We start from the raw sequence: 54,685 nt of genomic DNA on the forward strand, positions 1-54,685 counted from the left end.
CATTCCGGGGGAGGCGTGGCCCTGGAAGAAGATCTGGTCCCCGCCGCCGGGGTGGTCCTTGCCGCGGAAGAAGTGGTTGAAGCCGACCTCGTACAGCGTCGCCGCGCCGGCGTAGGTGGAGATGTGCCCGCCCACGCCGATGTCCGGGTGCTGGCTGCGGTGGACCATGATGGCTGCATTCCAGCGCAGCCAACGCCGGTAGCGGCGCTCGATGTCTTCATCGCCGGGAAATTCCGGTTCCTGGTCGGCCGGGATCGTGTTCACATAGTCGGTGGTGGTCACCATCGGTACACCGACGCTCTGCGCGCCGGCGCGCTGCAGCAGCGACCGCAGAATGAATTGAGCCCGTTCGGTACCCTGGTCCCGGATCAGCGAATCCAGGGACTCCACCCATTCGGCGGTTTCTTCCGAATCCATGTCCGGCCGCTGATCGATCAATCCACTCAGGATGTGGGGGCTCTGGTCTCTTTGGAACACGTCCAACCTCATTTCTTGTGGTGCTGCCGGAGGATGGTGCGCGGGCAGCGACCCGTGGGCGAAGATGTCGGGGTAAGTCTTTATTGATTCCATAATGCGAAACTTATTTTCCATATAGTAGATCATAATTGGTTCAGATGCGATGCATGTGACCAACGGAGAACGAAGGAGGAACAGCAATGCCGGCAGAACACACAGGATCGCCGACGGCGGCCAAGCGACGGGCGGAGCATCCGGTTGAGGGGAAGGTGGCCGTCGTCACCGGCGCCGGATCCGGGATCGGCCGTGCCGTTGCCCAAGCTTTCCTGAACGACGGCTACCGGGTGGCTTTGGCAGGGCGGACCACCCGGACGCTGGAGGAGACAGCGGGTGGCCATCCGCAGGCGCTGGTCGTGGCTGCGGACGTTACCAAGCCCGACGACGTGGGCCGGCTCTTCGGCGCCGCCGTGCAGCGCTGGGGGAGGATCGACGTCGTCTTTAACAATGCGGGCATCTTCGGCCCCGCCGCAGCGGTGGACGAGATCAGCGTTGGTCACTGGAATAACGTCGTCGCCGTCAACCTGACCGGCACGATGCTGTGTGCGGCGGCCGCAGTGCGGCAGATGAAGACGCAGTCCCCGCAGGGCGGCCGGATCATCAACAACGGATCCATTTCGGCGCACTCGCCCCGGCCGCTGTCCGTGGCTTACACGACCACCAAGCACGCGGTGACTGGACTGACTAAGTCGATCGACCTGGATGGCCGTGACTTCGGCATCAGTTGCGGCCAGATTGACATTGGCAACGCTGCCACCGGGCTGATGTCCGAAATCGGGGTGGGCAGCGGAGCGTTGCAGGCCGACGGCAGCCGCCGCGCGGAGCCGACGTTCCCGGTGGAGGAAGCAGCCAAGGCCGTCCTGCTGATGGCCCAAATGCCGCCGTCGGCCAGTGTCGGAACGCTTGTGCTGACCGCGGCGGGCATGCCGTTCATTGGGCGGGGCTGACTCCGAGGCCGGCACCGGGCTGACCGCTAGCCGAACCTGAGCCGATGGCAGGTATGGGCAGGGCCTTCGCCGTTGGGACGGAGGCCCTGCCTATACCGAGTGGCCCGGCTCTCGTGGACCTACCGTTGGAGCTTGATCAGCCTGCTCTCAATGCCCCGCGTCACTGCCAACCACGCGAATCTCCTTGCCGTCCACATCGAGCAGCTTGCCGTCCTCGCAGCGGTCGCCGTGTTCCAGGCAGTCCAGCACCTCGGCCTTGACCTGACGGTCGGTACCGGCCGCGAACACCGAGGGGTTCTGCGGGTTGCCGGCCTTGAAATGGTTGAACAGCAGATTCAGGAGAATCGCCATCACCGCTGCCGAGCTGATGCCGGAGTGGAAGATGGTGCCGAACCAGGCCGGGAACTTGTCGTAGAAGGTTGGTGCAGCGATGGGGATCACACCGAAACCGATGGAGGTCGCCACGATGATCAGGTTCATGTTGTTCTTGTAATTGACCGTGGACAAGGTGCGGATACCGCTGGCGGCCACCGTACCGAACAACACAATGCCAGCACCGCCAAGGACCGGCGTCGGTACCGCTGCCACAACCCGCCCCAGGACCGGCAGCAGGCCCAGCAGCACCAGAATGACGCCGCCGGCGGAGACGACGAAGCGGCTCTTAATTCCGGTTACGGCCACCAGTCCCACGTTCTGGGCAAAGGCACTCTGGGTAAAGGATCCAAAGACAGGGGCGACCGCGCTGGAGATCATGTCCGCGCGCAGGCCATTTCCGAGCCGGCGGGAATCCACCTTGGTGCCGATGATTTCCGAAACGGCCAGAATGTCCGCGGAAGTTTCCACCAGGGTCACCAGGATTACAATAACCATTGAGATAATGCCGGCAAGCTGGAAGGTCGGCATGCCGAAGTGGAAAGGCGAGGGGAAAGCGGCGATCGGCCCGATGCCGACCTTGGAGAAATCCGCGATGCCGAAAATCGCAGCAACTATGGTGCCGATGACCATTGCCAGCAGAATGGACAGCCGGGAGATGGTGCCGCTGCCAACTTTGCTCAGCAGCAGCACGATGGCCAGGGTCAGTCCGGCAAGGCCGATGTTTGAGACGCTGCCGTAATTGGGAGCTTTCGCATTTCCGCCCATCGCCCAGCCGGCAGCCACTGGCATCAGCGTCAAGCCGATGGTGGTGATGACCGTTCCGGTAACCACCGGCGGGAAGAACTTGATGATGCGGGAAAAGATGGGTGTAATCAGCAGGCCGATCAGGGACGCGACGATGACTGAGCCAAAAACACCCTGGATGCCGCCGCCGCCATTGACGATCGCCAGCATGGTGGCCACTCCGGCGAAGGAAACGCCCTGGACCAGGGGCAGTTGCGAGCCGAAGAAGGGCACCCCCACCGTCTGCAGCACTGTGGCGACGCCGCCCATGAAGAGGCAGGCGGTAATCAGCAGGCCGACATCGGAAGAGGAGAGCCCGGCAGCCTGGCCGATGATCAGGGGTACGGCAACGATACCGCCGTACATGGTGAGAACGTGTTGGAAGCCGTAGGCGAAGCTTGCGCCAATGGACAGGCGCGCATCTTCCGGTCGTGATGCTGCGGCTATGGTGCCGGCAGCAGCGCTGGTTCGTTTGGACATTGGTATCCTTCTTGAGTGCCGAGGAATGGGTGGGCGGGGGTTGCAGCCCCCGCCCGCCCGTGGTTTTTATTTGCTGGTTTCTAGCAGAAGCCGGCCATGCCTTCCCAAGCCCGTCCGGCGTCGGACGCATCTTCGCGCACCACGGCCGCTTCGATCAGACCGTACGGACGGTCTGCGGCGAAGAAGACCTCGTTGGGGTTGTCCAGCCCGAAGGGCGAGAGATCAACGAGGAAGTGGTGCTTGTTGGGCATCGAGAATTTGATTTCGTCGATTTCCGAATGAGCCTCGAGGACCTTCTTCCCCATATCGAACAAGGTCTGCTGCAGGGCGTGGGAGTAGTTCTCAGTGAAGCCCTCCAGCAAAAGCCCCGCGACGTCGTCGTACGCCTTGTTGAAGTCAACATCCGCGGTGTTGTAGCGCCAGCGGGCCGCGACGTCCGTAGCCAGGATCCGGTCCGTAACCTCGGGCAGGGTGGTGTACTGGTCCTTGGGATAGCCCACAAAGCCGGACGCCGTGGACTTGAGCACCGTCAGCTCCCGCAGCCCGCCGAAAATGTGCGTCTGGGCGCCGTCCTTGATCACCACGGCGGTGCGGACCTCGCGGCCATTGCGGACAAAGGAGTGCTCATGCGGGGCGCCGTGCGCCTGGATCCGGTCCCAGCTGTAGGACTCGGCCTCCCAGCGGCCACCATCCACCCAGTCGAAGCTGGAGGTGAAATGCGCGCCGAGGCGGAGCAGGAATCCCTCCGGCGAGCCCACGCCCTCCCGGGCCAGAGCATAGACCGTGTTCTTCTGGGTGTCCGTGGGCACCACGTGGCCGTTGTCGCCGGTCAGGTGCGCGGCGGCGAAATCTCCGCGCAGCTGGGAGGTGACGTTGAGGTCCTCGATCTCATGACGGTCCGTGTCGCGGGTGATCTTGACCAGCCGGACCTCGGCCTTGCCGTACTGGTTGGCGCCGAGGATGATTTTGCTGTTGTCGGTCATGATTAGCTTCCTCTGTAGGTGGAAAAGGCGAATGGACTGATCAGCAGGGGCACGTGGTAGTGCTCGCCGACCTCCGTGACTGAAAACGTCAGCGAAACCTCCGGGAAGAAGGTGTCCGTTGCGATGCCGGCGAAGTAGGCCCCGGTAGCGAAGGTCAGCCGGTACGTGCCGGCTGTCAGCTGTTCGGGGCCAAGGTCTTTCACCCGCCCGTCGGCATCGGTGCTGCCCGAAGCAATCTGGGTCCAGGTCCCGCCGTCGCGGGCATGCAGCTCGACGGCGACACCTGCGGCAGGTTTCCCGGCCGCGGTATCCAGAATGTGGGTGGTTACATGGGAGATGGTCATGGCGTTACGGCTCCTTTAAGTCGCAGGATGGCTATCTCGCGAAGCTGCTGGGCAACTATTGGTTTTTCCTCCGCTTCCGAATGCGCCAGGCGTTCGTTTAGGGCGTCGAGGATGTCCCGGGAGCTGCGTCCGGCCGCCCGGATCAGGAAGACCCGGCCGAATTTCTCCTCGTAGGCGTGGTTGCCGTCGGCCAGGGCAGTGGCGACTGTCTCGTCGGAAGGGTCGACGGCGGCCTGTTCCGTCCGCGACAGGCTCGCCTCGGTGCTTGGGCCGGCGGCCCGTTCTCCGATTCGGGGATGGTGGGCCAGGGCGGCTTCGATCTCCGGGTCGGTGAAGGGGCTGGCCGCCAGCCGGGCGCGGTCCGTCAGGTCCTGCACGGTTTCATAGGGGCGGGCGTCGGCGATCTCGTTGATCCACCGTTGAACATCAATACAGGGTCGGAGGACCGTTACAATTGCAGTCCGGGCCGCGCTGTTGAATTCCTCAAGCATCATCGCTTGTCTGTTCCTCGTTCAATGCTGGCATCCACGGTGTGAGGCTATGCGGATTTGTGGAGACCACATTCCGCATCGTGGAACTGTTATTTCAGCATATGTAATAGTGAAGCCGATCACATGCGGCCTGTCAACCCTTGGAACTGTCCTTTTTTCTGCACCGGCGGAAATCGGGAGCGACTCCGTGGAATGACGGGGAAGTTCCGGATTTCCGTGCCATCCGCGGAGTCACTATCCAAAGGCGAGTCACTGCCGGAAATCGGTCAGACCAGCTGGGCGAGCCGGCGGCGCAGTTCCGCGACATGCCCCTCGGCCGCCACTTCGTAGTCCGCGAGGCTTACGCAGCCGTCGGCGCCGAGGATGACTGTCGAACGCAGCACGCCGTGTCCGGATTGGCCGTTGATCACCTTTTCACCCCAGGCTCCCCATTGGCGGGCGACTTTGTGATCGGGATCTGCCAGCAGTGGGTAGGTCAGCGCAAAGTTGGCGGCAAAAGAGGCCAGTCGGTCAGGGCTGTCTGGCGAGATGCCGACGACGTCGTAGCCGGCTGACTGCAGGCTGGCCAGGTTGTCCCGGAAGTCGCACGCTTCGGTGGTGCAGCCCGGCGTCGCAGCCTTCGGATAGAAGTAGACGACGACGCCACGGCCGTCGAAATCCGCGAGCGCAACCTCGTTGCCCGTCGAGTCGGGCAGGCGGAATGCCGGCGGCTGTTGTCCTTTGGTGAGGCGCAGGGTCATGATTTCTCCTGAATCGTCAGAGTGCGGTTGAGCATGAGTTCCATAATACGAAATAGTTTTCTTACATAACGAGAGAGCGTAGAGTGCGGTTCGTCCTTGGTCAACAGCATTTTCGGCCAGGGCGTAAAACGTCGGTGGCGGATGGAATAGTGGAAGCATGACCCAACCAGCTCTGGCACATGCCACGGAATTCGGCCGGATGTATGCCCGATCGCTCCGGGACGCGCCCAGCATGCCATCCATAACCACCGTCATCTCACAGCAGTCCACCTCGTTGGACGGCTGGATTGGATACATGGCGGCAACGTCGCTGTCTGAACATCCAAAGCTGGCCGAGGCGGTAGCGAACCCCGCACAGCTGCGCACCATCGTCCGCGATTCCAGCAACGCCGCGGAAAAATACCGCAATGCTGCCGCTTCCCGCGGTGACAGGGTGCACTTCTATTGCGAGCAGGTGTCGCTGCGGGCCATGGGCCGGGCGCATCGCATGCCGGAGGCCCGGGCCGCGCTGGCAGAGAACGGCGAGGAAACTTTTGCGGCGCGTTTTGACCAGTGGTGGGAACTGTACCGGGTGGAGCCCGTTGCCCCGGAGATCACCGTGTGGAACCACAGCCTTGGCTATGCCGGAACGCTTGATCTGGTGGCGCGCATTGGCGGCCGCCTGTGCCTGATCGATTTCAAAACCAAGGGTACGGATCGAAACGGCAGCGTCAAGCCGATGGATGACAAGGTGGTGATGCAGCTGGTCGCAGGAATGAAAGCGGAGGAGTCTCTGCTGGACGCGGACGCCGGGACCTGGGAGCCATGGCAATACGGGGAGGATCCGATCCTGCTGGGGGTTGGAATCGGTGAAACAGAAGTTCGGGCAATGCGGGCCAATCCGGACGTGCTCAAGTATCACTGGTTCAAGTTTTGCGCCCTCCGCCGGCTGTGGCAGACGGCGGCAGATACCCGCAGTGCCGGAACGGCCCTGCTGCCAATCGCTCCGCCGGCAGCCAGTCTCACGGCCGCTGCCGCGGTAGTCCCGGTTCAGGCGCTCTGAACTGCTCCGTTATTCCAATGAGTTCCGTTAAATAGATAGGCTCCGTTACGTTGAACTGCTCCGTTCCTCCAGACGTCCAGCCTGAGGAGTCCGGGCGCGGAAGTGACGCGTGGAGGCGAGCAAGGCCGTGGAGGTGAGCAGGGCGTGGATCATGCGGCCTTCCAATTAGACTGTCAGGGGCCGCAACGGTTCCCACACCGGACAACGGCGGGATGCCGGCATTCCCTAAGCCCATCCCTGAGCGCAACTCAACATCAGTGCCACCATCACTGACAACGTCAGAGTAAACGTCAACGTCAACGTAAGGACCTTCGCATGGCCATCCTGAGTATCCGCATCATCGGTGATCCGGTGCTGCGGACCTGCGCCGACCCGGTGACGGACTTTGGACCCGAACTGATCAAGCTGGTCCAGGACATGATGGACACCATGGAAGATGTGAACGGTGCCGGTCTGGCAGCGCCGCAGGTTGGCATCGGCAAGCGGGTTTTCACCTACCGCATCGGCAGTCAAAGCGGCCACATCATCAATCCCGTGCTGGAGAACAGTGAAGATCTGCAGCCGGAGGGCGCCGAAGGCTGCCTGTCGGTGCCGGGCCTCGGTTTCCGGGTGCCCCGACACCGATGGACCCGTGCCAGCGGAGTTGACGTGCACGGACAACCGGTCGTGGTTGAGGGGGAGGATCTGCTGGCCCGCTGCCTGCAGCATGAAACAGATCACTTGGACGGGTCCCTGTATGTGGATCGTTTGGCCGGTGATGACCGGCGTACGGCGCTGCGTGCCATCCGGAACGCGCAGTACGGCTCCGTATCCGCCAAAACGATCGCGGAGCGTGCGCGGACCGTCGGCTCCAGCTTCGGATCCGGCGCGTGAGGGTACTGTTTGCCGGCACCCCCGGCGTGGCCATTCCTTCGCTGGACGCACTCGTGTCCGCCGGCTTTGACGTTGTGGCCGTACTGACACGCCCGGACGCGCCTGTCGGCCGGAAGCGAATCCTGACGCCGTCGCCCGTGGCTGCGCATGCCCAAGAGCTGGCCATACCTGTCATTCACGCAGCCCGGATCGATGCCGCAGCCGCACAGCAAATAGCCGCATGCCGGCCGGATGTGGCCGCGATTGTGGCCTACGGCGCGCTTATTCCGGCGGCTGCCCTCTCGATTCCGGCGCAAGGCTGGATTAACCTGCATTTTTCGCTGTTGCCCTCGTGGCGCGGTGCGGCACCCGTTCAGCACGCCGTGATCAACGGGGACGCAGTGAGCGGCGCCTCAACGTTCCGGCTTGAAACCGGCCTGGACACGGGGCCGGTCTTCGACACGGTCACCGAGCCCGTCCAGCCGCAGGACACCAGCACGGACCTGCTCGGCCGGCTGGCACACCGCGGTGCGGCGCTGTTGACCCAAACCCTTCGGGAGATGGAGGCGGGTCGGGCGCAGGCACGAGTTCAGCAGGGGACAGTGACACTAGCGCCGAAGCTTACCATCGAAGACGCCCGGATTGACTGGGCGCAGCCGGCAAACCGTGTTGGCGCCAGGATCCGGGGGGTGACTGTCGAGCCCGGTGCGTGGACCACGCTGGCGGGCCAGCGACTGAAGCTCGGGCCGGTGCTGCTGCGGTCGGAGACAATGGAGATGGCACCCGGCGCACTGCGTGTCGAGGCCGGCGCGGTACTGGTGGGAACCCTTTCCCATGCCGTGGAGCTGGTGCAGGTCCAGCCTGCGGGCAAGAAAATGATGCAAGCCAAGGACTGGGCCCGGGGCCTGGCAGATACAGAAGGCATGGTGTTGGTGTGAGCAGCGAGGACTCGGGCGGCTCCGGTGGGCGTTCCGGCGGCCACAATTCCGGGAGCGGCAATGCCGGTGGCGGTCGCTATTCGGGTGGCGGCAATGCCGGGAGCGGCCGCAATTCCGGCGGCGGCGATGCCGGTCAACGACGCAATGCCCAAGGCAGGGAACGCAACCGCGGCGGCGCTGGTGGTCCTCGGGGGTTCAGCGGTGCGGCTCCCTCGGAGCGGACCCGACGGGCAGACCCGGCCAGGCTGGTGGCCTTTGAGGTGCTGCGGGCTGTCTCCGGTGAGGACGCATACGCCAACCTTGTGCTCCCGTCCCGGATCCGGCACCACAAGCTGGATTCCCGGGACGCAGGTTTCGCCACCGAATTGAGCTACGGCGCACTGCGCGGGCAGGGGACCTACGACGCGATTCTGGCCCGCTGTGTGGACCGTCCGCTCAACCAGCTCGATCCGGCCATCCTGGACGCGCTGCGGATAGGTGTGCATCAACTTCTCGCCATGCGCGTTCCTGCCCACGCTGCCTTGGACCAGACCGTGGGCTTGGCTCGGGCAGTGATCGGAGCCGGACCGTCATCCCTGATCAACGCAGTGCTGCGCCGGGTAACCGCGCGCGATCTGGCCGGATGGATCACGGAATTGACCGGCTCGGAAACTGACGCGACGAAAATCGCCGCCTTGGAGTACTCGCACCCGGAATGGATTGTCCGCGCCCTGCGCCAGTCGCTGGTGGCGCACGGCAGGGACGCGGCCGAAATCACGGCACTGCTGGAGGCGGATAACGCAGCCCCGGTGGTGAACGTCGTGGCCCTGCCGGGAATCGGCGATCTGGCTGAGGTGCTTGAGGCGGGATTTACTGCCGGGGAGCTGGCTCCCGATTCGGCGTTATCCTCCGGCGGGGACTTGGGACGGCTTCCGGGGGTCCGGGCGGGGAGCACCCGCGTACAGGACGTTGGGTCCCAACTGGTGGCCAGGGCGCTGGCCGCGGCCGAGCTTCGGACCAACAGCGCCGCAGCAGGTCAGGGCGACACTGCAGCAGGGCAGGGCGGCGGCCGCTGGCTCGATCTATGCGCCGGGCCGGGAGGCAAAGCCGCCCTGCTGGCCGCGCTCGCAGCGCAGAGCGGTGCCTTTCTGCTTGCCAACGAACCAGCCGAGCACCGGGCAAAACTCGTGCGCCAGGCACTTTCTGCCGTTCCCGGAGACGTCTGGCAGGTCCGTACCGGTGATGGCCGCGATCTGGGCGGGCAGCAGCCGAACAGCTTTGACCGGGTGCTGGTGGACGCCCCGTGCACCGGTCTTGGTGCCCTGCGCCGGCGGCCGGAAGCTCGTTGGCGCCGGCAGCCCTCCGACGTCCCGGCGCTCGGGGCCCTTCAGCGGGAACTGTTGCGATCGGCGTTGGACGCTGTGAAGCCGGGCGGTGTGGTGGCCTATGCCACCTGTTCCCCGCATCCCGCCGAGACCATCGCCGTCGTCGATGATGTGATGCGCAAGCGCGGCGATCTGGAACTGATGGATGCCGGTGCGGTGCTGGATTCCGTCAGCCTGCACGGCGATCTGGGCTCCGGACACGGACAAACTGCCCAGCTGTGGCCGCATGTGCACCAGACGGACGCCATGTTCCTGGCGCTGATCCGCAAGAAAGGTAACTGAGTATGAAATCGACCCCTGTGTGCTGTATCCATCCGAGCATTCTTTCCGCGGATTTCGCCAATCTGCAGTCGGAGCTGGACCGCATCGGCGCGGCCGATGCCGTTCACGTGGATGTGATGGACAACCACTTTGTGCCGAACCTGACGCTGGGGCTGCCCGTGGTGGAGCGGATCCAACAGGTCAGCGCACTGCCGCTGGACGTGCACCTGATGATTTCCAATGTGGACCGCTGGGCGCCGAGCTACGCGGCGGTCGGGGCAGCTTCCGTGACCTTCCATGCCGAGGCCTCGGACGCGCCAATCAAACTTGCCCGTGAACTGCGCCAGCAGGGATCCCGGGCCGGTCTGGCGCTGCGGCCCGCGACTGCGGTCGAGCCATACCTCGACATGCTGCCCGAACTGGATATGCTGCTGATCATGACGGTGGAGCCCGGGTTCGGCGGCCAAACATTTCTGGATGTGACGCTGCCCAAAATCCGTCGGGCCCGAAAGGCGATCGATGCGGCCGGCACGCCTGTTGTCATTCAGGTCGACGGCGGCATCACCACGGAGACCATCGGCCGGGCCGCCGAGGCCGGCGCCAGCATTTTCGTGGCCGGCTCCGCCGTTTACGGTGCACCGGACGCGTCCCGGGCCATCGGGGAGCTGCGGGCGGCGGGCCAGCGGGGACTGGCCAAATAGCCGCCGGTCGTGGCGGACCGGAATAGCCGCACCGACTTTCGGGTTGGCAATGGCATAATGGAGATGCAGTTGAAGTATGTAGTTTTGCAGTAGATTCACGTGCTCCGGGGTCGGTGTAAGTCCGAACCGGCGGTTATAGTCCGCGACCCGTGCGCAACCGGCTGGCAACGGCTGGAAGCAAGCGGTTGAACCGGTGGAATTCCGGTACCGACAGTTAAAGTCTGGATGGGAGAAGCACGTACGGTTTTGGCCTGCCACCGGCCGTCCGCATCCGCGGCGGTTCATGGAGCGGGTCTGCTGTCGTTACCCCCGGAGCCATCGCGCTAGGGAAAGGTAGTAACGATGGGCTTCCTGCGGTGGCTCTTTGAGGCCAAACTGGAATTCGCCGGCGGCGGGTTCCTGCTCTGGCGCGAAGTGCTGGGAAACATTTTCGGGCTGGCCAGTGCCCTAGGCGGCATGCGCCGCAAAATCTGGGCCTGGCCCATTGGCATCGTCGGCAATGCCCTGCTTTTCACGGTCTTCCTTGGCTCCGTTTTCGGTTCCCCGCTCTACGCCAACCTGCTGGGACAGGCCGGACGCCAGCTGATGTTCATCGCGGTGTCCATCTATGGCTGGTATCGCTGGAGGCAAAGCAAAAGGAGCCCGCAGTCCGGTTCACCGGTCCAGCCGCATTGGGCCTCGAACAAGGTGCGGGTGGCGCTGGTGCTGGCCATGATCGGCGGAACCGGCGTACTGACCCCGATCTTCAGCGCCCTGGGCTCCTACCCACCGGTCTGGGCGGACGCGTGGATCTTCATGGGATCACTGCTGGCCACCTATGGCATGGCCAAGGGGTGGGTTGAATTCTGGCTCATTTGGGTGGCCGTCGACGTCGTCGGCGTTCCACTGCTGTTCAGCGCGGGATACTTCGCGTCGGCCATCATGTACATCTTCTACGGCGGTTTCACGCTCACAGGCTTCTTTATCTGGTGGCGGATCCGCAACCGCAACGCGGCGGCGGTGGCCGTGGAAACAGCGTTTCCGGACCCCTCGGTGTCCCGGTGACCGGGCCTTTGGCCGGCAGTTTTGCCGACGCTGAGACCGCAGGAATGGCTGCTGCCCTGACGGCGGCGCTGCTGGGGGTTCGGGGTGCCAACCCCCTGGTGGGTGCGGTGATCATCGATGCCGCCGGTCGGCCATTGGGCACCGGCTACCACCGTGGTGCCGGCACGGCGCACGCCGAGGCGGCTGCGATTGCGAATCTTCCCGCGCTGCCGTCGGGGTCTTTGGCCGATGCCACCATTGTGGTGACGCTGGAGCCGTGCAATCACACCGGACGGACCGGACCCTGTTCGCAGGCCATCATCGACGCCGGAATAGGCCGCGTCATTTACGCCCTGGACGACCCGCACCGCCCGGCTTCTGGCGGAGCGGACCGGCTCCGCGGGGCCGGAGTTGAGGTGCGCTGCGGGCTGCTAGCCGACCGCGCCGCCGAGCTCAACCGGCGGTGGTTTTCATCCACCGCCGCGGATCGGCCCTTCATCAGCCTTCACATCGCGCAGACGCTGGATGGCCGGATTGCGGCCGCCGACGGCAGCAGCCAGTGGATCACCTCCGCGCCATCCCTGGCGGACAGTCACCGGCTGCGCGGCAGGGTCGATGCCATCCTGGCCGGCACCGGCACAGTCCTGCTGGATGACCCGCGACTGACCGCCCGCACACCTGAGGGCGAATTGTGCAAGCATCAGCCGCTGCGGGTGGTCATGGGCCTGCGGGACATCCCCGACTCCGCTGCGGTGCGCAGCCCTCTGCCAGGGAACCCTGACTTCCTGCACTTGCGCACGCGTGATCCGCACCGGGTGGTGGCTGAGTTGTTCAGCCGCGGCGTTCAGCATCTGATGATTGAGGGCGGCGCGCAGATCAGCAGCGCCTTCCTGGCTGCCGGATTGGTCGATGAGCTCAATGTGTATCTCGCCCCCACCTTATTGGGCGCTGGTTTGCCGGCGCTGGCCGACATCGGCATCGGTACGCTCGCTGACGCACAACACTGGTGCTGGGACGACGCCGGCGGCGGCGCCGTCGTCGCCCTTGGCCCGGACCTGAAACTTCATCTGGCACCGGCGCCCGCCGCAGCCACTGGAAATCCTGGAGGAATCTAACATGTTTACCGGAATTATTGCCGAACAGGGCCGTGTGCTCTCGCTGCACCGGCAGGAGCCGGCTGGCAGCAGCGCCATTCTGGTGCTGCAGGCCGGCTCGACTCTCGCCGGACTGGAGCCCGGAGGCTCCATTGCGGTCAACGGAGTTTGCCTGACCGCAACGGAGCTCGACGGCGTAACGATCGCCGTCGATGTGATGGGGGAGACGCTGGCGCGCACCACGATCGGCCTGCTCGACACGGGGGATCCGGTAAATCTGGAACGCTGCGTCCCGGCCGGCGGCCGGCTGGACGGCCACGTCGTGCAGGGCCATGTCGATGGAGTCGGCACGCTGCTGGAGCGGGAGAACCACGGTCCCTGGGAACGCCTTCTCTTTGCCGTCCCGGCCCCGCTGGCCCGCTACATCGCCGAAAAAGGGTCCATTGCGGTGGATGGTGTATCGCTGACGGTTTCGGCGGTCAGCGAGGCCGCTGCCGGCGAGCCGTGGTTCGAGGTGGGCCTGATCCCCACCACGCTCGCCGAAACGGGACTGGGAACGAAAACCGCAGGTGCGAAGGTCAACCTTGAGGTCGATGTGCTGGCCAAATACACCGAGCGCCTGCTGGCCTTCGCCTCGGCTGTTTCCGGCGGTGCGGCGTGAACGGCGACGGCGTCGCCGGCACGTACCGCGCTCCCGCGGACCGGAGCCCGGCGGGCCTGGCTCCCGCGGACAGCACAACGGCGGACCGAATACTAGCGGACCGAACTCCGGCGGACCACGCCCCTGCGGACAGCACTGCGGCGACTCCCGCGGCGCTGGATACGGTGGTGCTGGACACCGTGCAGGCAGCCGTCGCCGCCATCGCGGCCGGAGAGCCCGTGCTGGTGGTCGATGACCGGGACCGTGAAAACGAGGGCGACATCATTTTCGCGGCCCAGCACAGCACGCCGTCCCTGATGGGGTGGACCATCCGTTACAGTTCCGGGGTTATCTGCGTGCCGCTGGATAAGGAACGGGCGGATGCGCTCGCACTGCCCCCCATGACAGCCGTCAATCAAGACGCCAAGGGCACTGGGTACACCGTCTCCTGCGATGCAGGCGTTGGAGTCAGTACCGGAATCAGCGCCACCGACCGTGCGCTGACGGCCCGCGTGCTGGCCGATCCTGCCTCGCATCCGGAGCAGCTGACCAGGCCGGGACATATTTTTCCACTCCGCGCGGTGGACGGCGGAGTGCGCGAGCGGGCCGGCCACACCGAGGCCGCCGTCGAACTGTGTCGTTTGGCGGGCTGCGAGAGCGTCGGAGTGATCGCGGAGGTGATCCACGACGACGGCGAACTCATGCGGCTTGCCGACCTGCGCGTTTTTGCCGACCGGCACGGTTGCCCGCTTATTTCCATCGAGGACCTGGTGGCATATCTGGTCGCTGCGGACGACGGCGGCGCGCGGCCGGAGGTGCGCTGATGCCGGCTTCCTCTCCGCTCACGGTCCGCGGCGGTCCGATTGTCGCGCTGCCTACAGCATTCGGTGAGTTTCAGGCGCAGGCCTGGATCGACGAAAGCACCGGCATCGAGCATCTGTCCGTCAGCGCAGCCATCCCCGCGCCGCCCCACAAGGGCCAGGCACCCCTCGTTCGGCTGCACTCGGAGTGCCTGACCGGGGACGTTTTCGGTTCCTACCGCTGCGACTGCGGCGAGCAGCTGGCCTACGCCCTGGGCCTGATCCGGGAGCAGGGCGGCACCCTGCTCTACCTGCGCGGTCACGAGGGTCGGGGCATTGGCTTGGCCAATAAGCTGCGCGCCTATGCCCTGCAGGAGGCGGGTGCGGACACCGTGGATGCCAATGAGCAGCTCGGGCTGCCGGTCGACGGCCGGGACTATGTGGCGGCGGCGGCCATCCTGGCCGCAATGGGCCTGCACAGCATCCGGCTGATGACCAACAACCCGGTCAAGGAGGACCAGCTCGCGGCGCTGGGCATCCACGTGCAGGAAACGGTCCGCACCGAAGTTCCGTCCCGGGAGCAGAACGTTCGCTACCTGCAGACAAAGCGGGACCGGATGAACCACAACCTCAGCCTCCTGGATCTGCCCGGATCGGCTCCGGCCACGCCGCGGGATTTCCTGCAAACCCCTGTTTCCGACACGAAAGGCAGTAACTCATGAGTTCTTCCGGCGCACCCCAGCTTGCCCCCGTAGATTTGGACCCCAGAGCGGCAACGCTGCGGCTGGCCATCGCTGCAGCCAGCTGGCATACCGAAATCATGGACGGACTGCTGGCCGGCGCCCTTCGCGCGGCGGCTGAGGCGGGCATCGCCGCTCCGACCGTGCTGCGGGTCCCCGGCAGCTTTGAACTGCCCGTCGCGGCGGCCAGACTGGCCGCGGACCATGACGCCGTCGTCGCCCTCGGTGTGGTGATCCGAGGTGGTACACCGCACTTCGACTATGTCTGCCAGGCCGCGGCCATGGGCCTGACCGAGGTCAGCGTGCGCACCGGTGTGCCGGTAGGATTCGGCGTGCTGACCTGCGACAACGAGCAGCAGGGTCTGGACCGGGCGGGACTGCCGGGTTCGGTGGAGGACAAAGGGTACGAGGCGACGACGGCGGCCCTGGCCACCGCGCTGCTGTTCGCCTGATCCCGGTGTTCGGGACGTGCCGGTGATTTTGTTCATAGTCAGGGCCGCAATAAAGCTCCGTGGGGCAAAACAAGTACCCTTGAAGCTGTGAAGAACTTCGAGGGCCTGTTTGCCGAACTGAGCGGGAAGGCCGAGCAACGGCCAGCCGGTTCCCTGACGGTTGCCGAACTTGATGCCGGTGTGCACGGGATCGGCAAAAAGGTGGTCGAGGAGGCCGCCGAGGTCTGGATGGCCGCCGAGTACGAATCCGACGAGGCCACCGCCGGGGAAATCTCCCAGCTGGTCTACCACCTCCAGGTGCTGATGATCGCCAAGGGGCTGACCCTGGAGGATGTGTACAAGCATCTTTAGCCACCCGGCGCTGTTGCCGGTGCAGCGTTGCGGACCTTTGCAGCGGTGCACCAGGACAGTGTGCGGTGTGGCCGAGCCGTCCCCATTCTTGACGACCCGAAGGACCTCCCATGCTTAGAGTTGCCGTCCCCAACAAGGGATCCCTGTCCGAAGCGGCCTCCGCCATGCTCGCCGAGGCCGGCTACCGCCAGCGCCGCGACCCTCGCGAGCTCGTGATGGTGGATCCGGACAATGACATCGAGTTTTTCTTCCTGCGCCCCCGCGATATTGCCGTTTACGTCGGCACCGGCACGCTGGACGTCGGTATTACCGGGCGCGACCTGCTCCTGGATGCCCGGGTGGACGCCGAAGAGCTGTTGCCGCTGGGCTTCGCCGCCTCGACTTTCCGCTTCGCCGGGCCAGTGGGGGAGTTCGCTTCGGTGCAGGATCTGGAAGGAAAACGGCTGGCCACCAGCTACGACGGACTGCTGCGGGATTACCTTTCCGGCCTTGGCGTGGACGCCACGGTGGTCCGGCTGGATGGGGCGGTGGAATCCTCCGTTCGGCTCGGAGTTGCCGATGCCATCGCCGATGTGGTGGAAACCGGCAACACCCTTCGCGCTGCCGGCATGGAAATTTTCGGCGATCCCATTCTGGCCTCGGAATCCGTGCTGATCGGCCGCCGGGGTACCGCCGCTCCCACCGGACTGGACGTGCTGATCCGCCGGCTGCAGGGCGTGCTGGTGGCACGGCAGTATGTCCTGATGGACTATGACATCCGCAAGGATCTGGTGGAACAAGCCGCGGCCCTGACCCCCGGCCTGGAATCGCCGACGGTGTCCCCGCTGCGCGATTCGGATTGGGTCGCGGTCCGGTCGATGGTGCCCAAACGGGACACCAACCGGATCATGGACGAACTTTATGAGCTGGGAGCCCGCGCCATCCTGGTCAGCAGCATCCACGCCTGCCGGATCTAAGGAGCACCGCAGATGAGCCTTGCAATCCGTGTCATACCCTGCCTGGATGTGGACGCCGGCCGGGTGGTTAAGGGCGTCAATTTCCGCGATCTGCTCGATGCCGGAGATCCGGTGCAGCTGGCGCACCGCTACGATCGTGCCGGCGCGGACGAGCTGACCTTCCTGGACGTCACCGCCTCCTCCGGCGACCGGGAAACAACCTATGAGGTGGTTGCCCGCACCGCCGGTGAGGTGTTCATTCCGCTCACCGTGGGCGGCGGCGTCCGCGGTGTGGGCGAGGTGGACAAACTGCTGCGCTGCGGCGCGGACAAGGCCTCCATCAACACCGCCGCCGTTGCACGCCCGGACGTGATCGACGAAATTACCCGGCATTTTGGCTCGCAGGTGCTGGTTCTGTCGGTGGACGCGCGCCGGACGCCGGCCGATGGATCATCGCGCACCGCCTCCGGCTTCGAGGTCACCACCCACGGCGGCCGCCAGGGTACCGGCATCGACGCCGTCGAGTGGGCCCGTGAAGCGGCCGACCGTGGCGTCGGGGAGATCCTGCTGAACTCGATCGACGCGGACGGCACTAAAGCCGGCTTTGATCTGGAATTGATCCGCGCCGTCCGCGCAGTGGTGAGGGTGCCGATCATTGCTTCCGGCGGTGCCGGGGAACCGGGCCACTTCCCCCCGGCGGTCGCCGCGGGCGCGGATGCGGTACTGGCCGCGTCGATGTTCCACTTCGGTCCGGACAACGTGCTGGCCGAGGTCAAAACGGCGCTGCGGGAGGCCGGGTACGAGGTTCGTTGACCGGGACTCGACCGGCCGGCAGCCGAGACGGCGGTTGGAACCCGACTTCTGCGGTCTTCAGCTTCGACGGCAGGGCCGATGTCCGACGGCGGTTAGAACCCGACCTCGGCGGTCTGCAGCAGGGCAACGGCGTCCGGCTGGCCCTCGAACGTGACCAGCGCCTGCCCGGCGCGTCCGTGCGCGTGCATCAGCAGCTCGCCGGGCTGACCGACGATGGCCACCGATACCGGTGCCCGCTTGGCGACATGCCGCGGCCCCGAGGGCTGGACCAGCACAATGCCCAAGTCCACTCCGCGGTAGAAAATTGCGGCGCGTTTAACCAGCTCGTCCCAGAGCGCACTGGAATATTCCTGGTCCAACGCCCGCGGTGCCCAGCGGTCCGTCGCCCGGCGGACATCCTCGGTGTGGACGAAATATTCGACCAGGTTGGAGCTTTCGTCCACGGCCTTGATCTTCATCGGTGAGAGCGGCGGCGGTCCCGCGCGAAATTGCTCCACCAGCCTGGCGTAGGCATCCGCGCTGCCCGACTTCGCAGCCAGCTTCAGGGTGGCCTTTTCCGAGGCCCTGTTGAACGGCTTGAGCAGCAGGCCCAGACCCACGCCGGCGTTGCGTTCGCGCAGGACGAGATGCGAGGCGAGCTCCTGCGTGCGCCACCCGGGGCAGAGCGTAGGAGCGTCCGGGCCGGCGGCGAGCAGCGTCTCGGCCAACACTTCACGGGAAGGATCTACAAAATGCATCACTTGTGAAATTAGCATGCAATGGGACAAAAAGGGCACTTAGCATCGCCGCAAATCTGCTTAACGCCGCAGTAAAGCGGCCCGTGCGGCGTTCCGATGAGCGGTGGCATTAGAATTGGAATGATGCCTGAACTGCCCAGTACCGAGCCCACCGCCGGCGGCGCCACCGTCCCCGGCAACGAATCCGTCCTCGATGACGCCGTCGCCGCGAGGCTGAAGCGCGACCCGGCCGGGCTGGTTGCCGCCGTCATCCAGCAGTTTGACACCTCCGAGGTGCTGATGCTTGGTTGGATGGATGACGAAGCCCTGCGCCGCACGCTGAGCAGCGGAAGGGTCACGTTTTTCTCCCGGTCGAGGCAGATGTACTGGCGCAAGGGAGACACCTCGGGCCACGTCCAGTACGTGAAGTCGGTGGCCCTGGACTGCGACGGCGACGCTTTGCTGGTCCAGGTTGACCAGGTCGGTCCTGCCTGCCATACCGGAACCCGGACCTGCTTCGAGGGCAGGGATCTGGCAACGGCGCAGCACCCGGACGCATCCTGACCGCGGACGGTCCGCCGGGTAATAACCCACGCCGGCCGGCTGCACCCGGTATCCGGGGCGCATCGTCACTCGTTTTCTTTTCAACCGTCCACCTGAACCGTCCACTTGCGGGCGGCCTTCTCACGGAAAGTCGACCATCCCCATGCAGGACCTCGGCGTGATCAGCCCAACCCTTGAGGAATTCCGCGAACTGGCGGCAACCCGCCGGGTGATTCCGGTCCGGCTGAAAGTCCTGGCCGACGCGGAAACACCCATCGGCCTCTACCGGAAGCTGGCACAGGGCCAGCCCGGCACCTTTCTGATGGAATCCGCCGCCATGGGCGGGGTTTGGTCCCGCTATTCCTTCATTGGCGTGCGCTCGCTTGCGACGTTGACCACGCACGACGGCGCCGCATGCTGGCTTGGGAGCCCGCCGGTTGGCCTTCCCGACGGCGGCAGCCCGGTGGAGGCCCTGCGGGCCACCATCGAGGCGCTGCGGACCGAGCGTTTCGAGGATTTGCCGCCGTTCACCTCGGGGCTGGTGGGATTCGTCGGCTGGGAATCGGTGCGGCACTGGGAAAAGCTGGTGTCCCCGCCCGAGGACGATTTGGGGCTGCCCGAGCTGGCACTGAATCTGGTGGCGGATATGGCCGTCCATGACAACGCCGAGGGGACCGTACTGCTGATCGCCAATGCCATAAACGTCGACAACACCCCGGATCGGGTGGACGAAGCCTGGCAGGACGCGGTCGCGCGGGTTACGACCATGCTGGAACAGATCAGCACGCCCGTTGCGCAGCCGGTCTCGGTGCTGGCGGCGGACACGGCGGATTTCTCCGCCGCCGTCGTCCAACGCTGGAACGAACCCGACTACCTTGCCGCCATCGACCGCGGCAAGGAAGCCATCGTGGACGGGGAAGTGTTCCAGGTGGTCATCTCCCGGCGGTTCGAGATGGAGTGCGGAGCCTCGCCGCTGGATGTCTATCGGGTGCTGCGCACCACCAACCCCAGCCCCTACATGTACATTTTCAGTTTCGAGGATGCCGCCGGCCGCGGCTATTCAATTGTGGGGTCCTCACCCGAATCCTTGGTGACAGTCACGGGGAACGAGGTCATCACGCACCCCATCGCCGGGTCCCGGCCTCGGGGGCGGACCGTGGAGGCGGACAAGGAGCTGGCGGAGGAGCTGCTGGCGGATGCCAAGGAGGGCGCCGAGCACCTGATGCTGGTGGATCTGGCCCGCAACGATATTTCCAAGGTCTGCCTGCCCGGCACGGTGGATGTCACCCAGTTCATGGAGGTGGAGCGGTTCAGCCACATCATGCACCTGGTGTCCACGGTGGTAGGTACGCTGTCCCCGCGGCACACCGCCTACGACGTGCTGGCGGCCACCTTCCCCGCCGGAACCCTCTCCGGTGCGCCCAAGCCGCGGGCACTGCGCCTGCTGGATCAGCTGGAACCCCAGCGACGCGGCATCTATGGCGGTGTGGTGGGATACCTGGATTTCGCCGGCGACATGGACATGGCCATCGCCATCCGGTCCGCGCTGCTGCGCGAAGGTAAAGCGTATGTTCAGGCCGGCGGCGGAATTGTGGCCGATTCGGACCCCGCCACCGAGGCGCAGGAAACGGTCAATAAAGCCGCTGCCCCGCTGCGGGCCGTGCACGCGGCCTCGTCGCTGCGCAATCTGGCCCCCGGCGCACCAGTTTCAGGAGTTGAAGCCCGATGAGCCATTCATCCAGCACAAACGCAGTACCCAATCCCGGGCAGCACGGCGACCCCGTTCAGCCCAATCAATCCGATCAACTCGGGCAGCGCGGCGATCGCGGGCAGCACGATCAACCCGGGCAGCATTACGGTGAGCAGGTTCAGCCCGGCCCGGTATCGTCACCGCGCCCAGTCGTGCCGCGGTGGAAGCGCAAATCCACCGTGATTATGCTGGCGGTGCTGAGCTCATTGGCGGCCTTCGGGACGACGACGCAAACCTGGGTCCACGTCAGGCTGGCCCAGGGGGCGGTCCAGCAGGCCGACCTGGATGTGGTGGGCAGCAAAGCCGCGACCGCCGTGACCGCATTGGCGCTGGTCGCACTCGCCGGTGCTTTGGCTGCCTCAATTGCAGGCCGATTTTCCCGGCTGGTGGCGGCATTGATCATCTTGCTCAGTGCGGTGGGAATCATCGCCTCCGCCGTGGCTGTACTCGGCGATCCGCAGGCCTCAGCCACCGGGCCGGTGGGCGCGGCGACAGGTGTCATCGGCGTGCCGGCACAGACCGCCACGACGGTGTTTCCGGTGCTGGCCATCGTGGCCGCCGCAGTGCTGGCCCTGGCCGCGGTGCTGATCGCCTGGGCGGGCCGCGGCTGGGGGCAGCGGACCAAATACGATCCGGCCAGCCCGACGCTGCGCGCCGCGAAGGGTGCCGCCACCGGCACAACGGCAGGCTCCACCGGCGGTTCCGGGGCGGACCGCAGCGGCGGTGCAACGGGTGCCCACGCGTCCGTTGCCACCGAGCGGCAAGCCGGGGGGACCGCAGTCGAGCCCTTGGACGATATCGACAGCTGGGACCAGCTCAGCCGGGGGAACGACCCGACCTCTTAGGGACAGCCCAGCCCTGCCAGCTAAGCCCCGCCAAGTAATGGCAGAATGTAAGCAGTATCGATCGTGAGGGAGATTTACCATGAGCAACAAGCCGGCTACCAGAAGCCAGCCCATCGGCACCACCGAGGACGCTGCCCACCCCGGGGAACTGGGTCACGGCAACAGCCCGGCGGCGTGGACCTGCGTGGCCATCATGCTGGTGGGTTCGCTGATCAGCTGCATTGCTTTCGCCTTCGGTCCCAGCGCCACCATCCCGTTCATCCTCGGTCTGGTCATCATGGTCATCGGTCTCGGCGTGGGCTGGGCGATGCGCCGGGCCGGCTACGGCGTTGGCGGAGACAAGCTGAAGAACGACGGCCACTAAGCGTGAGCGTTCTCGACGACATTCTTGCCGGCGTCCGGGAGGACCTTGAACTTCGCAAGCTGGCCGTGCCACTGGCCCAGCTGCAGGAACGGGCCGCCGGTCAGGAGCCGGCGCGCGATGCGTGGGCTGCGTTGGGGGGCAACGACTCCCCGCGGGCCACGCTGGCGGTAATTGCCGAGATCAAGCGCCGCAGCCCGTCCAAGGGCGAGCTGGCCCAGATCGCCGATCCGGCCGCGCTGGCTCAGGAATATGCCGACGGCGGCGCCGCGGTGGTCAGCGTGCTGACCGAGCAGCGCCGTTTCGGCGGTTCGCTGGCCGACCTCGACGCGGTGCGCGCCGCCGTCGACGTCCCGGTGCTGCGCAAGGACTTCACCGTGGATGCCTACCAGATCTGGGAAGCGAGGGCGCACGGCGCCGATCTGGTCCTTCTCATAGCCGCGGCACTCAGTGACGACCAGCTCACCGAATTCCTGGAGCTGACGCACCGGCTGGGCATGAACGCGCTGCTGGAGACCCATACCAAGGACGAGGTCCATCGGGCCGTTGCGGCCGGAGCCCGGATCATCGGGGTGAACGTGCGCAATCTCAAGACGCTGGACGTGGACCGCACGGTCTTTGCTCCCCTCGCCAGCCTGATCTCCTCCGGCGCCCTGGTGGTGGCCGAATCCGGCGTCCGGGATGCCGACGACGTCAGCTCCTATGCCGCCAGCGGCGCCAACGCGATCCTGGTGGGTGAGGCGCTGGTCAGCGACGCTACCCCACGCGAGCGGATTGCACAGTTCACCGCCGCCGGCGCCGCAGCCCGAAAGAATGCCGATGCCGGTCCCGCCGCCGCGGACGACGGTCACGCTGCCGTTGCCGTTGCCGCGAACGCCGCCGCGGACGACGGTCCCGCCGATGCGTTCCTCAGCGGAGCGGGCAGTGCCGGCGCCGCCCGCGGTACGCCATCCCTGCGTCATGCCCCCGGCCCCTATTTCGGTGCCTACGGCGGACGCTGGATGCCCGAGTCCCTGATCGCCGCACTCGATGAGCTGGAAGACACCTTTGAAAAGGCCAAGGCGGATCCGGAGTTCCTGGCCGAAGTAGCTGAGCTGAATAAAAACTACTCGGGCCGGCCCTCGCTGCTGACCGAGGCCAAGCGCTTCAGCGCCCATGCCGGCGGTGCCCGGATCTTCCTTAAGCGGGAGGACCTCAACCACACTGGCTCGCACAAGATCAACAATGTCCTCGGCCAGGCGCTGTTGGCGAAGCGGATGGGCAAGACGCGCGTCATCGCGGAAACCGGTGCCGGGCAGCACGGTGTGGCCAGCGCAACGGCCGCTGCGCTGCTGGGGCTGGAATGTGTGGTGTACATGGGCGCGGAGGACTGCCGCCGGCAGTCGCTCAACGTGGCCCGGATGGAACTCCTCGGCGCCACGGTGGTGCCGGTGACCAACGGCTCACAGACGCTCAAGGACGCCATCAACGACGCCCTGCGCGACTGGGTGGCCAACGTGGACAGCACCCACTACCTGCTGGGCACCGCCGCTGGGGCGCATCCGTTCCCTGCCATGGTGCGGTTCTTCCATGAGGTGATAGGCGAGGAAGCCCGTGGACAGATCCTGGCCCAGACCGGCCGGCTTCCCGACGCCGTCTGCGCCTGCATCGGCGGCGGTTCCAACGCCATCGGCATCTTCCATGGCTTCCTGGACGATCCCGCGGTTCAAATCTTCGGTTTCGAGGCTGGTGGGGACGGCGTGGAGACCGGCCGGCACGCGGCCACCATCACGCTGGGACGGCCGGGTGTGCTGCACGGCGCCCGGTCTTACCTGATGCAGGATGAGGACGGCCAGACGGTGGAATCGCATTCCATTTCGGCTGGACTGGACTATCCTGGCGTGGGTCCGGAGCACTCCTACCTTGCGGACATTGGCCGGGTTTCCTACGAGCCGATCACCGATGCCGAGGCGATGGAGGCCTTCCGGCTGCTGTGCCGGACCGAGGGCATCATACCTGCCATTGAATCCGCGCACGCCTTGGCCGGGACCATCAAGGTCGGCCAGCGGCTGACCGCGGGCAAGGACAATCCGCAGGAGACCATCATCGTGGTCAACCTCTCCGGCCGCGGCGACAAGGACGTGGCCACCGCCGCGGAATGGTTCAACCTGCTGGACGAACAATCGGCCGAGGCCGCCATTGGCAAAGAGGGGGAGCAGCTGTGATCGGCGCCAACATCTCAAGCAAATCCGCGGCTGCCATCGACCGGGCGAAGGAGCAGGGCCGATCCGCGCTGATCTGCTACCTGCCCGCCGGCTATCCCGATGTCCAGGCGAGCATTGACGCCGGCATCGCGATGGCCGCCAACGGCGCTGATCTGATTGAAATCGGCATTCCGTACTCGGACCCGGTCATGGACGGCCCGGTGATCCAGGCCGCCACCACCGAGGCCATCGCCAACGGTTTCCGCGTCGAGAGCGTTTTCGACGTCGTCGCCGGAATCACCGCCGCCACCGCGGGCACAGGGGTCGCCGTGCTGGTGATGACCTACTGGAACCCGGTGCTGCGGCTGGGCGTGGATGAATTCGGCCGCCGCCTCGCCGAGGCGGGCGGTGCCGGACTGATCACCCCGGACCTGATCCCGGACGAGGCCGCTGAATGGATGACCGCCTCCGATAAATACGGGCTCGACAGAGTTTTCCTGGTGGCTCCGTCCTCCTCCCCGGAACGACTGCAGAACACCGTTGCCGCGAGCCGTGGGTTCGTCTACGCGGTGTCCATCATGGGCGTCACAGGTGCGCGGACGGCGGTCAGCAGCACAGCCGAAAAGCTGGTGGCGGACACCCATGCCGCCGGAGCGGAGCGGGTCTGCGTCGGGCTGGGCGTCAGCCATGCGGACCATGTGCGCGAAATCGCCGCCTACGCCGACGGCGTGATAGTCGGAACGGCGCTGGTGTCCGCCATGCGCGACGGCGGTGAGCCGGCAGTCGCGGCGTTGACCAAGGAGCTGAGCACCGGGCTCTCGCCCGCCGGCAAGGAAACGGACCAACCTTCATGAGAACTGCCATCGAGGGCGCGCTGACGGCAATGCCTGCCAGCATTCCCAGCCCGTCATGGTCCGGCTTCGATATTGGACCCATCACCATCCACGCTTATGCCCTGTGCATTTTGGTCGGCATCATCGGCGCGACCATCCTGACGAACATCCGCTGGAACCGCCGGCACGCTCCGGAGGGTTCCATTTGGGACATTGCCATCTGGGCCATTCCCTTCGGCATTATCGGCGGCCGGCTTTACCATGTGTTCTCCTCGCCGGATAATTACTTTGGTCCGCACTATGACGGCACCGGCAATCTGTGGCTGATCCCCCAGATTTGGCTGGGCGGGCTGGGCATCTGGGGTGCGGTGGTGCTGGGCGTGATAGGTGCCTGGATTGGCTGCCGCCGGTCCGGCGTGAAACTGACCTCATTCGTCGACGCCGCGGCTCCAGGTCTGCTGCTCGCCCAAGGCCTTGGCCGCTGGGGCAACTACTTTAACCAGGAACTTTTCGGCGCACCGACCAAGCTGCCCTGGGGCCTGCAGATCGACCCGGGCAACGCCAATTTCCCCTCCGGCTATCCGGTGGACACGCTCTTCCACCCGACCTTCCTCTACGAGTCGATCTGGGATCTGCTCGGCGTGGCAGTGCTGCTCCTGCTGGACCGGCGATTCCACTTCCGCCGCGGCCGGCTGTTCTGGCTATATGCGATGTATTACACGCTGGGCCGTGTCTGGATCGAGCTGCTGCGCATTGACGATGCCGAGCACATCACCTTCTTTGGCATCACCACCCGGCTGAACGTGTGGACCAGCATCCTCGTCTTCACCGCCGCACTGGTGGCCTTCCTGCTGCTGACCTTCGTCCGGCGCGGATACGGCCGCGATTCGGTGCTGCTTAAGGATCCGGTCGATGCGCCCGCCGCGGCCTACGACGGGAACGACGCGGACGACGACGGCGCGGACGGCGACGGCGACAGGGACGGCGCGGACGACGACGGCGAGGACGCCGCGGACGTCCGGGATGCGGACAGCAGGGATCAAAATGTTCCAGCTGGCGGACTGCGTGGTAATGTCGCCGATAACCAAAACGGCGGACGACACGTAGCCGGAACCGGGACAGGTGCTGCCGGCGAGTCCAAAGACTAGCCGGGCACCGCCGCCCCGACAGCGCCGCAGCAGGGTTACCACCCGCGGCCAGGGGATAAGGATCACCGTACGCAGACCGCACCGCTTATTGGCGCCGCGTAACAACGGAACTCGCGTTGCGTTATACGATCCGTGATCCCTGCCATAGAATTCCACTACGAATCACCTCACGGGCGGCTTTGCAGCCGTGCGTGGCGTGGGGCCAATGTTGTCCCCTCCGTAGGCTCAATCAGGGGGAAGGACAGATTGTCATGACTGAAACCACATCCGGGATCGGCCCGGCACCGGAGCCGGTGCTGGCCGCCGCCGAATCGCCCTTCCGACGCTTCGCCGCACAGCCGGCCGCACAGGGATTGTACAACCCCGAGAATGAAAAAGACGCCTGTGGGCTGGCAATTGTGGCCACCCTGCGCGGGGAGCCCGGGCACGACATCGTCGATGCCGCGCTCACCGCGCTGCGCAACCTGGAACACCGAGGCGCGGTGGGGGCCGACGAAGGCACTGGGGACGGCGCCGGATTGCTGACGCAGATACCCGACGAATTCTTCCGCGCCGTGACGGACTTTGAACTGCCGGCGGCGGGCTGCTACGCCGTCGGAACGGCCTTCCTGCCTCCTGAGACCGGTGAGGCGGACGTGGCGAAGGCAGGTCTGGAGGCGCTGGCGGAGGATGAGGACCTGACGGTCCTGGGCTGGCGGACGGTACCCATTGTGGCCGGTTTGGTCGGTTCGATGGCACGGGCCTGCATGCCGCGCTTCGTGCAGCTGTTCCTGAGCGAGCAGGGCGCCAGCCCCGGAACTGCCCCCGCATCCGGAAGCGCCGATGTCCGGACCCTCGATGCCAAGGCCTACCGGGTGCGCAAGCGGGCGCAGAACAAGTTTGGCGTCTACTTTCCCTCGCTGTCCTCGCGCACCATCGTCTACAAGGGCATGTTGACCACTGCCCAGCTGGAACTGTTTTATCCGGATCTCTCGGACAGCCGGTTCAAGACCAAGCTCGGCATTGTGCACTCCCGCTTTTCCACGAATACCTTCCCATCCTGGCCACTGGCCCAGCCGTTCCGCACCATCGCGCACAACGGCGAAATCAACACGGTCAAGGGCAACCGCAACTGGATGCGTGCCCGCCAGTCCACCCTGAACCATCCGCTGCTGGGCGACAGCCCGGAGGAGCTGTTTCCGATCTGCACGCCCGGAGCGTCCGATTCGGCTTCCTTCGACGAGGTGGCGGAGCTGCTGTGGCTGGCCGGCCGGCCGATTCCGCAGGCCATCATGATGATGATCCCGGAGGCGTGGGAAAACCACGTCACGATGGATCCTGCCCGGCGCGCCTTTTATGAGTACCACTCGCTTTTGATGGAGCCCTGGGACGGCCCGGCCGCGGTGTCCTTCACCGATGGGACTTTGGTGGGGGCAACCTTGGACCGCAATGGGCTGCGTCCGGGACGGTACTGGATCACCGAAGACGGGCTGGTGATCTTTGCCTCCGAGGTAGGCGTGCTGGACATTGAACCGTCCAAGGTGGTCAAGAAGGGTCGCGTCTCGCCCGGGAAGATGTTCCTGGTGGACACCGAAGCCGGCCGGGTGATCGATGATGCGGAGATCAAGGCCGAACTTGCCGCCGCGAACCCGTGGGGCGAGTGGGTCCGGGACAACGTGATCAAGTTGGAGGACCTGCCCGAGCGTGAGCACGTGGTGCACACCAGGGCCTCGGTCAACCACCGCCAGCGCACCTTCGGCTACACCCAGGAGGAGCTGCGGATCCTGCTTGGCCCGATGGCCCGCACCGGCGCGGAACCGCTGGGAGCGATGGGTTCGGACACGCCCATCGCCGTGCTGTCCAAGCGTCCGCGGCTGTTGTTCGACTACTTCGCGCAGTCCTTCGCCCAAGTTACAAATCCGCCGCTGGATGCGATCCGCGAGGAACTGGTGACCTCGCTGAACTGTGCCATTGGCCCCAACGGCAATCTGCTGTCCCTGACGGAGGTCCGCCAGCCGCAGGTGTCGCTGCCGTTCCCGGTAATCAACAACGACGAGCTCGCCAAGATCGCAAACCTAGAATCGTCCGCCGGGGAGCGGTTGGCGATCAAGGTCCGCGGCCTGTACCGGCCCGACGGCGGCGAAGCATCGCTGCGCGCCCGGCTGGCCGAAATCTGCGAACAGGTTTCCGGCGCGATCAACCGCGGCGTCCAGTACGTGGTGCTCTCGGACCGTGATTCCAATGCGCAGTGGGCGCCGATCCCGTCGCTGCTGATGCTCAGCGCGGTGCATCACCATCTGCTGCGCAGCGCCACCCGCACCAAGACCTCGCTGGTGGTCGAAGCCGGCGACGTGCGCGAGGTCCATCATGTGGCAGTGCTCATCGGCTACGGCGCCGCCGCCGTCAACCCGTACCTGGCGATGGAAAGCGTCGAGGAACTGATCAGCACCGGGGACATCACCGGCGTCAGTTCACAGCAGGGCGTGACCAACCTGATCAAGGGCCTGGGCAAGGGCGTGCTGAAAATCATGTCCAAAATGGGCATCTCCACCGTGGCTTCCTACTGCGGTGCCCAGACCTTCGAGGCGCTGGGTCTGTCCCAGGACGTGGTGGACGAGTACTTCTCCGGCACTGTGTCCCAGCTGGGCGGAATCGGTTTGGATGTGGTCGCGGCCGAGGTGTCCGCCCGGCATCGGATGGCCTACCCGGACGACGGCGTCGAACAGGCACACCGGCCGCTGCTCGGCGGCGGGGAATACCAGTGGCGCCGAGAGGGCGAGCCGCACCTGTTCAATCCGGAGACGGTTTTCCGGCTGCAGCACGCCACCCGCGAACGGCGCTACGACATCTTCAAGGCGTACACCGGCGGAATCGACGACCAGTCCAAAAACCTGATGACGCTGCGCGGCCTGCTCAGGTTCAAGGAGGGCGTCCGCCCACCGGTGCATCTCGACGAGGTGGAACCGGTTTCATCGATCGTCAAGCGGTTCTCCACCGGCGCGATGAGCTACGGTTCCATTTCGCAGGAAGCGCACGAGACGCTGGCCATCGCGATGAACCAGCTCGGCGCCAAATCCAACACTGGGGAGGGCGGAGAAGACGTCGACCGGCTGCTGGATCCGGCCCGCCGGTCGGCGATCAAACAGGTGGCTTCCGGCCGTTTCGGCGTCACCAGCCTTTACCTGACCAATGCCACCGACCTGCAGATCAAAATGGCGCAGGGCGCCAAGCCCGGCGAGGGCGGGCAGCTGATGGCGCAGAAGGTGTATCCGTGGATCGCCAGCACCCGGCACTCCACTCCTGGAGTGGGACTGATTTCTCCGCCTCCGCACCATGACATCTACTCCATCGAAGACCTGGCGCAGCTGATCTACGACCTCAAGCGGGCCAACCCGTCGGCCCGCGTGCACGTCAAACTTGTCTCCGAGGTCGGCATCGGCACGGTGGCGGCGGGCGTGACCAAGGCCAAGGCCGACGTCGTACTGATTTCCGGACACGACGGCGGAACCGGCGCCAGCCCGCTGAACTCGCTCAAACACGCCGGCGCCCCCTGGGAGCTGGGACTGGCCGAAGCGCAGCAGACCCTGATGCTCAACGGGCTGCGCGACCGGGTGGTGGTGCAGGTGGACGGCCAGCTCAAAACCGGCCGCGACGTGGTGATCGCCGCCCTGCTGGGCGCGGAGGAATTCGGTTTCGCTACGGCGCCGCTGGTGGTTTCTGGCTGCATCATGATGCGGGTCTGTCATCTGGACACCTGCCCGGTGGGCGTGGCGACGCAGAATCCCGAACTGCGCGCCCGGTTTTCCGGCAAGCCCGAATTTGTGGTGAACTTCTTCGAATTCCTGGCCGAAGAGGTGCGTGAACTGCTTGCGGAGCTGGGCTTCCGCTCCTTGGAGGAGGCGATCGGCCACGGCGACACCCTCGATGCCCGCAAGGCGGTGGACCACTGGAAGGCCGAAGGGTTGGACCTGGACCCGATCCTGGCCGGAATGGATTTCGACGACGACGCGCCGCTGCGCAATCTGGTGCCGCAGAACCACGAACTGGACAAGCACTTTGACCAGCAGCTGATCACTATGAGCGCCGAGGCGCTGGGCCAGCGGACGCCGGTGAAGATCTCCGTGGGGGTGGTTAATACGGACCGCTCGGTGGGAACCATGCTGGGCCACGAGGTGACGAAGAAATTCGGCATCGACGTCCTGGCCCGGGACACCATCGACATCACCCTGACCGGACAGGCGGGGCAGTCGCTGGGAGCCTTCCTGCCGGCCGGCATCAATCTGCGCCTCTTCGGGGACTCCAACGACTATGTGGGCAAGGGCCTCTCCGGCGGCCGGATCATAGTCCGCCCGGACCGCACCAACGTCTTCCCGGCGGAGGAAAACGTGATTGCCGGCAACGTGATCGGCTATGGGGCCACCAGCGGGGAGCTGTTCCTGCGCGGCCAGGTGGGGGAGCGGTTCCTGGTGCGCAACTCCGGAGCCACTGCCGTTGCCGAAGGCATTGGCGACCATGGCTGCGAGTACATGACCGGCGGCCAGGCCCTGGTGCTGGGACGCACGGGCCGGAACTTCGGTGCCGGAATGTCCGGCGGCACGGCGTACGTTTTGGATCTGCTGCCGGCCAAGGTCAATAAGCAAAGCCTGGATTCCGGCGAGCTGAAGCTGCTGCACCTCGATCAGGAGGACCGGGCCATTGTCCGCGGACTGCTCCTCGCGCACCGCGAGGAGACTGATTCCGCCGTCGCCGCCCGCCTGCTGGAGGACTTCGACGCCGCGGCAGCCCGTTTCACCAAGGTGCTGCCCAGGGACTACGCCGCCGTGCAGGAAACCCGTTTGAGCGCCGCGGAAGAGGGACTTGATCCCGACGGAGATGAAGTGTGGCACAGGATTCTGGAGGTTACCGGTGGCTGATCCACGGGGTTTTTTGAAGGTCCGCGAACGGCAGACACAGCCACGCCGGCCGGTTCCGGTGCGCATTATGGACTGGAAAGAAGTCTATGAAGCGCAGGAAAAGGGTGTGCTGCAGAACCAGGCCGGACGCTGCATGGACTGCGGCATCCCGTTCTGCCATCAGGGCTGCCCGCTGGGGAACCTGATTCCGGAATGGAATGACCTGATCCGGCGCGATAAAGGCGAAGAGGCCATCGAGCGGCTGCACGCGACCAACAACTTTCCGGAATTCACCGGCCGGCTCTGCCCGGCTCCGTGTGAAAGCTCCTGCGTGCTGGGCATCAACCAGCCGGCCGTGACCATTAAGCAGGTCGAGGTCTCCATCATCGACCAGGCCTTTGAGCAGGACTGGGTCAAACCGCTTCCGCCGGCCCGGCTGACCGGCCGCACCGTGGCCGTGATCGGCTCCGGCCCGGCCGGCCTGGCCGTGGCCCAGCAGTTGACCCGGGTAGGCCACACCGTTGCTGTCTACGAACGCGATGACCGGATCGGCGGGTTGCTGCGCTACGGAATTCCGGACTTCAAAATGGACAAGGACCTGCTGGACCGCCGGCTGGAGCAAATGAAAGCCGAGGGCACCCGCTTCCGCCCCGGCGTCACCATCGGCACCGACGTCAGCTGGGAGCAGCTGCGCCGCCGCTACGATGCCGTGGTGATCGCCACCGGCGCCACCGTTCCCCGCAACCTGCCGATACCCGGCCGGGAGCTGGCAGGGGTGCATTTTGCGATGGATTATTTGGTCCAGGCCAACCGGGTGGTCGCCGGAGACACCGTGGAGCAGCAGATCGACGCCGCCGGCAAGCATGTGGTGATCCTGGGCGGCGGCGACACCGGTGCGGACTGCCTCGGCACGGCGCACCGCCAGCACGCCGCCTCCGTCACCACGCTGGCAATCGGCCAGCAGCCTCCGTCCGAGCGCGCATCGCATCAGCCCTGGCCCACGTTCCCCACGCTTTTCGAGGTGGCCAGCGCGCATGAAGAAGGCGGCGAACGCACGTACCTGGCCTCCACCGTCCAATTCCTGGGCGAAAATGGACAGCTGCGGGCCATCCAGGTGGCCGAGACCGAAGTTGTCGAAGGCCGGCGCCGGCCCAAGGCTGGCACCAAACGGGAAATCCCGGCAGATCTTGTGCTGTTGTCGCTGGGCTTCACCGGACCGGAGCCTGCCGGAATCACGGAGCAGGTCAGGGCCAGCTTTGACGAACGCGGCAACGTCGAACGCGACGGCTACTACATGACCAGCACGCCGGGTGTGTTCGCGGCCGGGGACGCCGGGCGGGGCCAGTCGCTGATTGTTTGGGCCATCGCGGAAGGCCGCTCCTGCGCCGCCGCCGTGGACCGGTACCTGAGCGGGGAAACCATCCTGCCGGCACCGGTGGCTCCGACCGACATGGCGCTGGCCGTGCTGTAGGCCCGTGCTGTAGGAGCATCACAGTTTCCCGGCGCAACCGCCGCAAAGAAAAACAGAGCACCCCACACGACAACTAAGGTAGGCATATGAGACGCGCAAAGATTGTTGCCACGTTCGGACCGGCGATCGCCAGTTATGAAAACACGCTGGAAGTCCTCAAAGCCGGCGTGGACGTGGCCCGCATGAACATGAGCCACGGCGACTACACCGTGCACAACGCCACCTACGAGAACGTCCGGCGCGCCGCCGCCTCGCTCGGCAAGCCGGTAGGCATCATGGCGGACCTGCAGGGCCCCAAGATCCGGCTGGGCCGGTTCTCCGACGGCCCGCACGCCCTGGCGGTCGGGGACGTTTTCACGATCACCACCGAAGACGTGCCGGGAACCAAGGACATCTGCTCCACCACGCTCAAAAGCCTCCCCGAAGACGTCAAGGTCGGGGACGCACTGCTGATCGATGACGGCAAGGTCTCGCTCCGGGCCACCGCCGTCGACGACGTGAAGGTGGTCACCGAGGTTGTGGTCGGCGGCATGGTCTCCAACAACAAGGGCATCAACCTCCCCGGCGTCGCCGTGAACGTTCCGGCCCTGAGCACCAAGGACGAGGACGACCTGCGCTGGGCACTCAAGCGCGGCGTGGACCTCGTGGCGCTGTCCTTCGTCCGGGACGCCGCGGACATCAACCGCGTGCACGCCATCATGGACGAGGAAGGCCGCCGCGTTCCGGTGATCGCCAAGATCGAAAAGCCACAGGCCGTGGAGCACCTCTCCGAAATCATCGACGCCTTCGACGCCATCATGGTGGCCCGCGGTGACCTGGGCGTGGAACTGCCACTCGAAGAAGTGCCGATCGTGCAGAAGCGCGCCATCGAACTGGCCCGCCGCTGGGCCAAACCCGTCATCGTCGCCACCCAGGTCCTGGAATCAATGATCGACAACCCGCGCCCCACCCGCGCCGAGGCCTCCGACTGCGCCAACGCCGTCCTGGACGGTGCGGACGCCGTAATGCTCTCCGGCGAAACCAGCGTGGGCAAGTACCCGATCGAAACCGTCAAGGTGATGGCCCGGATCATCGAATCCACCGAGGTTCACGGCCTGGAGCGCGTTCCCGCCCTGGGCACCCAGCCCAAGACCCGCGGCGGCGCCATCACCCGTGCCGCCGTCACCATCGCCGACCAGCTCGACGCCAAATACATCTGTACCTTCACCCAGTCCGGTGACTCCGCCCGGCGGCTCTCCCGGCTCCGTCCGGTCAAGCCAGTCTTCGCCTTCACCCCGGAGGAGCACGTCTGGAACCAGCTGGCCATGACCTGGGGCATCCAGCCCATCCTGGTTCCCATGGTCGCCCACACCGACGCCATGATCGAACAGGTGGACCGCACGCTGCTGGAAAAATCGCTCGTCGTCGACGGCGACATGGTGGTCATCGCCGCCGGTTCCCCTCCCGGACAGGCCGGCTCCACCAACACCCTCAAGGTGCACAAGGTGGGCGACCTGGCCGACTTCACCAAGGTTGACGGCACCCGCGCCAACAAGGAAAAGGTCGGCCCCTGGCCCGTCTCCGACGGCCGCTGACGCGTCGTGAGGGGTCTTAAAAGCTAACCGACAACGACGACGGCGGCACCCACCAACCGTGGATGCCGCCGTCGTCGTATGTCCGCCGCCTTTGGGTCGACTGCGCCCGCCCCGCAGCCGGCCGGACGGCTCAGTTGACCTGGTTGATGATGGTTTCGGCGACCTCGCGCATGCTCAGCCGGCGATCCATCGACGTCTTCTGGATCCAGCGGAACGCCTCCGGCTCGCTCAAACCCATCTTCGTGGTCAGCAGGCTCTTGGCCCGCTCCACCAACTTGCGCGCGGCGAACTGCTCCTGCAGATCGCCAACCTCCGCCTCCAGCGCCCGGATCTCCTCATGTCGCGAGAGCGCAATCTCGATCGCGGGCACCAGATCCGCCGGCGTGAACGGCTTGACCACATACGCCATCGCCCCGGCGTCGCGGGCCCGCTCCACCAACTCCTTCTGGCTGAACGCCGTCAGCAGCACCACGGGGGCAATCCGTGCCTTGACTATCTTCTCCGCGGCGGTGATCCCATCCATCTGCGGCATCTTCACGTCCATCAGCACCAGGTCAGGCTTGAGCTCCTGCGCCAACTGGACCGCCTTCTCGCCATTGTCCGCCTCGCCCACGACGTCGTAGCCCTCGCCGCGGAGGATCTCGATGATATCCAGCCGGATCAGCGTCTCATCCTCGGCCACCACCACCCGGCGGGCAGGGGACGCCGAAGCTGACGGCGGGGCAGTGGCCGGAGAAGCGGCGGGCGTGATCCGGGACGTGGCCGTTGAAGCGGCGGGAGTGTTGACGGGCGCGGATTCCGATTGTTCTGGCACGTGGGCTCCTTGAGACGGTGATGCTTCGGTTGGATCGATGACTGGGTGGTGTTGCAACAGGTGACGCAACAGGTGACGCAACCGGGCGGCTGGCGCCGGTTCTCTGAATTAGCCTATCGGCATGTAGAGTAGTTTCGCGCACGGGAACGGGTTAACGTGCCCGGCGCAACAGTATGGCCCGAGTGGCGGAATGGCAGACGCGCTGCACTCAAAATGCAGTATCGAGAGGTGTGTGGGTTCGAGTCCCACCTCGGGCACGTGTTACCGCAGGTCAGAGCGTTTTGGTGCCTGATTTCGTGTTGACATTGTCAACACTGTTTTATGCAGCCGGCTGGATGGAGTATCCGGGGCTGGTTTTGGGGTTCGGTCAGTGGCTGCTCCCTTCGTGGTTGCTGTGCAGGTTTTTTCTTACACCTGTTCATGGTGTTCGGGGACCTATGCGACGTGGGTAGTTTCGATCAGCTCTATCGACCGCTGGGGGATGGGTCGTGACGGCCATGGTCAGGAGGGAAAAACCTGAACCCGCCGCTGAGCTTCACAGCGTGCGGGCACCATGCTTACCATCCATTATTCGGGCATGGGCGTGGGCTGCGCAGTCGCCGACGGTGGTAGCTGTTCCCTCCGCGTCGGAGCGGACACGCACCACGACACGTTCGGTCGAGCGCGTGCCCGGAGGATCGCCGGCCGGCGCCGGGACGCCAAGGACGAACGGTTGGGAGAATGCTGGCGAAGCAGTGCGCCGCGCGCAGGCGGGCCCCAGCCTTCGTTGGTTGCCGGATACTTCGGGCACACATTTCACTGTCGTAACATCCGCCCCAAAACTCCTCCGGGGGCCGCATACTGGGTGGGTGCCCCCACTTTTCCGCTCAGTTTTGCAGCGCCTCCAAACGTCCCGCTACCGCACCCTTTACCCTCCTTTGGTCGTCCTTGCGGCGGTGGCTCTGTTTTGGATTGCGGGAGGCTTCGGGGCTCTGGCATTCCTGCATGAACCAAAGTCCCCGCTCGTGACGCTGGCAACGCTCTATATAATGTTTTTCCTCACGGCAGGCAGCCTGATCGCCGGTGCGATAGCTGCCGCCACGGTCCTCCGCCGCCTCCGGTACAGCCGGCAGCCGGCCCAAATTCTTGGCTTGGGCAACGATGCGGCAGCACTAAACAAGACGTTCGCCGAGGACCGGCTAGCCGCCTGATACCGCCCTGACTGAGCCTTCACCGGGACGGACTCCCCGGGACGTGATGGGGGAGTGAATTCTCCGGTTGCAGTTCAGACCATCAACAAGTCCCGGCAAAACTGACCGGAACACCGACAGGGTGGGGCCAAAACAAGCGGCGTAACGGGGCCAAATCAGCTTGCTGTTCCTACCTGCCCGTTGAAGGATCGTCTAACGGGCGGGGGTCTGGACGTCGGATGAGTATGCGATCGGGCTTTCATCCATGGCTACTACTCTTACGATTCCGGTCGTCGGCCGTCCCGCGGGGGGAGCGCCCAGCCTCGTATCCAGCGAGCGTTCAGAGCGGAGAGATCGTCGTCGAGCGGCGTCTGTCATTGAGCGATCACAGGTCGGGTGCTCATCCATTCGGCACGAAGTATTGAAAACACCTCCTTGTCGTAACGATTCCCGTCGTAGACCCAGCTACTGCGAAGAACGCCGTCCGAACGCATACGCAGTCGCCGCGCGACAGCAACACTGCGGTCATTGTCGGTCCGGCACCGCCATTCAACGCGAGACATCCCCCGCTCTACGAAGGCCCACTCTATGAGCAGTTCGACTGACCGTGTGATGAGGCCGCCTCCGACAGCTTCGGGTTCGAGCCAGCAGCCGACCTCGCAAATGCCCCAGAGGGAGTCGAACGCGACAAACATCACGCCTCCAACGATTTTGCCCCCGTCCCAGAGGCCATAGATGCGCGCTCCATCATTCGCGGTGGCTGTGGCGTAACGCTGAAGGGTAGCGCGGGCACCGTCGACGGTGTCGGTGACAAAAGTCGGTCCGACCCACGGCCGGATATGGTCTCTTGCCCTGCTCATATGCTCGGCAAACTCGCCGGCGTGCCATGTTTCAAGGGGCTTCAAAACGACCCCGTCTCGCACGACTGTTTCAAACATGGTTCCTCCAGAGGTTTGCCCAGGTTTGGCCGCCACTGGGGTGGGTGATTTTCTCGGACGTGTGCGGCGGCTTCATGGCCGCGATTGAACCGGTTTTCGGTTTCGGAGAGCGTGAGCGGTCGCTGACAGGTGCGCTGGGTGCCCAATGCCAGGTAGTTGCCTGGAGCCTGGAGCAGTCCCCGGGTGCCCTTCTCACGTACGTCGCTGTCAGCGCAGAACTGGTCGAAGAGGACACCGTGCTCGACGTGGGTGAATCGGGTGCCCTCGTCGATTGGGTCGAACTCCAACGACGCCAACGACGTCGACGTGTGGATTCTACCGAGCCACATGTCGTACGTCGTGGCGACGCGGTGGTGCTCCACGATGTCGGTGTGTGTATCCTCGTACCGAGAGACTGGACCTTTGTGGAATTTGCCCTCAGCCATGTCCCGTCCGCCGACGCGGAAGTCGAAGGCCCAGTCGCGGGCCTCCATGCTGTTGCCGCCGCCCCACCAGCCCAGATCTGCTTCTCGTCAGCGAACGCGTCACAGACGCGGTGCACAGATGCTGGGTAGTAGCGGGTCAGGGTGAAACCAGAGCGGGCGAGTCGTCGTTGGATGGTCAGGAGTACGTTTCTATCGCGTCAGGGTGACGTGGATCGTGCCGCTTTCGGCCACTTCCGTCGTTACTTGGTGGGTTAGCTCGAAGGCGCGCAGGTCATCCCACAGCCGGTTGCCCCGGCCGAGGAAGATCGGGGCCACTGTGAGGTGCAAGTCGTCGACCAGGCCGGCGCGCAGGAAATCACGGGCTGTGCTGTAGCCACCTCCCACTCGCACGTCCAGGTCGCCGGCGGCCTCGGCCGCCTCCGCGAGCACGTCCTCAATTGCGGTGCTGCGGAAATGGAACGTCGTCCCGGCCTCCATCGGGATCGACGGACGCGGGGCGGTGTGGGTGAGGACGTAGACCGGGGTTCCGAACGACGGCTTGTCACCCCACCAGCCTTTCCAGTCCGGGTCGTCGGGGAATGCGTGGAGTCCGAACATGCCGGCCCCCATGATCTCCGAGCCGACGCCCTCGAAGAACGCGATGGCGTATCGATCATCGACGCCGGTCGTTCCAGCGCCGCTGGTCTCGCCGAATACCTTCTCCCGGAACGTTCGCGTCGCGGCGTACGTCTCCGTGAGGCGTCCCCAATCCCGGCCCATCGGATCGTTGGGCGTCGGTTTGGCTGGCGTGTATCCGTCCAATGAGGTGAACAGGTTCATGCGAACGCGGGTCATATCAGATTTCCTCCGGGTTGGTGAGGGTGAGGTGGATGCCAAGCCGGTCGGCTTGGTGTTCTGCGGGTGTTCGCTGCTCGCCGAGCCACAGGTGCAGAACGTCGAGGGCACCTGGGCGCAGGCTCACGGTGCGGACGCGTCCAAGTTTCTCCGACGTGACCACTCCCGCGTTCTCGAGCACGCGCAAGTGTTGAATGAGCGACGGCAACGCCATCTCGAACGGTGCCGCGAGTTCGGACACGACCGCTGGAGACTTCACCAATCGCTCCACGACGGCTCGGCGTGTGGGATCCGCGAGAGCGCGGAGCACGGAGTCGAGCTCTTCGTAATACTTAGGCACAAGCCTGAGTATTTGTGATGGAGGAAGAGTTTGTCAATCGATTCCCGCAAGAGAGAAAAATAGGTTCCGAAGATTTTCCCGTTGGACTGCTTCGAATTGTTTCCGGACTGGCGCTGATTCCACGCCGATGCGTGCCGTTATTTGCCGGCATGGTTTTGGGCTAAGCCGTCCCTCGTGGTCTCGAATCGGGTTGACATTCTCACCGCTTAACCGAAGATGAGGTATTTCCCGGGTTTGCCGGGCTCTACCAGCTCGAACTTCACGTTCAGATCGGTGCGGTGGAAGAGATCGACTTGCTGGGTGAACTTCTCGTTCGTGACGAAGACGGCCGTGTCGGCCATCCATTCCTGTGCAAACCACCCACGAAGGGCGGCGAGAAGCCGCTTATCCAGGCCTTTCTCCATTTGGGTTTGACGAACCCAAAAGTAGACGACGACGTCGACGGCGGCCCACTTGTCGTGGCCGACCGGAGTCACTGTGGACTTTGCGAGGAACGAGGCACCCGTGGGGAAGATGTAGACACAGCCCAAGCATTCGGTGCGGTCTGGGCTTAGCACCGTGTAGGTGAACGCGCGATGATCAGTATGGCGTTTTTCGAGTTCGAGGAGGTCTTCACGGTTTGCTTCCACCGTGAAGTCGTCTTCAGGCCACGACGACCGTTCCCATAACCGAAGGTGCTCACGCGTTTCCATCACTGCGCCATGATCCTTCTCCGCGTCTCCGGCGACGATGGGACGGAGGATAAACTCTTCGGTTCTCAGCCCAGCGGGTACAGGCCCGCAGGAATAGATGCTTGACATCTGCGCCTCCTTTTCGGCAAGGCAGCTAGGCTACCTCTCACGTCTCCCGCGTTCAAACGGTTGTGGCGTCTCTGCCGCAGCGGAAGAGCTGGAGCCCACGTGCCGCTGGCATCAACTGGAAAAGCAGCCTCTACGCCGTCCGTGCAAGCTTCACCCGTCCAGCGGGAAATTACATCGAAAATCCACAGGTGCCGCCGGGTTTTCGGATTGTGGGGCATCCCCCGTGGGATGCTGTTCACGGTCAGGGACATCGGCGCCGGCTTTGGGTAGGTTCCGAGTCCCGGCGCATATCCTTCGAGGGTTCGCCACCGAAAGGTATTTCCCGTCATGTGTCCTTTTGGCGACATTTGAATCGTCGTAATGGTGTATCAACCAAGGAAGAAGGAGTCATCGTGGAGTACATGCTTTTCATCTGCAGTGATCCGGCTGCGCCGGAATATGTGGCGGCCGAGGACAACATTGTGGAGTGGGTGGCCGAGATGGAGGCGCGGGGTGTCTCCCGTCACGGCGACAGGCTGCGCCCGGTGGAGGATGCAACCACGGTCAGTGTGCGCGCGGGCGAGGTGGTGGTCTCGGACGGGCCCTTCGCCGAGACGAAGGAATGGATCGCGGGCTATGACGTCATCGCTTGTTCCGACCTCGACGAGGCTATCGAGGTGGCGTCCAAGCACCCCATGGCGCGGTTCGGGAAGATCGAGATCAGGCCAGTATGGCCGATCGGCATCTAATCATCCGCTCGCCAGAAGGCGCTGATGACCGGGCGAGGGACGGCGTGGCAATGGGGCCGACGGCCGTGCAGACCGCCCTCGAGACCGCCTCCGCCGTGGAGACCGCGCGCATCACCGCAACCCTCATCCGCGTCACGGGCGACTGGAGCCTGGCCGAAGATTGTGTCCAGGATTCCTTCGCACGCGCCCTTGCCGACTGGCCGGAGCGCGGCATTCCCAGGAACCCAGGGGCGTGGCTGACGACCGTGGCGAAAAACAGGGCGATCGATCGCATGCGCAGTGCCGCCAGCGAAAAGCGAGCGGTGCATGAACTCGCGATCCTCACCGAGCTCCAAGGGCTCTCAGACGAGGCAGACCGAGCTCCGGCGGCCGACGACGACAGGTTGCGGCTCATTCACACCTGCTGCCACCCAGCCCTCCCAATCGATGCCAGGGTCGCGCTGACCCTGCGCACCGTCGCCGGGCTCACGACGGGTGAGATCGCGCGGGCGTTCCTGGTCTCGGAAGCAACCATGTCGAAACGGCTCGTCCGGGCCCGCGCCAAGATACGGGATGCCGGCATCCCATATCGCGTGCCGCCCCGGAGCTCATATCCGGACGTACGGCCGGGATCCTGGCCGTGCTCTACCTTATGTTCAACGAGGGATATTCGGCCACGAAAGGCAACAAACTGATCCGCGAACCCCTTGTCCGGGAAGCGATCCGCCTCACCCGGTTGCTCGTTGCTTTGCTCGACGGTTCCGCGCACGAACCGGAGGCACTGGGCCTGCTGGCGCTCATGCTCTTCCACCATGCCCGGAGAAGTACGCGAACAGACGCCGCGGGGGACTTGGTAACCCTGGAGGAGCAGGACCGCGACAAATGGGACGGGGCTGCGATTGCCGAGGCTGTGGCGCTGCTGTCGGCCGCCGAGCACTCCGGCGTCGCCCGCGGCGCTCGGCCCGGGAGCTACCGCGTCCAGGCCGCCATCGCGGCGTGCCATATGACCGTCCGCACCTCCGGCAGTACAGACTTCGCACGGGTGGCACTGCTGTATGACTCGCTGGCGCAGATAGCGCCGTCACCGGTCGTTGAACTCAACCGTGCCGTCGCCGTCGCGATGTCGCAAGGACCCGAGGACGGGCTGGCCTTCATTGACCAGCTGGACCGGACAGGGTCGCTGGAGGGCTACTACCTCCTACCCGCCGCAAAGGCCGACCTCCTGCGGCGCCTTGGCCGGAAGACGGAGGCCAACTACGAATATCAGCGGGCCCGGGACCTCGCACCAACGGAGGTCGAACGCAGATACCTCGGCAGACGCCTGGCGGAGACCAGTCCCGGATCCTCGTCCCCGGCTGCACCCAGCCAGAACAAACACCGGCCACCGGCCGCAGAGGAGAAAAATGAAACACCTACTGCTGATCCCAAACAACGTTGATACCTGGAACGCACTATCCGCGTCCGAGCTCGAGGAAATAATGCAGGCGCACACCTCGCTGCAGAAGGAACTCCGGGCCTCCGGAGAGTTCGTGGAGGCTCATGAGCTCGGTGAGGAGGCGAAGTTCGTAAAAATGAACGGGAACAGGTGCACCGTAACGGACGGCCCGTTCATTGAAACCAAGGAAGTCGTCGCCGGCTACTACATCGTCGACTGTGTCGACATGGCACGCGCCGTCGAAATCGCCGGGAAGTTTGGAGAGGCCAGACGGTGGCAGATAGAGGTGCGCCGGATCGACCCATGAGCCTCCCAAATCACAACCAATCCACACGACGCGACCGGCCACCGGTCTCCAATACGAACACGCGCTGCCGCCAAGCCCGCGCTCAGAGTGCAGTGGGCTCGCCGGTGCGTGGGCGATGCCGGCGGGAACCGCCGCCTGATTTCGGCGCCTCCGGTACCGGTGAGGTAGTCGGTTACGGCCGGCCTGCCGGTGAGGGTTGTGAACAGCGCTGCTGCGCTTGCGATCACGTCTGCGCTCGTGCCGCAGCTCCAGCCGGTGTCGTGGGCGTTGAAGGCGAGTCGGTCGAGCAGGTCGGGCTGCAGCGCCATCCGGGCCTGGCCTGCGGGAGGGTCAACTGGTCCAGGACGATGTTGGCGCTCCTCGCGTCGATGGTGTGATCGAGGCCGAGCGGCCGGTAGTTGCCTCCGGCGTGGATGGCCAGAAGGCTCAGCGGCGCTTGGAGGGGGCGCCGGGGGTGCGGAAACGGCCCTTCCCTGTGCCGCAAAGGGCGTCGAACCGTCCGGCGAGCGAGCCGAACCACGACGAGAGCACAAAATTGAGGATGCTCATTGGCAGCAGAGCGAGGGCAGCGATCGTCGCAGTAAACCCGGAGACCTGCAGCACGATGATGAACCCACCGACCGAGAGTGCCGCGCAGAGGAACGCCGTGGCGATGTTACCCACCGCGAAGTTGCGAACCGAGAACAGACCGAGCGGCATCAGCGGCTGCCAACGATGACGCCTCCTCTGCGAACGCTTGCGCATGCGATACCCCAAGTATAAAGTACAACCAAATGGTTGTATCAGAGCTCACTGACGAAGACGTGAACCGGATCTTCCGCGCACTCGCAGATGCGACACGCCGCGACATCGTGCGGCGGACGCTCGTCGCCGGGGTGTCAGTGTCACAACTCGCCGAGGCGTATGACATGTCGTTCGCGGCTGTCCAGAAGCATGTTGCAGTGCTTGAGGAGGCGGGGCTAGTGACGAAACAACCGCGCGGGCGCGAGCGGATGGTACGGGGCGATCTCGAACGCATCCGCCAAGCCCAGGGCTTCCTCGACCAGTTGGAGCAAATTTGGCGTTCAAGAATCGACCGCATCGACACACTGCTCGCCCAGGATGAAACCACCCACAACTAGGAAGGCCCGCTATGCCCGTCACCTCAGTCGATAAAGACCTCGACCAACTCACCCTCACGATCGTCGCTGACTTCGCCGCGCCAGTAGGCCGGCTTTGGGATGCGTACACAGACCCCCGCCAGATCGAGCGTTTCTGGGGACCGCCCACCTACCCGGCGATCTTTCTCCGACACGACGCTGCGGCCGGCGGCCGCAGCGTCTACCGGATGAGGGGACCTGAAGGCGACGTGCATTACGGATGCTGGCAGTGGAACTCAGTCAACGCGCCCGAATCCTTCGAGGTTGTTGATTCATTCGCGAACGAGAAGGGAGAGCCCAACACTGAGCTGCCCACCACTCGTATGGCTTTTGCCTTCGAATCGACCGAAAGCGGTTCGCGGCTCATCACGACTTCGTACTTCGACTCGGTGAAAGACCTCGATCAACTCATCGAGATGGGGATGCTCGATGGCACGCGCGAAGCGATGGCGCAAATCGATACGGTGCTCGCCGACCTCGCTGCTTTCGCCTCAGACCGTGCTGTTGAGGCGAAAGTCTTAAGCGACACGCAAGTGCGCGTAGCTCGCGTCATCCGCGGAACCGTCGACCAGGTCTGGCTCGCGCATACCGATACCGGCCTCATGAAGCAGTGGCTGCTCGGACCGGATGGATGGACGATGCCTGTTTGCGAGATCGCCGTTCAGGTCGGTGACAGCTACCGATACGAGTGGGAGAGGGACGGAGGCGGGGATCGTTTTGGGTTCACTGGCGAGCTCCTCGAATCGGAGGAGCCTTACCGCGCGGTCACGACGGAGGCGATGCTCGGAATGGACTTCCCGGCAACGCTTAACGAACTCACCCTCACACCGGTCGATGGAGGCACGCTGCTCTCTCTCGTCATCACGTACGCGAACGCGGAGCAACGTGACGCTGCGCTGGCAACGGGCATGACCAAGGGGATGGAGGCGAGCTACGCCCGTCTCGAGGGCATGCTCGACACGAGCCCTGTGGGCTGACGCAATCTGTTTCTGCTCCGATGACAGCGGCCGAAACGTTCGGGGGGCGCGTATCTTGCGATGAACCTGACCGGTGAGTACGCGATCGTCCCTCTCGCTCTCGCTTCGCTGCTGACCGGGCCAGTCTCGCCGGTCGGCACGGAAGGGGGTCTGCTGCAGTACTACTGGGAGTTGCTCGTGCTCACGGCTTTCGCTACAGCGGCCATGCTAGTGCACGTGGACGTGCGTGCACCTGTCGCGATGACCGCGGCGGCAACAGTCCTGGCTACGACGGACCTTACACGGAAACCGCATCCAGCTCACCGCCGCCGCGGCTGAGGCGCTGCGGGGGGGGTCTGACCCAAGGTTTAGTTGACATCTGACTTGTGATTTTTTGGCTCGCAGGTGGAAGGATGCTTAACATGCCTTAAAGCTTTTCCTGAAGAGTTCCGCCGTGATGTGGTCGCGGTGGCCCGTAAGGGCGAATCCACCATTGTCCAGATCCCTAAGGACTTTGGTGTTTCCCCGGCGGCTTTGCATCGGTGGTTGAAGATCGCTGACGTCCAGGACGGGGTGGCGAAGGAAGAATCGGCCGAGTTGCGTGAGGCGAAGAAACGCATCAGGCTGCTCGAGCAGGAAGCGGAGGTGATGCGCCGGGCGGTGGCCTACCTTTCCTAAGGATGTCAACCCAAAATGATGTACCCGCTGGTCCTTGAACTGGCCGCCCCGAAAGCCGCTTTGCGGGTTCCGGTCGCGGTGACCTGCCGGGTATTGGGATTCTCCCGCCAAGCCTTCTACCAGTGGTGCGCGAACCCGGTCAGCGACCGGGACTGGGAAGAAGCCCACCTGGTCAACGCCGCCCTGGACGTACACGCCGAGGACCCAACGTTCGGGTACCGGCTGATCCATGACGAACTCGTCCACGAACAAGGGCTGGTGGCCTCCGAGACCGGGGTCGGGCGGCTGTGCAGCGAGAACAGGATCCTCTCCCTCATCCACCGCCGGCGCGGCACCGGAAAGAAGGCCGGCCCGCCCGTTCATGACGATCATGTCCGGCGCGACTTCACCGCCACGACCGCCAATGCGCTGTGGCTGACCGACATCACCGAACACCACACCGGTGAAGGCAAGCTGTATCTGTGCGCGGTCAAGGACGTGTTCTCCGACAGGGATGTCGGCTATTCCATCGACTCCCGGATGAAAGCCTCCCTGGCTGTTGACGCACTGCAGGCCGCGATCAGTCAACGCGCCCCGCCAGGAACCCGGGACTGCTGAAGGTTTAGTTGACAGCAATCAGATCCTTCAGCAGTCCCTCGGTTAGTCTGTTCAGGAGAGCTCCAGGGGGTGCTCACTGTCATTGAGGATGTCATGAACGAGCAGAATTCCTTTGAAGCGATGCTTGCCATTATTTCCTCCATTCGTGACGCTCGCACCCGTCCTGCCGTGGTGGCGACCGTGGAGACCACCCACGACGGTGGTCGTCGGAGTGTGGCTAAAGCGTGGGTAGATTTTAACGACCGGATCTGGTCCCTGACTGAGGAGAATGTCGAATCCGCATTCCACCCAGAAAGCGGGTGGACCATCAGCAGCGACGGAGTCGTTGAGACTGTACCGAGGGAGCGTGATGATTGGATGCCGGAGGGGATGCGCATGTTTTTCCCCCTCTCCCTCCGCATTTGGGGTGGTCGGATGGATGACTGGAGGGTCATCGACGCAGAGGTGAAGGAAGGGGATGCCCATCTGTCTTTTCAGCACAAGGAAGAGGCGGATCTTTTCGGCCAGGCAACCATCGACCTCCGGTGGGGGATTGCGACGGAGTTCACGATGCCATGGGAGCGGACAAAGCTTGAGGGAATTAAGAATTCCTGGGGATAGTTCCAAAAAAGAGTGTCAGGGTGTCGGATCCACATATCGATGACTGCCATGCCCCGTCGTTATAGGCCAGGGGGCCGGCGATGGTTTTCGCGGCACCGGGGTAGACGCCAAAGACGATCCGGCCCGTGTCCGTCATGTAGAGGTGTCGGTCGTAAGAGGCGGATAGACCTGTTTGTGTATTGTCGAAGTCGATGAGTTTCCCGCCGGCCACCGTTGTTTTGAACCAGATTTCTAGGGTGATGACGGTGGGGTTGGTCACCAGTGGCGTGGTGGTGATATAGCTGGTTGAGCCGTTGAGTTTGTAAGCGCCGCCAACGTCGCGGGGGCAGGGGTAGCGTGATGGGAGGAATCTAAGGCCCGGGCACTTTCGTCCGGACCACCTATCAGGAGTCCTTGCAATGCTTTCAGATACCGCGCTGCCCGTCGTCAAAGCAACCTTGCCCGTGGTGGGTGAAAATATCCGAGAAATCGCTCAGCGGTTTTACGCCCACATGTTTGAGGCCCGCCCGGATCTCCTGGACGGACTTTTCAATAGAGGCAACCAGGCTGACGGGCAGCAGCAGCAGGCGTTGGCGGGATCCGTAGCGGCCTTCGCGGGTTATCTGGTGAACACCCCGGATCAATTGCCGGATCATCTTCTCTCGCGTATCTCGCACAAACATGTCTCCCTGGGACTGCGGCCGGATCAGTCTGAGATTGTCCACGAACACCTCATGTGGGCCATCGTCGATGTCCTTGGTGGCGCTGTCACCGAGGAAGTGGCCGCGGCGTGGGACGAGGTGTACTGGTTGATGGCCAACATGCTCATCAACAAGGAACGCGGCATGTATGAAGCGGTCCGCCTTTCCCCGGAGACCATTTGGCGCACCTGGCGGGTCGCGCAGCGGATACAGGAAACCGATGACGTCGTCACGTTCGTCGTTGAGCGCACTGATGATCGCGAGGTGAAACCCTCATTGCCGGGACAGTACGTCAGCATTAAGCTGCAGATGCCCGACGGCGTCTAGCCACGGCAGTACAGCCTGACGCGGGCCGATGACGGCCTGCACCGTCAGTTCTCCGTTAAACGGGTCCACGGCCTCGGTAAACCCGACGGCGAAATGTCGAACTACCTGCACGACAGCGTCCAAGTCGGTGATGAAGTGGTTCTATCCGTACCCTTCGGTGACGTCGTGCTCGAATACACTGATCGGCCGGTCGTTTTCGCCAGCGCGGGAATCGGTATCACTCCCATGGCCGGGATGCTCTCACATCTAGTGCAGTCCGGCTCACAACGAAAAGTGATGCTGCTTCACGCCGACAACTCCTCCGATTCCTTCGCCCTGCGTGAGCAGATAACGGAAGATATTGGGAAACTTCCGGATGCGTCCATGACTACCTGGCTTATCGAAAAATCGGAGACCGGGGAGCTGGTCAACGGTGCACTCGCCGGGTTCATGGACGTCAACGCTGTCAAGCATCCCGTGGACGCTGAGTATTATCTCTGCGGGCCGCTTCCCTTCCTTAAGGCTGTCCGCAGCTCACTCATAGCCCGGGGGACTCCCGCCAGAGACATTCAGTACGAAGTCTTCGGCCCCGACCTATGGTTGGCTGACTTTCAGGAGTAAGAAAACGGGAAGCAGTGCTTGCTGAAACGGGGTCTGAGGAGGATCGGGATGGAAATTCCCGTTTAGGGTGAATCGGTGCGGATTTCGACGTTGGACGGTGAAATTTTCCGGATCTAAACGGTGGTGTCGCCGGCGCGTTTGATGGTGGCGGTAGACGGTTGAAAGGGCTACCGCGAATAGTTCGACTAGTTCCACGGTCGTGTGTGTCCCTGCTTGGTGAACGGAGAGCAGTGGGCTTCCTGTGTCTTGGAGAGCTTGGGTTCTTTCCCTCGGAGGCGGCCCTTTGCCTTGGCGACGGCCATTCCTTTTCGGGTCTTTGCGCGGGCCAGGTCGGCTTCGAATTCGGCGACCATGGCCGCGACGTTGAAGAGGAGCAGGCGGACGCGATCGGTGGGGTCGTGGACGGAGCCAACGATGCTGAGCTTGACTTCGCGGCGGGTGAGTTCGTCAACAATGTCCCTTGCATCGTGCAGTGATCTGGCCAGGCGGTCGAGTTTGGGCGCGACCAGGGTGTTCGAGTCCCGGCAGGTGGCCGATGCTTCCCTGAGCCCGGGCCGGGCCCGGTTGGTGCCGGTGAGGCCCTGGTCGGTGAACGTCTTCTCGGGCGTCACTCCAAGAGTGACCAGGGCGTTCTTTGGGCGGTGAGCCATCGAATGGGACTCTTCCGGGAATGTCAGTGGTCCTTCCTAGAGTGGCTGGCGTGATCCGAGCGCCCCGAGTTGTTCTTCCTGCCATTCACGGTATTTGTGGTGGATCTGGCCCCGTTTGCCGTGGAAGACCTGCCAGACGGTGGCGGGATTCCTGAACGGTGGTCCTGGGCACGAGACAGGATTCGGGTGCACCAAAATTAACAACGGGGTGGCCGTGGCCCTGGACAATGGCCTAAAAGTTCCCGTGGTGGCCGGAGCGGATGCAAAAAAGTCTGAACCAGATTGCCGCCGCGACCCGGAATCTGGAGGAAAATGCTTGCGCGTGAGCACTAACGCCGCAGGACTTCAGCGGCGGCACCATCGCTGTCAACGTGTTGGAGCGAGTGAGCCCAGGCGGACTTGCAGGTTTTCGGCCAGCGTTTCAAGAAATTCTTCCGTGCATTGGTAGGACTGATCCGGGCCTACGAGCGTGGCCAGGTCCTTGGTCATCTTGCCGGACTCCACGGTCTCCAAGACCACGTTCTCGAGGCTATCGGCAAAGGAGAGCACGTCGGGAGTGCCGTCCAGCATCGCACGGTGACGCAGCCCGCCGGTCCACGCAAAAATGGACGCGATGGGATTGGTGGAGGTCCGCTTACCCTCCTGGTGCTGACGGTAGTGTCGGGTGACGGTGCCGTGCGCCGCTTCAGTCTCCACGGTCTTTCCGTCTCCGGTCATGAGCACGGAGGTCATCAGGCCCAGCGAACCGAAGCCCTGTGCCACCGTGTCCGACTGGACGTCGCCGTCGTAATTCTTGCAGGCCCAGACATAGCCGCCTTCCCACTTCATGGCACACGCCACCATGTCATCAATCAGGCGGTGCTCGTAGGTCAGCCCGACGGCGTCGAACTGGTCCTTGAACTCGGCGTCGAAGATCTCCTGGAAGAGGTCCTTGAACTGGCCGTCGTAAGCCTTCAGGATGGTGTTCTTCGTGGACAGATAAACTGGGTAGTTGCGCTGGAGGCCGTAGGCGAAGGATGCGCGGGCAAAATCCCGGATTGAATCATTGAAGTTATACATACCCATGGCAACACCTCCGGCTACGGGGTAGGTCACGACGTCCTGCACGAGCGCGGCGGATCCGTCCGCCGGGGTGAAGGTCAGAGTCAGGGATCCGGCGCCGGGAACCTTGAAGTTCGCGGCTCGGTATTGGTCTCCAAAGGCGTGGCGACCGATGACGATCGGCTTGTTCCAGCCGGGGACCAGACGCGGGATATTTGAGATGACGATGGGCTCACGGAAGACGACGCCGCCCAGGATGTTGCGGATGGTTCCGTTCGGGGAATCCCACATCCGCTTCAATCCGAATTCCTCAACCCGCGCCTCATCAGGAGTAATGGTTGCGCATTTGACGCCGACGCCGTGCTTCCGGATGGCTGTGGCTGCATCCACAGTGACCCGATCATCGGTCGCGTCCCGGTTTTGGATGGATAGGTCAAAGTAGAGCAGATTGATCTCCAAATACGGTTTGATCAGCCTGTCTTTGATGAACTTCCATATGATGCGGGTCATTTCGTCGCCATCGAGTTCGACGATCGACCCCACAACCTGAATTTTCTGAGTCATATAGCTCTCCTTGGTGTACACGGACAGGTCCATACACATGGCCCCACCCCCATATTACGATATGATGAATTCATCAAGCAATCAATCGATGGTCGACGGGTTGGAGACGAATACAGATATGGATCTATCCCCGCCGCGCCAGGGGCCCCTGGACTTCCCTGGCCCATGGCTGACGCGAACCCTGCCACGCCGGGCTTTCCTGGCCGGCATGGGAGCAATGGTAGCCATTACGGCCGCGGGTTGTGGGAGCGGTGAGACCCGGGACGCGTTTTCCACCGTTGGCACCCTGGACTTTGCAAATCGGCTTCATATTCCACCGCTGGCCAAGTCCACCAAGGATCCTCAAGGCGTCCTGAATTTCGATCTGACCGCGGAGCCGGGTACCAGCCGGTTCCTGCCTGGAAAAGCGACGCCGACATGGGGCTACAACGGTGCGTTCCTGGGCCCCACGATCAGGGCCCGACGCGGCGACATCGTTCGTTTGAGTGTCAGGAACAGCACACAGGAAGGGACGACCATCCACTGGCACGGTATGCGCTTGCCGTCTGTGTCAGATGGAGGTCCGCATCAGCCCATCGCTGCGGGAGATACCTGGACAACGGAATGGAAGCTGGACCAGCCAGCTGCTACTCTCTGGTATCACCCACATCCCCACGGCAAGACTGAACAGCAGGTTCTACGAGGTCTGGCAGGGATGTTCATCATCGATACCAATGAACCCCTCACCGCCGCGCTGCCCTCGCTCTATGGCGTGGATGACTTTCCTGTCATTGTCCAGGACCGGACTTTTGAAGAAGACGGCTCGCTTCGAACCGGTTCAAGGGCCATGACCGGACTGGTTGGAGATACCCTCCTGGTGAACGGCACCTACAACCCTTACGTCGCGGTTACCACGCAAGCCATCCGCCTGCGGCTGTTGAACGCCTCCAGCGCCCGGGTCTACAACTTCGGATTCAGCGACGACAGAAAGTTCTGCGTGATTGGCTCCGACGGCGGTCTGCTGCATGCGCCGGTCACCGCGACACGAATCCAACTCTCACCCGGGGAACGCGCCGAGGTTGTGGTCCGTTTCCTTCCCGGCGAAAGTACCGTGTTCCGTTCCTTTCCGCAGGAATTGGGCATGGGTCAAGCGTTCAACAACGGAGCCGGCGGCAACGATGTCTTGGATGTTCTCGAGTTCCAAGCCGCCGACATGTTGTCCCCTTCCATGCCATTACCCGATGTGCTTACCGCCGGGACGGAAGTCCACACGAACCACGCGGTAGCCACCAGGGATTTCATCCTCAACGGGACCCTGATCAATGGAAGGACACTGGACATGGACCGGATTGACACAGTCGTCCGCGCCGGAAGCGCCGAAATCTGGAACATCAGCAACATCGATCACCGCGCCCACAACTTCCACATCCACGACATGCAATTCAAAATCCTGGACATCGACGGGGAAAAGCCCGCCCCGGAGTTCGCCGGATGGAAGGACACCGTTTTCCTGCCTGTACGGACAACTGCCCGCCTGGCCCTGACATTCGGATCGCACACCGCTCCGTCCCTGCCGTACATGTACCACTGCCACATGCTCTGGCACGAAGATCAAGGCATGATGGGCCAGTATGCCATCGAACAGGCTTGATAAATCTGACAGCACTCAGACCACGCAAATTCGGCACGGATAGGGTGCCCCCCACAGGGCCACCCAGACCCAGCAACCGCCACCCGGCGTCCGGTCTGAATCTGGACTCCATAATGATGGATTGACACACTCACACTATCGTCAGGAGCTTCGCACGCATGGACCAATTCTCGCAATCACACCGCCCACTGTATGAAGTCAAAGCCAACCTTTACAAGGGGCTTGCCCACCCCGTCAGGATCAGGGTGCTGGAGATTCTTGCCACGGCTGACACCGTTTCGGTAACGGATCTGCTGGCTGACACAGGGCTGGAAGCGTCTCACCTCTCGCAGCACCTTTCCGTCCTGCGCCGTCACCACCTGGTGGCTGCGGAGCGTCGGGGCAGCCAGGTGTTCTATCGACTGGCGTATCCGGAGGTCGCGGATCTCCTGTCCATCTCTAAGGCACTGCTGGTGAAAATTCTCGAAAGCACCCAGCAGCAGCTCGCGACAACGATCAATTTTCCCGGTTATTCGCTGCAGGTCAACGACGACGCTGCGGCTCACCGGTGAGGCTGTACAACTATGCCCATACACTCCTTCCCAGCTGGCAGGACTACCGCTCGGCACGCCCGACGAGGCGTGGGGACCTTGTTGCCGGCATAACAGTTGGCATCGTAGCGCTGCCGTTGGCGCTGGCCTTCGGCGTGAGTTCCGGTGCGGGTGCCGCAAGCGGCCTCGTCACCGCCATAGTTGCCGGAATCATTGCCGCCGTTTTTGGCGGCTCAAACATCCAAGTATCCGGACCGACTGGCGCCATGGTCGTGGTGCTCGGACCCATCGTTGCTGCCCACGGTCCAGGCGCCGTCGCACTGGTAAGCCTGATGGCGGGCGTGGTGGTGGCCACCGCGGGAGTACTGAAAATCGGCCGGATCGTTTCCTACATCCCTTGGCCTGTGATCGAGGGCTTCACCCTCGGCATTGCAGTCATCATATTCCTGCAGCAGGTTCCCGCGGCCATCGGTACAAAGGCCGGTCCCAGCAGCAACGCATTCGTCGCTGCCACACTGTCCTTCGGGCAATTGAACCCTGGAACCATCTTTTGGACACTTGCTGCCGTCGTGGTAGTGGCCCTACTGATGGTGCTGCTGCCACGGATCCATCCGCAGCTGCCAGGGTCGATCATCGCAATCATTGTGGTGTCCGTAACCGCGAACCTCGCAAACCTTCCGCTGGCCAGAATCGGCTTACTTCCACACTCACTTCCGATGCCCTCGCTGCCGGCTCTCGATGCCGCCACCAGCATTTCGCTGATAGGACCTGCGCTGACGGTTGCGGCTCTTGCGGCAATTGAGTCCTTGCTCTCCGCCCGTGTTGCCGCCTCGATTTCCGACTCCGGGCCCTATGACGCGGATCGGGAACTCTTTGGTCAGGGATTGGCCTCCATCGCCTCAGGCTTTTTTGGCGGAATGCCCGCAACCGGTGCGATCGCCCGGACAGCCGTCAACGTCCGCTCCGGAGCCCAAACCCGGATGGCCGCAATCGTGCACGCACTCGTACTGGTCACCGTCGTCTATCTCGCCGCCGGAGTGGTGGGGCAAATTCCCCTCGCAGCCCTCTCCGGCGTGCTCATGGTCACCGCAACCCGGATGATCTCCCTCGCCACCGTGCGAAGCGTTGTCCGCTCCACACGGGCCGATGCGACGGTCTTCATTGTCACCGCCTTGATCACCGTTTCCTTTGACCTCATCATCGCTGTGGGAATCGGCATTGCGGTCGCCGCATTCTTCACGCTTCGGACCCTGGCGAATTCAGGCGGGGTCCATCGGGAGGAGCTTCCTTTCCCCGCCCGGGCCGAAGATGATCAAATTGCGATATTCCGTCTGGACGGCGCTCTTTTCTTCGGGGCCGCGGACAGGATGCTCGAGCGGGTGACCCGCATCCGCAATGTCAGGGTAGTCATCCTGCGGATGTCGCAGCTTCAGGTTCTCGACGCTACCGGTGCGCGCACCATCACCGACATGGTTACGGGCTTGGAACGGCGTGGAATCACTGTCCTGATCAAGGGGATCCAACCCGAGCACCTCGGACTCGCAACCCGGGTCGGAGTGCTCACCTCACTGCGCCACCAGAAACACCTGTTCGCGAGCCTTGACGACGCCGTCGAACACGCCCGCAGCCACGTCGCCCGGGCGACGGCGAAACAAGAGCTCAAGAACGTGCTCCCTGATCCAGATTACAAGCAGCGTCTTCACCTCGCGACAGCTCCCACTGATCTTTCCCATGGTCAATGACTCCGCTACCCACAACCGGTCCAATCCCCGGCCCAGCTGCCGGTTCAGCACCGCGATCGTATTCCCATTGCTGCCGGCCACCCACGCGCCAGCCCCAAAATTCAAATGTGTCCAGCAAGCGGCCATCGCGCAAGTTCGCCAGGATCCAACCAGTCGCCATATTCCCGTTGCGCTGCCAAGCATCATCCACCTCGGCGTCGTCCGCTCATCTTCGGCAGCACAGATCGTTCTTAAGGGCGCATCAAAGGCGTACCACCCGGACCCATCCTCCGTGAACGCCCCGCGTCCTCGTGATCCGAGCGGCCCATATGATTCCGCTGCGACGCGGTATGCCGTCATTGCGGATATGCATGTTTCGCGTCTTGGCTCAACCCCTTCCCTCCGCTGTCAATAGTGACAGGAAGGCGAGGGGCTGGCATCCCTCGCCTCTTCGGCCCTTATCCCCGTTGTCCCCGTCGTCTTCGGCCTGTTCTTCCTCGCCGGTGCGGCCAATACACTGCAAGTACTCTCGATCCGGACCATCGTCCACGACGCTACTCCGTCATCTCAGCTCGCCAGCCCCTTCACCTCATTGGGCACGGTGAACACGAGTGCCACTCTCATCGACGTTGCCCCGGAGGCTCAATAGCCGGTATTGCGTCCGGAACAGCGGGTCTGCTCATCGCAGGAGCCGGCACGATCGCCACGGTTCTGATCATCTGGTTCCGACAACGACCGCTCTGACCCGCAGTAGGTACCGCTCGCGCCGCCCTCGTGGGATCCGTTCAAATTGAAGCATTCGCGCCACCACTGTGCTCCAGTTTCGACCATCCCCATCGTCAACCCGTGGGCCGGTTTCAAACGCCCGCCCGGGGCCAGAAATACTCGACACAATCGGAGGTCTGGCACGTCTCCGATGCGCACGGGCTGACGCCCAAGCAGCTCGCACACGAGCTGCACCTGACCGCCGGTTCCATCACGACCATGAGTGACAGGCTCGAATCATCCGGTTTCCTGGTCCGTAAACCAAACCCCGCTGACCGCCGTAGTCTGCTGCTGCAGCTCACCCCGGCCGGGACCTGCGCCATTGCCTGAACCCAGGACTCTGGACATAGCCATTCAGGTGCGGGCGGGTTCCTTTGATTTTTGGGAGTTTTCCTCGTCGGGAGCCTGTTAATTATGCCCTCATTGTGAGATAATTAGAGTGTGCTAATTCTTCCGGGTGTGGGTGTGGGATCATGAGCGT

Annotated in this window: 52 protein-coding genes, 1 tRNA gene, 6 pseudogenes and 1 riboswitch; of the genes and pseudogenes, 42 read left to right on the forward strand and 17 right to left on the reverse strand. The window is 64.0% G+C overall.

Annotated elements, in window-relative coordinates:
* Positions 1-489 (reverse strand): annotated as a pseudogene (locus IV498_RS09510) (pyruvate dehydrogenase (acetyl-transferring), homodimeric type); the annotation flags it as partial.
* Positions 490-656: 167 nt separating this feature from the next.
* Between IV498_RS09510 and IV498_RS09515 the strand changes: the two are divergent.
* Positions 657-1,460 (forward strand): SDR family oxidoreductase, encoded by an 804-nt coding sequence (locus tag IV498_RS09515; RefSeq protein ID WP_269046325.1) that lies wholly within the window; start codon positions 657-659, stop codon positions 1,458-1,460.
* 147 nt (positions 1,461-1,607) lie between these two features.
* On the opposite strand, the gene IV498_RS09520 is transcribed toward IV498_RS09515, so the two are convergent.
* From IV498_RS09520 to IV498_RS09540, 5 genes are all read right to left on the reverse strand, one after another.
* On the reverse strand, positions 1,608-3,098 hold the full coding sequence (locus tag IV498_RS09520) for a nucleobase:cation symporter-2 family protein (protein WP_269046326.1): 1,491 nt from the start codon (positions 3,096-3,098) through the stop codon (positions 1,608-1,610).
* 80 nt (positions 3,099-3,178) lie between these two features.
* Positions 3,179-4,081: a factor-independent urate hydroxylase gene (gene pucL, locus IV498_RS09525; RefSeq protein WP_269046327.1), complete on the reverse strand. Its 903-nt coding sequence runs from the start codon at positions 4,079-4,081 to the stop codon at positions 3,179-3,181.
* Between the two features lie 2 nt (positions 4,082-4,083).
* Complete coding sequence (gene uraH, locus IV498_RS09530) at positions 4,084-4,425, reverse strand: hydroxyisourate hydrolase (protein WP_269046328.1); 342 nt, start codon at positions 4,423-4,425, stop codon at positions 4,084-4,086.
* On the reverse strand, positions 4,422-4,919 hold the full coding sequence (gene uraD, locus IV498_RS09535; RefSeq protein ID WP_269046329.1) for a 2-oxo-4-hydroxy-4-carboxy-5-ureidoimidazoline decarboxylase: 498 nt from the start codon (positions 4,917-4,919) through the stop codon (positions 4,422-4,424). Before uraD ends, uraH begins: the two co-directional genes overlap by 4 nt.
* A gap of 263 nt (positions 4,920-5,182) precedes the next feature.
* Positions 5,183-5,656: a peroxiredoxin gene (locus IV498_RS09540; RefSeq protein WP_269046330.1), complete on the reverse strand. Its 474-nt coding sequence runs from the start codon at positions 5,654-5,656 to the stop codon at positions 5,183-5,185.
* A 157-nt stretch (positions 5,657-5,813) separates the two neighbouring features.
* Here IV498_RS09540 and IV498_RS09545 point away from each other — a divergent pair, with 157 nt between their 5' ends.
* The 14 genes from IV498_RS09545 (at position 5,814) to hisF (ending at position 17,662) form a co-directional block, all read left to right on the forward strand.
* Entirely contained in the window at positions 5,814-6,698 is an 885-nt protein-coding gene (locus IV498_RS09545; RefSeq protein ID WP_269046331.1) for a cytochrome, read from the forward strand.
* Between the two features lie 315 nt (positions 6,699-7,013).
* On the forward strand, positions 7,014-7,571 hold the full coding sequence (def, locus tag IV498_RS09550; protein WP_269046332.1) for a peptide deformylase: 558 nt from the start codon (positions 7,014-7,016) through the stop codon (positions 7,569-7,571).
* Positions 7,568-8,488 carry a methionyl-tRNA formyltransferase gene (gene fmt, locus IV498_RS09555; protein WP_269046333.1) on the forward strand — a complete coding sequence of 307 codons (921 nt, stop codon included), beginning with the start codon at positions 7,568-7,570 and terminating at the stop codon, positions 8,486-8,488. The genes def and fmt overlap by 4 nt, the downstream gene beginning before the upstream one ends.
* A complete protein-coding gene (locus IV498_RS09560; RefSeq protein ID WP_269046334.1) occupies positions 8,485-10,134 on the forward strand; it encodes an RsmB/NOP family class I SAM-dependent RNA methyltransferase in 1,650 nt (549 codons plus the stop codon). The genes fmt and IV498_RS09560 overlap by 4 nt, the downstream gene beginning before the upstream one ends.
* 2 nt (positions 10,135-10,136) lie before the next feature.
* Positions 10,137-10,814 (forward strand): ribulose-phosphate 3-epimerase, encoded by a 678-nt coding sequence (gene rpe, locus IV498_RS09565; RefSeq protein WP_269046335.1) that lies wholly within the window; start codon positions 10,137-10,139, stop codon positions 10,812-10,814.
* A 95-nt stretch (positions 10,815-10,909) separates the two neighbouring features.
* Positions 10,910-11,056, forward strand: a riboswitch (FMN riboswitch).
* A gap of 100 nt (positions 11,057-11,156) precedes the next feature.
* On the forward strand, positions 11,157-11,858 hold the full coding sequence (gene pnuC, locus IV498_RS09570; protein WP_269046336.1) for a nicotinamide riboside transporter PnuC: 702 nt from the start codon (positions 11,157-11,159) through the stop codon (positions 11,856-11,858).
* Between the two features lie 44 nt (positions 11,859-11,902).
* Positions 11,903-12,952, forward strand: a complete 1,050-nt coding sequence (gene ribD / locus IV498_RS09575) for a bifunctional diaminohydroxyphosphoribosylaminopyrimidine deaminase/5-amino-6-(5-phosphoribosylamino)uracil reductase RibD (RefSeq protein WP_269046372.1) — start codon at positions 11,903-11,905, stop codon at positions 12,950-12,952.
* 1 nt (position 12,953) lies between these two features.
* Entirely contained in the window at positions 12,954-13,592 is a 639-nt protein-coding gene (locus IV498_RS09580) for a riboflavin synthase (protein ID WP_269046337.1), read from the forward strand.
* 155 nt (positions 13,593-13,747) lie between these two features.
* On the forward strand, positions 13,748-14,395 hold the full coding sequence (ribB, locus tag IV498_RS09585; protein ID WP_269046373.1) for a 3,4-dihydroxy-2-butanone-4-phosphate synthase: 648 nt from the start codon (positions 13,748-13,750) through the stop codon (positions 14,393-14,395).
* Positions 14,395-15,093 carry a GTP cyclohydrolase II gene (locus IV498_RS09590; RefSeq protein WP_269046338.1) on the forward strand — a complete coding sequence of 233 codons (699 nt, stop codon included), beginning with the start codon at positions 14,395-14,397 and terminating at the stop codon, positions 15,091-15,093. The genes ribB and IV498_RS09590 overlap by 1 nt, the downstream gene beginning before the upstream one ends.
* A complete protein-coding gene (gene ribH, locus IV498_RS09595) occupies positions 15,090-15,563 on the forward strand; it encodes a 6,7-dimethyl-8-ribityllumazine synthase (RefSeq protein WP_269046339.1) in 474 nt (157 codons plus the stop codon). Before IV498_RS09590 ends, ribH begins: the two co-directional genes overlap by 4 nt.
* 87 nt (positions 15,564-15,650) lie before the next feature.
* Positions 15,651-15,914 carry a phosphoribosyl-ATP diphosphatase gene (locus tag IV498_RS09600; RefSeq protein WP_269046340.1) on the forward strand — a complete coding sequence of 88 codons (264 nt, stop codon included), beginning with the start codon at positions 15,651-15,653 and terminating at the stop codon, positions 15,912-15,914.
* A gap of 110 nt (positions 15,915-16,024) precedes the next feature.
* Entirely contained in the window at positions 16,025-16,870 is an 846-nt protein-coding gene (hisG, locus tag IV498_RS09605) for an ATP phosphoribosyltransferase (protein ID WP_269046341.1), read from the forward strand.
* A gap of 12 nt (positions 16,871-16,882) precedes the next feature.
* Positions 16,883-17,662, forward strand: a complete 780-nt coding sequence (gene hisF, locus IV498_RS09610) for an imidazole glycerol phosphate synthase subunit HisF (RefSeq protein ID WP_269046342.1) — start codon at positions 16,883-16,885, stop codon at positions 17,660-17,662.
* Between the two features lie 92 nt (positions 17,663-17,754).
* Here hisF and IV498_RS09615 read toward each other — a convergent pair whose 3' ends face one another.
* On the reverse strand, positions 17,755-18,399 hold the full coding sequence (locus IV498_RS09615) for a TIGR03085 family metal-binding protein (protein WP_269046374.1): 645 nt from the start codon (positions 18,397-18,399) through the stop codon (positions 17,755-17,757).
* A gap of 123 nt (positions 18,400-18,522) precedes the next feature.
* On the opposite strand from IV498_RS09615, the gene hisI reads away from it, so the two are divergent.
* From hisI to pyk, 11 genes and pseudogenes are all read left to right on the forward strand, one after another.
* The gene (gene hisI / locus IV498_RS09620) at positions 18,523-18,942 is read left to right on the forward strand and encodes a phosphoribosyl-AMP cyclohydrolase (protein WP_269046375.1); all 420 of its coding nucleotides are present in this window, start codon (positions 18,523-18,525) and stop codon (positions 18,940-18,942) included.
* Between the two features lie 142 nt (positions 18,943-19,084).
* On the forward strand, positions 19,085-20,650 hold the full coding sequence (locus IV498_RS09625) for an anthranilate synthase component I (RefSeq protein ID WP_269046343.1): 1,566 nt from the start codon (positions 19,085-19,087) through the stop codon (positions 20,648-20,650).
* The gene (locus tag IV498_RS09630) at positions 20,647-21,516 is read left to right on the forward strand and encodes a Trp biosynthesis-associated membrane protein (RefSeq protein ID WP_269046344.1); all 870 of its coding nucleotides are present in this window, start codon (positions 20,647-20,649) and stop codon (positions 21,514-21,516) included. Before IV498_RS09625 ends, IV498_RS09630 begins: the two co-directional genes overlap by 4 nt.
* A 79-nt stretch (positions 21,517-21,595) precedes the next feature.
* Positions 21,596-21,880 (forward strand): HGxxPAAW family protein, encoded by a 285-nt coding sequence (locus IV498_RS09635; RefSeq protein WP_269046345.1) that lies wholly within the window; start codon positions 21,596-21,598, stop codon positions 21,878-21,880.
* 2 nt (positions 21,881-21,882) lie between these two features.
* A pseudogene (gene trpC, locus IV498_RS18875) lies at positions 21,883-22,674 on the forward strand (indole-3-glycerol phosphate synthase TrpC); the annotation flags it as partial.
* Between the two features lie 84 nt (positions 22,675-22,758).
* Positions 22,759-24,081 (forward strand): annotated as a pseudogene (trpB, locus tag IV498_RS18880) (tryptophan synthase subunit beta); the annotation flags it as partial.
* Positions 24,078-24,914, forward strand: a complete 837-nt coding sequence (gene trpA / locus IV498_RS09645) for a tryptophan synthase subunit alpha (protein WP_269046347.1) — start codon at positions 24,078-24,080, stop codon at positions 24,912-24,914. The pseudogene trpB and the gene trpA, both read left to right, overlap by 4 nt.
* Positions 24,911-26,041: a prolipoprotein diacylglyceryl transferase gene (gene lgt, locus IV498_RS09650; RefSeq protein ID WP_269046348.1), complete on the forward strand. Its 1,131-nt coding sequence runs from the start codon at positions 24,911-24,913 to the stop codon at positions 26,039-26,041. Before trpA ends, lgt begins: the two co-directional genes overlap by 4 nt.
* 251 nt (positions 26,042-26,292) lie before the next feature.
* Complete coding sequence (gltB, locus tag IV498_RS09655; RefSeq protein ID WP_269046349.1) at positions 26,293-30,933, forward strand: glutamate synthase large subunit; 4,641 nt, start codon at positions 26,293-26,295, stop codon at positions 30,931-30,933.
* The gene (locus IV498_RS09660) at positions 30,926-32,383 is read left to right on the forward strand and encodes a glutamate synthase subunit beta (protein ID WP_269046350.1); all 1,458 of its coding nucleotides are present in this window, start codon (positions 30,926-30,928) and stop codon (positions 32,381-32,383) included. Before gltB ends, IV498_RS09660 begins: the two co-directional genes overlap by 8 nt.
* A gap of 86 nt (positions 32,384-32,469) precedes the next feature.
* Complete coding sequence (gene pyk / locus IV498_RS09665; RefSeq protein WP_269046351.1) at positions 32,470-33,957, forward strand: pyruvate kinase; 1,488 nt, start codon at positions 32,470-32,472, stop codon at positions 33,955-33,957.
* A gap of 130 nt (positions 33,958-34,087) precedes the next feature.
* Here the strand turns inward: pyk and IV498_RS09670 are convergent, their stop codons facing one another.
* Positions 34,088-34,708, reverse strand: a complete 621-nt coding sequence (locus IV498_RS09670; protein WP_269046376.1) for an ANTAR domain-containing response regulator — start codon at positions 34,706-34,708, stop codon at positions 34,088-34,090.
* Between the two features lie 239 nt (positions 34,709-34,947).
* Between IV498_RS09670 and IV498_RS09675 the strand changes: the two genes are divergently transcribed.
* Together IV498_RS09675 and IV498_RS09680 are read left to right on the forward strand one after the other, a co-directional pair.
* Positions 34,948-35,028, forward strand: a tRNA-Leu gene (locus IV498_RS09675).
* 747 nt (positions 35,029-35,775) lie between these two features.
* Positions 35,776-35,961, forward strand: coding sequence for a hypothetical protein (locus IV498_RS09680; protein WP_269046352.1), 186 nt, complete (start codon positions 35,776-35,778; stop codon positions 35,959-35,961).
* 353 nt (positions 35,962-36,314) lie between these two features.
* Here IV498_RS09680 and IV498_RS09685 read toward each other — a convergent pair whose 3' ends face one another.
* From IV498_RS09685 to IV498_RS09705, 5 genes are all read right to left on the reverse strand, one after another.
* Positions 36,315-36,878: a GNAT family N-acetyltransferase gene (locus IV498_RS09685; RefSeq protein WP_269046353.1), complete on the reverse strand. Its 564-nt coding sequence runs from the start codon at positions 36,876-36,878 to the stop codon at positions 36,315-36,317.
* Positions 36,842-37,351: a hypothetical protein gene (locus IV498_RS09690; protein WP_269046354.1), complete on the reverse strand. Its 510-nt coding sequence runs from the start codon at positions 37,349-37,351 to the stop codon at positions 36,842-36,844. Before IV498_RS09690 ends, IV498_RS09685 begins: the two co-directional genes overlap by 37 nt.
* A 141-nt stretch (positions 37,352-37,492) precedes the next feature.
* Entirely contained in the window at positions 37,493-38,137 is a 645-nt protein-coding gene (locus IV498_RS09695) for a dihydrofolate reductase family protein (protein WP_269046355.1), read from the reverse strand.
* Position 38,138: 1 nt separating this feature from the next.
* Positions 38,139-38,477, reverse strand: coding sequence for an ArsR/SmtB family transcription factor (locus IV498_RS09700; protein ID WP_330059391.1), 339 nt, complete (start codon positions 38,475-38,477; stop codon positions 38,139-38,141).
* Positions 38,478-38,683: 206 nt separating this feature from the next.
* Entirely contained in the window at positions 38,684-39,277 is a 594-nt protein-coding gene (locus IV498_RS09705) for an N-acetyltransferase (protein WP_269046356.1), read from the reverse strand.
* A gap of 401 nt (positions 39,278-39,678) precedes the next feature.
* On the opposite strand from IV498_RS09705, the gene IV498_RS09710 reads away from it, so the two are divergent.
* From IV498_RS09710 to IV498_RS09725, 4 genes are all read left to right on the forward strand, one after another.
* Positions 39,679-40,005, forward strand: coding sequence for a YciI family protein (locus IV498_RS09710; protein WP_330059399.1), 327 nt, complete (start codon positions 39,679-39,681; stop codon positions 40,003-40,005).
* A 65-nt stretch (positions 40,006-40,070) separates the two neighbouring features.
* A complete protein-coding gene (locus IV498_RS09715; protein WP_269046358.1) occupies positions 40,071-40,679 on the forward strand; it encodes a sigma-70 family RNA polymerase sigma factor in 609 nt (202 codons plus the stop codon).
* Entirely contained in the window at positions 40,625-41,422 is a 798-nt protein-coding gene (locus tag IV498_RS09720) for an RNA polymerase sigma factor (RefSeq protein WP_269046359.1), read from the forward strand. Before IV498_RS09715 ends, IV498_RS09720 begins: the two co-directional genes overlap by 55 nt.
* On the forward strand, positions 41,388-41,726 hold the full coding sequence (locus tag IV498_RS09725) for a YciI family protein (RefSeq protein WP_269046360.1): 339 nt from the start codon (positions 41,388-41,390) through the stop codon (positions 41,724-41,726). The genes IV498_RS09720 and IV498_RS09725 overlap by 35 nt, the downstream gene beginning before the upstream one ends.
* Before the next feature lie 426 nt (positions 41,727-42,152).
* On the opposite strand, the gene IV498_RS09730 is transcribed toward IV498_RS09725, so the two are convergent.
* Positions 42,153-42,425, reverse strand: a complete 273-nt coding sequence (locus tag IV498_RS09730; protein ID WP_269046361.1) for a hypothetical protein — start codon at positions 42,423-42,425, stop codon at positions 42,153-42,155.
* A gap of 74 nt (positions 42,426-42,499) precedes the next feature.
* Here IV498_RS09730 and IV498_RS09735 point away from each other — a divergent pair, with 74 nt between their 5' ends.
* From IV498_RS09735 to IV498_RS09755, 5 genes and pseudogenes are all read left to right on the forward strand, one after another.
* On the forward strand, positions 42,500-42,847 hold the full coding sequence (locus IV498_RS09735) for an ArsR/SmtB family transcription factor (protein ID WP_269046362.1): 348 nt from the start codon (positions 42,500-42,502) through the stop codon (positions 42,845-42,847).
* An 11-nt stretch (positions 42,848-42,858) separates the two neighbouring features.
* Entirely contained in the window at positions 42,859-43,842 is a 984-nt protein-coding gene (locus IV498_RS09740) for an SRPBCC family protein (protein WP_269046363.1), read from the forward strand.
* A 60-nt stretch (positions 43,843-43,902) separates the two neighbouring features.
* Positions 43,903-44,160: a hypothetical protein gene (locus IV498_RS09745; protein WP_269046364.1), complete on the forward strand. Its 258-nt coding sequence runs from the start codon at positions 43,903-43,905 to the stop codon at positions 44,158-44,160.
* A gap of 66 nt (positions 44,161-44,226) precedes the next feature.
* Positions 44,227-45,084, forward strand: a pseudogene (locus IV498_RS09750) (IS3 family transposase); the annotation flags it as partial.
* Between the two features lie 105 nt (positions 45,085-45,189).
* Entirely contained in the window at positions 45,190-45,696 is a 507-nt protein-coding gene (locus IV498_RS09755; protein ID WP_269046365.1) for a hypothetical protein, read from the forward strand.
* Here IV498_RS09755 and IV498_RS09760 read toward each other — a convergent pair.
* Positions 45,677-45,955 (reverse strand): hypothetical protein, encoded by a 279-nt coding sequence (locus IV498_RS09760; protein WP_269046366.1) that lies wholly within the window; start codon positions 45,953-45,955, stop codon positions 45,677-45,679. The two genes, IV498_RS09755 and IV498_RS09760, sit on opposite strands and share 20 nt — an antisense overlap.
* A gap of 139 nt (positions 45,956-46,094) precedes the next feature.
* Here IV498_RS09760 and IV498_RS19065 point away from each other — a divergent pair.
* A pseudogene (locus IV498_RS19065) lies at positions 46,095-47,303 on the forward strand (globin domain-containing protein).
* Here the strand turns inward: IV498_RS19065 and IV498_RS09770 are convergent.
* Positions 47,277-47,953: pseudogene (locus IV498_RS09770) on the reverse strand (recombinase family protein). The pseudogenes IV498_RS19065 and IV498_RS09770 overlap by 27 nt on opposite strands.
* A gap of 366 nt (positions 47,954-48,319) precedes the next feature.
* Positions 48,320-49,558, reverse strand: coding sequence for an NADP-dependent isocitrate dehydrogenase (locus tag IV498_RS09775; RefSeq protein ID WP_269046367.1), 1,239 nt, complete (start codon positions 49,556-49,558; stop codon positions 48,320-48,322).
* 217 nt (positions 49,559-49,775) lie between these two features.
* Here IV498_RS09775 and IV498_RS09780 point away from each other — a divergent pair, with 217 nt between their 5' ends.
* From IV498_RS09780 to IV498_RS09795, 4 genes are all read left to right on the forward strand, one after another.
* Positions 49,776-51,188 (forward strand): multicopper oxidase family protein, encoded by a 1,413-nt coding sequence (locus IV498_RS09780; protein WP_269046368.1) that lies wholly within the window; start codon positions 49,776-49,778, stop codon positions 51,186-51,188.
* Positions 51,189-51,346: 158 nt separating this feature from the next.
* Positions 51,347-51,739, forward strand: coding sequence for an ArsR/SmtB family transcription factor (locus IV498_RS09785; protein WP_269046369.1), 393 nt, complete (start codon positions 51,347-51,349; stop codon positions 51,737-51,739).
* Positions 51,736-53,460, forward strand: coding sequence for a SulP family inorganic anion transporter (locus IV498_RS09790; protein WP_269046370.1), 1,725 nt, complete (start codon positions 51,736-51,738; stop codon positions 53,458-53,460). Before IV498_RS09785 ends, IV498_RS09790 begins: the two co-directional genes overlap by 4 nt.
* An 825-nt stretch (positions 53,461-54,285) precedes the next feature.
* On the forward strand, positions 54,286-54,534 hold the full coding sequence (locus IV498_RS09795) for a MarR family transcriptional regulator (RefSeq protein ID WP_269046371.1): 249 nt from the start codon (positions 54,286-54,288) through the stop codon (positions 54,532-54,534).
* Positions 54,535-54,685: the final 151 nt, after the last annotated feature.

The organism is Paenarthrobacter sp. Z7-10 (genome assembly GCF_026932795.1).
GTDB lineage: Bacteria > Actinomycetota > Actinomycetes > Actinomycetales > Micrococcaceae > Arthrobacter_M.

Bases quoted from the DNA above. Each gene is read 5' to 3' on its own strand.
- hisG (WP_269046341.1), top strand. From the start codon at position 16,025: ATGCTTAGAGTTGCCGTCCCCAACAAGGGATCCCTGTCCGAAGCGGCC.
- IV498_RS09590 (WP_269046338.1), top strand. From the start codon at position 14,395: ATGCCGGCTTCCTCTCCGCTCACGGTCCGCGGCGGTCCGATTGTCGCG.
- def (WP_269046332.1), top strand. From the start codon at position 7,014: ATGGCCATCCTGAGTATCCGCATCATCGGTGATCCGGTGCTGCGGACC.
- IV498_RS09735 (WP_269046362.1), top strand. From the start codon at position 42,500: ATGGTTGTATCAGAGCTCACTGACGAAGACGTGAACCGGATCTTCCGC.
- ribD (WP_269046372.1), top strand. From the start codon at position 11,903: ATGGCTGCTGCCCTGACGGCGGCGCTGCTGGGGGTTCGGGGTGCCAAC.
- IV498_RS09780 (WP_269046368.1), top strand. From the start codon at position 49,776: ATGGTAGCCATTACGGCCGCGGGTTGTGGGAGCGGTGAGACCCGGGAC.
- pnuC (WP_269046336.1), top strand. From the start codon at position 11,157: ATGGGCTTCCTGCGGTGGCTCTTTGAGGCCAAACTGGAATTCGCCGGC.
- IV498_RS09540 (WP_269046330.1), bottom strand. From the start codon at position 5,656: ATGACCCTGCGCCTCACCAAAGGACAACAGCCGCCGGCATTCCGCCTG.
- IV498_RS09755 (WP_269046365.1), top strand. From the start codon at position 45,190: ATGAACGAGCAGAATTCCTTTGAAGCGATGCTTGCCATTATTTCCTCC.
- IV498_RS09785 (WP_269046369.1), top strand. From the start codon at position 51,347: ATGGACCAATTCTCGCAATCACACCGCCCACTGTATGAAGTCAAAGCC.
- lgt (WP_269046348.1), top strand. From the start codon at position 24,911: ATGAGAACTGCCATCGAGGGCGCGCTGACGGCAATGCCTGCCAGCATT.
- IV498_RS09515 (WP_269046325.1), top strand. From the start codon at position 657: ATGCCGGCAGAACACACAGGATCGCCGACGGCGGCCAAGCGACGGGCG.
- ribH (WP_269046339.1), top strand. From the start codon at position 15,090: ATGAGTTCTTCCGGCGCACCCCAGCTTGCCCCCGTAGATTTGGACCCC.
- IV498_RS09545 (WP_269046331.1), top strand. From the start codon at position 5,814: ATGACCCAACCAGCTCTGGCACATGCCACGGAATTCGGCCGGATGTAT.
- rpe (WP_269046335.1), top strand. From the start codon at position 10,137: ATGAAATCGACCCCTGTGTGCTGTATCCATCCGAGCATTCTTTCCGCG.
- IV498_RS09625 (WP_269046343.1), top strand. From the start codon at position 19,085: ATGCAGGACCTCGGCGTGATCAGCCCAACCCTTGAGGAATTCCGCGAA.
- IV498_RS09740 (WP_269046363.1), top strand. From the start codon at position 42,859: ATGCCCGTCACCTCAGTCGATAAAGACCTCGACCAACTCACCCTCACG.
- uraD (WP_269046329.1), bottom strand. From the start codon at position 4,919: ATGATGCTTGAGGAATTCAACAGCGCGGCCCGGACTGCAATTGTAACG.
- IV498_RS09725 (WP_269046360.1), top strand. From the start codon at position 41,388: ATGAAACACCTACTGCTGATCCCAAACAACGTTGATACCTGGAACGCA.
- hisF (WP_269046342.1), top strand. From the start codon at position 16,883: ATGAGCCTTGCAATCCGTGTCATACCCTGCCTGGATGTGGACGCCGGC.
- uraH (WP_269046328.1), bottom strand. From the start codon at position 4,425: ATGACCATCTCCCATGTAACCACCCACATTCTGGATACCGCGGCCGGG.
- hisI (WP_269046375.1), top strand. From the start codon at position 18,523: ATGCCTGAACTGCCCAGTACCGAGCCCACCGCCGGCGGCGCCACCGTC.
- IV498_RS09730 (WP_269046361.1), bottom strand. From the start codon at position 42,425: ATGCCGCTCGGTCTGTTCTCGGTTCGCAACTTCGCGGTGGGTAACATC.
- IV498_RS09685 (WP_269046353.1), bottom strand. From the start codon at position 36,878: ATGTTTGAAACAGTCGTGCGAGACGGGGTCGTTTTGAAGCCCCTTGAA.
- IV498_RS09520 (WP_269046326.1), bottom strand. From the start codon at position 3,098: ATGTCCAAACGAACCAGCGCTGCTGCCGGCACCATAGCCGCAGCATCA.
- IV498_RS09705 (WP_269046356.1), bottom strand. From the start codon at position 39,277: ATGTCAAGCATCTATTCCTGCGGGCCTGTACCCGCTGGGCTGAGAACC.
- IV498_RS09580 (WP_269046337.1), top strand. From the start codon at position 12,954: ATGTTTACCGGAATTATTGCCGAACAGGGCCGTGTGCTCTCGCTGCAC.
- IV498_RS09630 (WP_269046344.1), top strand. From the start codon at position 20,647: ATGAGCCATTCATCCAGCACAAACGCAGTACCCAATCCCGGGCAGCAC.
- IV498_RS09635 (WP_269046345.1), top strand. From the start codon at position 21,596: ATGAGCAACAAGCCGGCTACCAGAAGCCAGCCCATCGGCACCACCGAG.
- IV498_RS09775 (WP_269046367.1), bottom strand. From the start codon at position 49,558: ATGACTCAGAAAATTCAGGTTGTGGGGTCGATCGTCGAACTCGATGGC.
- IV498_RS09710 (WP_330059399.1), top strand. From the start codon at position 39,679: ATGCTTTTCATCTGCAGTGATCCGGCTGCGCCGGAATATGTGGCGGCC.
- pucL (WP_269046327.1), bottom strand. From the start codon at position 4,081: ATGACCGACAACAGCAAAATCATCCTCGGCGCCAACCAGTACGGCAAG.
- IV498_RS09745 (WP_269046364.1), top strand. From the start codon at position 43,903: ATGAACCTGACCGGTGAGTACGCGATCGTCCCTCTCGCTCTCGCTTCG.
- IV498_RS09695 (WP_269046355.1), bottom strand. From the start codon at position 38,137: ATGACCCGCGTTCGCATGAACCTGTTCACCTCATTGGACGGATACACG.
- gltB (WP_269046349.1), top strand. From the start codon at position 26,293: ATGACTGAAACCACATCCGGGATCGGCCCGGCACCGGAGCCGGTGCTG.
- IV498_RS09690 (WP_269046354.1), bottom strand. From the start codon at position 37,351: ATGGAGGCCCGCGACTGGGCCTTCGACTTCCGCGTCGGCGGACGGGAC.
- IV498_RS09615 (WP_269046374.1), bottom strand. From the start codon at position 18,399: ATGCATTTTGTAGATCCTTCCCGTGAAGTGTTGGCCGAGACGCTGCTC.
- pyk (WP_269046351.1), top strand. From the start codon at position 32,470: ATGAGACGCGCAAAGATTGTTGCCACGTTCGGACCGGCGATCGCCAGT.